The sequence below is a fragment of the Streptosporangium sp. NPDC051023 genome (assembly GCF_040689595.1).
GTDB lineage: Bacteria > Actinomycetota > Actinomycetes > Streptosporangiales > Streptosporangiaceae > Streptosporangium.
The window spans coordinates 57,672-115,342 of record NZ_JBFBCE010000025.1; the positions used below are offsets into that span (position 1 = coordinate 57,672).

The 57,671-nt window shown below is 67.6% G+C and carries 41 protein-coding genes and 1 tRNA gene (2 of these 42 cut by a window edge); 17 read left to right on the top strand and 25 right to left on the bottom strand.

Translation table 11 applies throughout. The annotated features are described in order from the left end of the window. Positions 1-774: the 5' portion of an amidohydrolase family protein gene (locus AB0395_RS18410; protein WP_366281987.1), read on the bottom strand. Its footprint begins 198 nt before the window's first position; only the first 774 of its 972 coding nucleotides appear in the window; the start codon lies at positions 772-774; its stop codon lies beyond the left edge, outside the window. A gap of 470 nt (positions 775-1,244) precedes the next feature. After that, entirely contained in the window at positions 1,245-5,273 is a 4,029-nt protein-coding gene (locus AB0395_RS18415; RefSeq protein ID WP_366281989.1) for an amino acid adenylation domain-containing protein, read from the bottom strand. 868 nt (positions 5,274-6,141) lie between these two features. Between AB0395_RS18415 and AB0395_RS18420 the strand changes: the two genes are divergently transcribed. Continuing rightward, positions 6,142-7,017, top strand: coding sequence for a phenylalanine 4-monooxygenase (locus AB0395_RS18420; protein ID WP_366281991.1), 876 nt, complete (start codon positions 6,142-6,144; stop codon positions 7,015-7,017). A 107-nt stretch (positions 7,018-7,124) separates the two neighbouring features. Here AB0395_RS18420 and AB0395_RS18425 read toward each other — a convergent pair whose 3' ends face one another. The 7 genes from AB0395_RS18425 to AB0395_RS18455 form a co-directional block, all read right to left on the bottom strand. After that, on the bottom strand, positions 7,125-7,373 hold the full coding sequence (locus AB0395_RS18425; protein ID WP_366281993.1) for a phosphopantetheine-binding protein: 249 nt from the start codon (positions 7,371-7,373) through the stop codon (positions 7,125-7,127). A 135-nt stretch (positions 7,374-7,508) separates the two neighbouring features. Then, complete coding sequence (locus tag AB0395_RS18430; protein WP_366281995.1) at positions 7,509-8,996, bottom strand: AMP-binding protein; 1,488 nt, start codon at positions 8,994-8,996, stop codon at positions 7,509-7,511. Next, positions 8,974-10,692 (bottom strand): aminotransferase class III-fold pyridoxal phosphate-dependent enzyme, encoded by a 1,719-nt coding sequence (locus AB0395_RS18435; RefSeq protein ID WP_366281996.1) that lies wholly within the window; start codon positions 10,690-10,692, stop codon positions 8,974-8,976. The genes AB0395_RS18430 and AB0395_RS18435 overlap by 23 nt, the downstream gene beginning before the upstream one ends. Next, the gene (locus AB0395_RS18440) at positions 10,664-11,320 is read right to left on the bottom strand and encodes a GNAT family N-acyltransferase (protein WP_366281998.1); all 657 of its coding nucleotides are present in this window, start codon (positions 11,318-11,320) and stop codon (positions 10,664-10,666) included. The genes AB0395_RS18435 and AB0395_RS18440 overlap by 29 nt, the downstream gene beginning before the upstream one ends. 27 nt (positions 11,321-11,347) lie before the next feature. Then, positions 11,348-12,298 carry a fatty acid desaturase gene (locus AB0395_RS18445; RefSeq protein WP_366281999.1) on the bottom strand — a complete coding sequence of 317 codons (951 nt, stop codon included), beginning with the start codon at positions 12,296-12,298 and terminating at the stop codon, positions 11,348-11,350. 23 nt (positions 12,299-12,321) lie between these two features. Further along, positions 12,322-15,465, bottom strand: a complete 3,144-nt coding sequence (locus AB0395_RS18450; RefSeq protein ID WP_366282001.1) for an amino acid adenylation domain-containing protein — start codon at positions 15,463-15,465, stop codon at positions 12,322-12,324. 1,966 nt (positions 15,466-17,431) lie between these two features. Then, on the bottom strand, positions 17,432-18,190 hold the full coding sequence (locus AB0395_RS18455) for a peptidylprolyl isomerase (RefSeq protein WP_366282003.1): 759 nt from the start codon (positions 18,188-18,190) through the stop codon (positions 17,432-17,434). Between the two features lie 358 nt (positions 18,191-18,548). Here AB0395_RS18455 and AB0395_RS18460 point away from each other — a divergent pair, with 358 nt between their 5' ends. Continuing rightward, positions 18,549-18,995, top strand: coding sequence for a MarR family transcriptional regulator (locus AB0395_RS18460; RefSeq protein WP_366282005.1), 447 nt, complete (start codon positions 18,549-18,551; stop codon positions 18,993-18,995). 120 nt (positions 18,996-19,115) lie between these two features. On the opposite strand, the gene AB0395_RS18465 is transcribed toward AB0395_RS18460, so the two are convergent. Next, positions 19,116-19,688 (bottom strand): TetR/AcrR family transcriptional regulator, encoded by a 573-nt coding sequence (locus tag AB0395_RS18465; RefSeq protein ID WP_366282007.1) that lies wholly within the window; start codon positions 19,686-19,688, stop codon positions 19,116-19,118. Between the two features lie 90 nt (positions 19,689-19,778). Between AB0395_RS18465 and AB0395_RS18470 the strand changes: the two genes are divergently transcribed. The 4 genes from AB0395_RS18470 to AB0395_RS18485 are packed head-to-tail and all read left to right on the top strand — an operon-like array spanning position 19,779 to position 22,016. After that, positions 19,779-20,333, top strand: coding sequence for a fumarylacetoacetate hydrolase family protein (locus tag AB0395_RS18470; protein WP_366282009.1), 555 nt, complete (start codon positions 19,779-19,781; stop codon positions 20,331-20,333). Further along, positions 20,327-20,941 (top strand): MBL fold metallo-hydrolase, encoded by a 615-nt coding sequence (locus AB0395_RS18475; protein WP_366282010.1) that lies wholly within the window; start codon positions 20,327-20,329, stop codon positions 20,939-20,941. Before AB0395_RS18470 ends, AB0395_RS18475 begins: the two co-directional genes overlap by 7 nt. After that, positions 20,938-21,552, top strand: a complete 615-nt coding sequence (locus AB0395_RS18480) for a DUF2867 domain-containing protein (protein WP_366282012.1) — start codon at positions 20,938-20,940, stop codon at positions 21,550-21,552. The genes AB0395_RS18475 and AB0395_RS18480 overlap by 4 nt, the downstream gene beginning before the upstream one ends. Next, the gene (locus AB0395_RS18485; protein WP_366282014.1) at positions 21,549-22,016 is read left to right on the top strand and encodes a hypothetical protein; all 468 of its coding nucleotides are present in this window, start codon (positions 21,549-21,551) and stop codon (positions 22,014-22,016) included. The genes AB0395_RS18480 and AB0395_RS18485 overlap by 4 nt, the downstream gene beginning before the upstream one ends. Here AB0395_RS18485 and AB0395_RS18490 read toward each other — a convergent pair. Beyond that, entirely contained in the window at positions 22,005-23,396 is a 1,392-nt protein-coding gene (locus tag AB0395_RS18490; RefSeq protein WP_366282016.1) for an MATE family efflux transporter, read from the bottom strand. The genes AB0395_RS18485 and AB0395_RS18490 overlap by 12 nt on opposite strands. A 47-nt stretch (positions 23,397-23,443) precedes the next feature. Then, positions 23,444-23,566, bottom strand: coding sequence for a hypothetical protein (locus AB0395_RS18495; protein WP_366282018.1), 123 nt, complete (start codon positions 23,564-23,566; stop codon positions 23,444-23,446). Positions 23,567-23,724: 158 nt separating this feature from the next. On the opposite strand from AB0395_RS18495, the gene AB0395_RS18500 reads away from it, so the two are divergent. From AB0395_RS18500 to AB0395_RS18520, 5 genes are all read left to right on the top strand, one after another. Continuing rightward, positions 23,725-25,284 carry an ABC transporter substrate-binding protein gene (locus tag AB0395_RS18500; protein ID WP_366282019.1) on the top strand — a complete coding sequence of 520 codons (1,560 nt, stop codon included), beginning with the start codon at positions 23,725-23,727 and terminating at the stop codon, positions 25,282-25,284. Next, a complete protein-coding gene (locus AB0395_RS18505) occupies positions 25,269-26,300 on the top strand; it encodes an ABC transporter permease (protein WP_366282020.1) in 1,032 nt (343 codons plus the stop codon). Before AB0395_RS18500 ends, AB0395_RS18505 begins: the two co-directional genes overlap by 16 nt. After that, positions 26,297-27,106, top strand: coding sequence for an ABC transporter permease subunit (locus AB0395_RS18510; RefSeq protein ID WP_366282022.1), 810 nt, complete (start codon positions 26,297-26,299; stop codon positions 27,104-27,106). The genes AB0395_RS18505 and AB0395_RS18510 overlap by 4 nt, the downstream gene beginning before the upstream one ends. Positions 27,107-27,111: 5 nt before the next feature. Beyond that, positions 27,112-28,647 (top strand): ABC transporter ATP-binding protein, encoded by a 1,536-nt coding sequence (locus AB0395_RS18515; RefSeq protein ID WP_366282024.1) that lies wholly within the window; start codon positions 27,112-27,114, stop codon positions 28,645-28,647. Positions 28,648-28,798: 151 nt separating this feature from the next. Continuing rightward, positions 28,799-28,872 (top strand) — tRNA-Ile (locus tag AB0395_RS18520). Here the strand turns inward: AB0395_RS18520 and AB0395_RS18525 are convergent. Then, positions 28,870-29,736, bottom strand: a complete 867-nt coding sequence (locus tag AB0395_RS18525) for a pyridoxal-phosphate dependent enzyme (RefSeq protein ID WP_366282026.1) — start codon at positions 29,734-29,736, stop codon at positions 28,870-28,872. The genes AB0395_RS18520 and AB0395_RS18525 overlap by 3 nt on opposite strands. Positions 29,737-29,828: 92 nt before the next feature. On the opposite strand from AB0395_RS18525, the gene AB0395_RS18530 reads away from it, so the two are divergent. Beyond that, positions 29,829-30,026, top strand: a complete 198-nt coding sequence (locus AB0395_RS18530; RefSeq protein WP_366282027.1) for a hypothetical protein — start codon at positions 29,829-29,831, stop codon at positions 30,024-30,026. A gap of 281 nt (positions 30,027-30,307) precedes the next feature. Here AB0395_RS18530 and AB0395_RS18535 read toward each other — a convergent pair whose 3' ends face one another. Continuing rightward, positions 30,308-30,904, bottom strand: a complete 597-nt coding sequence (locus AB0395_RS18535; RefSeq protein WP_366282028.1) for an HD domain-containing protein — start codon at positions 30,902-30,904, stop codon at positions 30,308-30,310. Positions 30,905-31,784: 880 nt separating this feature from the next. On the opposite strand from AB0395_RS18535, the gene AB0395_RS18540 reads away from it, so the two are divergent. Further along, positions 31,785-32,129, top strand: a complete 345-nt coding sequence (locus AB0395_RS18540; protein ID WP_366282030.1) for a VOC family protein — start codon at positions 31,785-31,787, stop codon at positions 32,127-32,129. Positions 32,130-32,386: 257 nt separating this feature from the next. Here AB0395_RS18540 and AB0395_RS18545 read toward each other — a convergent pair whose 3' ends face one another. Both AB0395_RS18545 and AB0395_RS18550 read right to left on the bottom strand, forming a co-directional pair. Next, a complete protein-coding gene (locus AB0395_RS18545; RefSeq protein ID WP_366282032.1) occupies positions 32,387-35,329 on the bottom strand; it encodes a M36 family metallopeptidase in 2,943 nt (980 codons plus the stop codon). A gap of 489 nt (positions 35,330-35,818) precedes the next feature. Further along, positions 35,819-41,104 carry a glycosyl hydrolase family 18 protein gene (locus tag AB0395_RS18550; protein WP_366282033.1) on the bottom strand — a complete coding sequence of 1,762 codons (5,286 nt, stop codon included), beginning with the start codon at positions 41,102-41,104 and terminating at the stop codon, positions 35,819-35,821. On the opposite strand from AB0395_RS18550, the gene AB0395_RS18555 reads away from it, so the two are divergent. After that, a complete protein-coding gene (locus AB0395_RS18555) occupies positions 41,069-41,659 on the top strand; it encodes a hypothetical protein (RefSeq protein ID WP_366282035.1) in 591 nt (196 codons plus the stop codon). The genes AB0395_RS18550 and AB0395_RS18555 overlap by 36 nt on opposite strands. A 417-nt stretch (positions 41,660-42,076) precedes the next feature. Here AB0395_RS18555 and AB0395_RS18560 read toward each other — a convergent pair whose 3' ends face one another. From AB0395_RS18560 to AB0395_RS18575, 4 genes are all read right to left on the bottom strand, one after another. Further along, positions 42,077-43,180: a helix-turn-helix domain-containing protein gene (locus AB0395_RS18560; protein ID WP_366282037.1), complete on the bottom strand. Its 1,104-nt coding sequence runs from the start codon at positions 43,178-43,180 to the stop codon at positions 42,077-42,079. An 813-nt stretch (positions 43,181-43,993) separates the two neighbouring features. Beyond that, the gene (gene ligA / locus AB0395_RS18565; RefSeq protein ID WP_366282039.1) at positions 43,994-46,084 is read right to left on the bottom strand and encodes an NAD-dependent DNA ligase LigA; all 2,091 of its coding nucleotides are present in this window, start codon (positions 46,082-46,084) and stop codon (positions 43,994-43,996) included. After that, positions 46,081-46,413: a hypothetical protein gene (locus tag AB0395_RS18570; RefSeq protein ID WP_366282041.1), complete on the bottom strand. Its 333-nt coding sequence runs from the start codon at positions 46,411-46,413 to the stop codon at positions 46,081-46,083. Before AB0395_RS18570 ends, ligA begins: the two co-directional genes overlap by 4 nt. 57 nt (positions 46,414-46,470) lie before the next feature. Further along, entirely contained in the window at positions 46,471-47,925 is a 1,455-nt protein-coding gene (locus AB0395_RS18575; protein ID WP_366282042.1) for an MFS transporter, read from the bottom strand. Positions 47,926-48,070: 145 nt separating this feature from the next. Between AB0395_RS18575 and AB0395_RS18580 the strand changes: the two genes are divergently transcribed. Together AB0395_RS18580 and AB0395_RS18585 are read left to right on the top strand one after the other, a co-directional pair. After that, on the top strand, positions 48,071-48,430 hold the full coding sequence (locus AB0395_RS18580) for a helix-turn-helix transcriptional regulator (RefSeq protein WP_366282044.1): 360 nt from the start codon (positions 48,071-48,073) through the stop codon (positions 48,428-48,430). A gap of 309 nt (positions 48,431-48,739) precedes the next feature. Further along, positions 48,740-53,122, top strand: a complete 4,383-nt coding sequence (locus AB0395_RS18585) for a caspase family protein (protein WP_366282046.1) — start codon at positions 48,740-48,742, stop codon at positions 53,120-53,122. 88 nt (positions 53,123-53,210) lie between these two features. On the opposite strand, the gene AB0395_RS18590 is transcribed toward AB0395_RS18585, so the two are convergent. The 3 genes from AB0395_RS18590 to AB0395_RS18600 all read right to left on the bottom strand — a co-directional run bounded on the left by AB0395_RS18590 (position 53,211) and on the right by AB0395_RS18600 (position 55,512). Beyond that, on the bottom strand, positions 53,211-53,693 hold the full coding sequence (locus AB0395_RS18590; RefSeq protein WP_366282047.1) for a CBS domain-containing protein: 483 nt from the start codon (positions 53,691-53,693) through the stop codon (positions 53,211-53,213). Continuing rightward, the gene (locus AB0395_RS18595; RefSeq protein WP_366282049.1) at positions 53,690-54,556 is read right to left on the bottom strand and encodes a universal stress protein; all 867 of its coding nucleotides are present in this window, start codon (positions 54,554-54,556) and stop codon (positions 53,690-53,692) included. Before AB0395_RS18595 ends, AB0395_RS18590 begins: the two co-directional genes overlap by 4 nt. Before the next feature lie 119 nt (positions 54,557-54,675). Next, positions 54,676-55,512, bottom strand: a complete 837-nt coding sequence (locus AB0395_RS18600) for a maleylpyruvate isomerase family mycothiol-dependent enzyme (RefSeq protein WP_366282051.1) — start codon at positions 55,510-55,512, stop codon at positions 54,676-54,678. Positions 55,513-55,857: 345 nt separating this feature from the next. Between AB0395_RS18600 and AB0395_RS18605 the strand changes: the two genes are divergently transcribed. Next, positions 55,858-56,166, top strand: coding sequence for a MiAMP1 family antimicrobial peptide (locus tag AB0395_RS18605; RefSeq protein ID WP_366282053.1), 309 nt, complete (start codon positions 55,858-55,860; stop codon positions 56,164-56,166). 131 nt (positions 56,167-56,297) lie between these two features. Here the strand turns inward: AB0395_RS18605 and AB0395_RS18610 are convergent, their stop codons facing one another. Both AB0395_RS18610 and AB0395_RS18615 read right to left on the bottom strand, forming a co-directional pair. Next, entirely contained in the window at positions 56,298-57,098 is an 801-nt protein-coding gene (locus AB0395_RS18610) for an amino acid ABC transporter ATP-binding protein (protein WP_366282054.1), read from the bottom strand. Further along, positions 57,095-57,671, bottom strand: partial view of an amino acid ABC transporter permease gene (locus tag AB0395_RS18615; protein WP_366282055.1) — the 3' portion only. The gene runs 338 nt beyond the window's last position; only the last 577 of its 915 coding nucleotides appear in the window; its start codon lies beyond the right edge, outside the window — the gene reads right to left on this strand; the stop codon is at positions 57,095-57,097. The genes AB0395_RS18610 and AB0395_RS18615 overlap by 4 nt, the downstream gene beginning before the upstream one ends.

Below are 57,671 nucleotides of genomic sequence, written 5' to 3' on the forward strand. Positions count from 1 at the left end.
GTTGATGCTCAGCTGGAAGAGCCGGTTGAGGTGCGCCTGCCACCCGTCGGAACTGAGGACCCCGGGAAACTGGCTGATGTCCAGGAAGACGTTCGGCCGATGCAGGCACATGTACGCCGACTCCTCAACATGCGTGACACCGCCGTGCCCGAGGATGAAGTTCACCCTGGGGAAGTCCCGTGTCGCCTCGTCGAGCATCAATGGCTGGCCATAGGTGAAGTCAAGCGGGCCCCAGCCTGGACCCGTGTGACTGAGCACGGGAATGCCCCTGCCCGCGCACAGTTCGTAGTACGGATAGAGCCGCCGGTCACTCGGCGAATAGCCGGCGGGTGGATAGAGCTTCAGTCCGGCGAAACCGTACTCCTCGACGCACCGTTCGAAGAGCGCGACTCCATCGGGGCCCGACCGCGGATCGACTCCCCAGAACACCCTGAACCGGCCCGGGTGACGCCGCGTCACCTTGTAGTGCAGTTCAGCGAGTTCTGGCGGCGACAAGGCGACATCCGCGACGTGGGAGAAGTCCGGCGCGACGAGGAACGCCTGCTCGACTCCGGCGGCATCCATCTCCGCGACGAGACGGTCCCCGTCGTGATCCTGATGCAGGGAGAACAGCCGGTCGGCGATGCGTTCCGGCTTGACCGACTGCCCGAAGGAAGCCAGCCGATGGTAGATGTTGGCCGCCTGTTCCTCGAGGAACAGGCGCGGAATCGCCAGATCCGTGGCGAGATTGACGTGCGCGTCGATGATGGTCACGTCCGGGATGCCGCCTGTCATGATGCTCACTCCCTCACAAACGATGCGGGCGGGTACCCGGCACCCGATACGCCCCTGGCGCTCTCGAGAGGCAGCCGTAGCGATGGAAAAGCACCTGCTTCGGATAGCGTGCCCTTATGCACGCAATCGGCGATTCCATAGGCCGGACCGGCAGGCTCGAACACTTATGCAAACCGTATTCCGTATCACACGGAGAGCAGTGGAGAAGTCTCGCCGTCGTGGCCAGACAATCCTATCCCTGCGTAATTGAGAGTTCACAATCGTAATATTGAGTGATTAATCCAGATTTGACCGTACAAGAGGGTCAGACGAGAAGTCAATGCCATTGTCGGGCTTGGATTCACCCGCCCGAGGAGCAGCCCGCGGCCGGGGACAGCGCGTCGGCGGCCCGACACGTGTGGAAGCGTCCTTCTGGTTGCGAAACCACGATCGAAGAGGAACAAGACCTATCCCTTCCTTCGCAAAGAGGATCAATCAGCTGTCCCGGCTGCCAGATCGGCGTCGCCGATCCTGGCAGCCAGGATCGGCCCCGCGGTCCGCATGGCGTCGGCCTTCACTATGTCGATGTGTCCGGTCTCGATCTGATGCGCCTCGATCGCGCCCTTGAGCACCGCCCTCCATTCCGCGGAGGCCGGACCGCCGCGACCCTGGTCCGGCAGGGCATCGAAGAACAGGACGGGCCCGCGGAAACTCCCCGACCGATGTTCGGCCATGGCCCGGATGTTCTCTTCGGTGATCGAGATGAGATCCTCGATCACCTCCTCCCCCAGCGTCCCCAGGGAGTTCCCCGACTCTCGCAGCACCTCGACGATCTCCGCCGTCGGCGGATAGTCCGGCCCGCTCCAGTCCGGCGCGACGATCCCCCCGAAGGCGAGGTGCAGCACGTCCGCCACCTCGGCCTGCGCGGCCCGGGAGCCCGCGCCGCCCGGGAAGGAGTCGAAGAGCACGAGCAGGGCCACCTCCTCGGCACGGTTTTCGAGCTCCGTGGCGATCTGCTGTCCGACCACGCCGCCGAACGACCAGCCGGCGACGATGTAGGGCCCGGTCCGGTGAATCTCACGCATCTGCTTCAGCAACGCGTCCGCGAGACTCGTGACGGACAGCGCCGACCGCCTGCCGAGTAGGCGGGGGTCCTGTAGCGCGTAGACGGGGTGGCCCGGCGGCAAGTAGCTGATCAGTGCCGAGTAGCACCAGCCCAGGCCGTTGATCGCGGGCACCAGGAAGATCGGGGCGCGCTCCCCTTCTGGGCGATAGGCCAGCACGGTGCCGAGGTCACCGGCCGGGCCGCCCTGTGTGAGGCGCTGTTCCAGGAGCGTGACGGTCGGGCAGTCGAAGATCACGCGCACCCCGACCTCGATTCCCAGCACGGCCTTGATCCGGCTCACCAGACGGACGGCCAGCATGGAATGGCCCCCCAGCTCGAAGAACCCGTCGTCCGCCCCGACTGCGGGCAGGCCAAGAACCTCCGCGAAGATCTCACTCAGGACCTCCGCTCTGGCGGTACGCGAGCGAGGTGGGACAGGAGTTCCGGGAAGGGCGGCAACGCGGCTGGGCGTGGGCAGCGCCACACGGTCGATCTTGCCGTTCGTGGTCAGCGGAAGGGCGTCGAGCACCACCAGTGTCGACGGCACCATGTACTCCGGCAGACGGCCGGCCAGCCGTGCCCGGACCCCGGCGAGGTCCGGGGCGGGCCGCTCTTGCCCGTCTCCGGCCGCGCGGACGACGTAACCGACCAGCCGCAGCCCCTCGCTTCCGTTTTCGTCCTCACGGGCCAGTACGACGGCCTGGGCGATGCCGGGATCGTCCGTCAGCGCGGCCTCGATCTCCCCCGGCTCGATGCGAAAACCACGGATCTTCACCTGATGATCGGTCCGCCCGAGGAACTCCAGCTGTCCGTCGGACGCCCACCGTGCCAGGTCTCCTGTGCGATACATCCGGGTGCCGCCCGGGCCGAAGGGGTCGGCGATGAAACGCTCGGCCGTCAGACCGGGGCGGTTCAGGTAGCCCCGGGCGACACCGGCCCCGGCGATGTACAGCTCGCCCGGGGTGCCGGCCGGGACAGGCTGCAGGCGCGCATCCAGGATGTAGATCTGGGTGTTGGCGATCGGCCGTCCGATCGGCGGCTCCCCGGGGCGTCCTCCCCCGCCCGTGCTGATCGATGCGAAGGTCGAGTAGACGGTCGTCTCCGTCGGGCCGTAGGCGTTGACGACATGTGCCCCGCATTCGGCAAGCCCTCGCGGCAACCGATCCCCGCCGATCACGATCCGCAGCCCCTGGAGTGCTTCGGGATCCGCCGCCCTTACCATCTCCCACAGCCCCGGCGTGCCCGAGGCGAAGCTGATCGAGTGGCGGCGGATCAGCGCGCCCACCTCGTGTGGATCGCGTACGGTTGCGGTTGAGGCGATCACCACAGCCGCCCCGCTGAGCAGCGGGAGGTACAGTTCCTGCCCGGCGACGTCGAAGGCGAGGTTGGTGGTCGCCAGCACCCGATCCCCGGGCCCGAGAGGGAATCGTTCCCGCAGGTCGGACAGGTAGTTCAGCAACCCTCCCCTGGTCACCACGACACCTTTGGGCCGCCCCGTCGAGCCCGAGGTGTAAATGAGGTACGCGACGGTTTCAGCTGTCACCGGTGCCCGCAAATCGGAAGGACGCAGGTTCTCCGCGGAGCGTCCGGCCACATCGGCCACGGTGGTTTCCTCGTCGAGGACAACGCGCTGGATGGCGCGAGATCCCGCCACCGCGTCCGTGGTGCGGGTGTCGGTGACAAGCACGAGCGGCCGCGTCTCGTCCAGCATGAAGGCGATCCGGTCGGCCGGGGTACCGGGCGCGATCGGCAGGTAGGCGGCGCCGGCCTTGAGCACCGCGAGGAGGGCCACCAGCATCCGCTCGGAGCGGACCAGCGCCAGCGCCACATGGTCTTCCGGGCCGACACCCCGCTCAAGCAGGTATCGGGCCAGTCTGTTCGCCTGCTCGTTGAGCTCGGCGTAGCTCGTCGTGCCCCCTTCGGAAATCACCGCGGTGCGGTCCGGCGAGCGCCCCACCTGCTGCTCGATCAGCTCGACGACACTCGCTCGCGGCAACGATCTGGCCGTGTCGTTCCACTCGGTGAGCAATCTGCGCCGCTCAACCGGAACGAGGAGGTCGATCTGATCGATCGGCTGGTCAGGATCGGCCGCGACCGACTCCAGCAGGCGGGACAGGCGAGCCGACAGGGCGGCCGCGGTCGCGTGCTCGAACAGATCCGTGCTGTACTCCAGCGTCCCGGCGAGCCCCATCGGAGATCCGTTCGCGTCGTGCCGTTCACTCAGGTAGAAGGTCAGGTCGAACTTCGCCGTGTTGGTCTCGGCCGGTCGGGGAAAACTCTGGAGTCCTTCCAGGTGAATGTTCGGCGCCTCGCCCACCGCCAGCGAGAGGAACACCTGGAACAGCGGGTGCCGGGACAGCGACCGGGTTGGCTGCAGGTGCTCGACCAACTGCTCGAAGGGGAAGTCCTGGTGCTCGTACGCCGCCAGATCGGCGTCGCGCACCCGCTTCAGGAGTTCGCTGAAGGTCGGCCGCCCCGAGGTGTCGGTGCGCAGCACGAGGGTGTTCACGAAGAATCCGACCAGGTCCTCCAAGGCCTCTTCGTCGCGACCGGCCACCGCGGTGCCGACAGGGATGTCCGTTCCGCCGCCCAGGCGGGTCAGCAACACGGCCAGCGCCGCCTGTAACACCATGAACATGGTCGCTCGATGGCGTCGCGCCAGCTCCTGCAGGTCCATGTGCGTCCACGCGTCCGTCCGGAACGGGAGCTCGCCCCCCAGGTAGGTCGCCTTGGCCGGACGGGGGCGGTCGGTCGGGAGCGGCAGCTCTTCCGGCAGCTTCGCCAGCGCGTCCCGCCAGAAGGCCAGCTGGGTGGAGATCCGGCTTGCCGGGTCCTGCGAGTCTCCCAGTCTTTCCCGCTGCCACAGTGTGTAGTCCGCGTACTGGACCGGCAGCGGCTCCCACCCCGGCTCCCGCCCGGAGCGCCGGGCGGCGTAAGCCAGCGACAAGTCCGCGCTGAGCGGCGCCAGCGACCAGCCGTCACCCGCGATGTGGTGGATCACCATCACCAGGATCTGTTCCGCGGGACCGGCTTGGATCACGTTCAGTCGCAGGGGCAGTTCGGTCGAGATGTCGAAGGTGCACGCGAGGGCCCGGGCCATCGTGGCTTCGATCTCGTCAGCCCCGCACTCGGTGAACCGCACGTCCACCCGTGCCTGATCCGCCGGGACGATCCGCTGAACGGGTTCGCCGTCCTGCTCGACGAAGAAGGTGCGCAAGGACTCGTGACGGGCCACCAGATCATGTACCGCCGCGAGGAACGCCTCGCGATCCAGCTCGCCTCGCAACCGCACGACCAGTGGCAGGTTGTAGGTGGCGCTCGGCCCCTCCATCCGATGCAGGAACCACAGGCGACGCTGGGCGTAGGAAAGCGGTAAGGCCGCCGGACGAGGCCGCACGGCCGTGAGCTCCCTCACCTCGGGCTTCCTCAACCTTGTTCCCGCCACGTTCTTCCCCCTGCCGTTCGGTCCACTCAGTAGAAATCCTGTGCTTTTGTCATTTCGACTGTCAACAGCTCGCGCTGGGGACATGGATATCCGGCACGAGCCGACTCGCAGTGATTCCTTTACGACCCGGATTCTCATATTTCACAGGCCAGGCCCCTCTGTTCACAGCGAAACCACGCACGGATCGAGAGCCCTGTTCTCGGCACCATGGATTCCGGCCCGAAGACATCCGGAAGATGAGGTTCACACGATCACGGGCCGGACGCTATAACGTGGATTAATTTCTTTTAACAGCTGTTTGACCGTACGCTTCAGACCATCGGCACGGCTGCGTGAAGGTGACCACCCCCTCGAAGTCGACGAGCCGCAATCCGGTGCCGGCCACCTCGACGGAGCCGACCCACGGGAGCGGGATCTCCGGCAGGCGCCGCGCCATCCCTGCCAGGCCCCGCCCTCGCAAGGTCGACGTGACCAGGTTCCACCCAGGCGACACGACAGGTTCGCCAAGCCTTCCGCCACACGCCGCGGTGTTCCGAACCGACACGGGAGCATGGCCCGGCGAGATCGAGATCCGCCCCACCGGCCGTCAACCGAGAATTTCGGTCGGCCCTGATCCGCGTTCCTGAGGTTCGCTCACAAGAGAAATTCAATGATAAATTCCGCGTTCGGCACCCAAAGATCCGAGCGCGATATTCACGAGTTTTCCTGCAAAGCGGTCTTCCGCTCCAGATTTTAGTTGTTATCATTTCTACATACGCCCGCCAAGAATCACCATAATTCCATGAGAACGACTGAAATGCTGTAGCGGAACTTTGAGCACCGACGAGAGGAACCTCCGATGTTCAAGGAAGCGACCCTCTACTCCCCCGTCATCAAGGACGACCAGGGAATTGTTTCCGTGATCTTCGCCAAGGACCATCCCGGATATCACGACCCGCAGTACCAGAAGCACCGCGCCGGGATAGCCGAGGCCGCTCTGCGCTACGTTCCCGGGCAACCCGTGCCGGACATCGCCTACACCGAGGAGGAGCACGCGACCTGGCGGCTGGTCGGCGCCGAGCTCGCCGAGAAGCACCAGCTGCATGGCTGCCGGGAGTTCCTTGAGGGCAAGGAGCGGCTGGCGCTCCCGGCCGACCGACTGCCGCAGCTCGGCGAGGCCTCCGCCGCGATCCGGGAGGCGACCGGATTCTGCTTCAGCCCGGCAGCCGGGCTGGTGGAGGTCCGGGACTTCTACGGCTCGCTGGCCGACCGCCGCTTCCAGGCCACCCAGTACATCCGGCACTTCTCCATGCCGCGTTTCTCGCCGGAACCCGACATGATCCACGAGGTGGTGGGCCACGGCAGTCACCTGTCGAACCAGCGGCTGGCCGACCTCTACGAGCTGTTCGGCAAGGCGGTCCGCCGGCTGCGTTCCAAGGAGGCCGTCGGCATGGTCTCCAGTGTCTTCTGGTTCGCCCTGGAGTACGGCCTGGTCCGGGAGGACGGGAAGATCAAGGCGTGCGGAGCCAGTCTGCTCTCCTCCTGCGCCGAGCTGGAGCGGTTCCACCAGGCCGACATCAGGCCGCTGGACGTGGCGTCCATGGTCAGTCAGGGCTATCTGGTTGAGCAGTACCAGCCGGTGCTCTTTTGCGCCGACTCCTTCGCGCACCTGGAGGAGTTCCTGTCGACGTTCCTGGTCACTGTGAACGACTCCAATCCGCTCCCCGCGGTCTGAGGACCGACGCGGAACGGACCGGCGTACCCCGGCATGAAGTCGACCGGCAGGAAATCGTGAGCCGCCTGGTCGATGCGCAAGGGGTACGCCGGGACCGTCACAGACTGTCATCCGACGCAATGCTTGATAAGGCCGCGGATGGAAACGCTCCCGCTGGAATCAAACGATTCGAAGTCGAAGGAGGTATCGGTCTGGTCCTCCAGGTAGGCCACAAGCGCGACCAGGGCCATGGAGTCGAGCAGGCCGGTCCCCTGGAGGTCCGTGTCCGCTACGACGACGACGTCCACCTCCTGCTCGTTCCATTTGGCCACCCAGGCGACAAGGTCGTTCTCCAGGGCGGTCATGTCAGAGCCCATGTGCTGTTCCCTTCCCTTATGCCAGGACAATCGCAGGCCGGTGACGCCCGTGGTCATCCGCCGGATCGATACGCTCGCCGCGGCGTTCACCCGCGCGCCGGCGGTTTCAACGCCCCGGGGGCGCCGCCGTACCTGTCAACGGCCCTGCTCTTTCGCCTGCGCGGCCGTGGCGAAGTACGCCGCCGCGAGCGGCCGGCTCAGTTTGAGGTTGGCGGTCATGTAGCGGGGGTCATTGCGTAGCGGCCGGTCGGAGAAGACCAGCGACGTGATCCGCTGATGGGAATCGAGCGCCTGGTTGACCTTCTCGATCTGCTCTCGGATCGAGAAGGCCAACGTGTCGTCCTGCGGGTCCGCCGGAGTGACGATCGCCCCCAGCCTGCCGGATCGCGGAGTGGGGACCACGAGCAGTTCGACGACGCCTTCAATACCGGCGAACAGGGACTCGATCTCGGCCGGATGAACCTTGCGACCGCTGTCAAGGACGATCACATCCTTTTTCCGGCCGAGCAGGACGAGAAAGCCGTCGTCATCCAGCGTCCCGTAGTCACCGGTCACAATCGTGCCGTCGGGACGGTACGTCTCGTCGGCCACGCCGGCCGTGTCGAAGTAGCCGGTGCTGAGCGGAGCCGGGCGATGGATCAACAACTCGCCGTCGGGCAGGAAGGTCACGGCCTCCGGGTCGATCAGCTTGCCCACACTGCCCAGCCGGTATTCGTCCTGCGTGTTCCAGGCGATCATCCCCGACTCGGTCATGCCGTAGGCCTCCAGCAGTTGCACCCCCTGGGCCCAGTACGTGTCCAGGGTTTCTCTCCGGATGGGCGCCATTCCGGTGATCATGAAGCGGATCCTCCCGCCCAGGAAGTCACCGAGTGAGTCCTCACCGCCGGTCTTGTGAAAGAGCTGAAGCGTGGTGTCATAGAACACGGGCGGGGCGATCAAGAAGGTTGGCCGCTCGTTCCTGACCACGCCGAAGACTCGCTGGTAGGGCGCAAGGACAAGGTCGGCTCCGGTCCACAGACAGCAGTAGACCGACAACCGCTGCTGGTAGTTGGACAGCGGCAGGAAGATCACATGCCGGTCCCTCGAGGTGATGCCGAAACACTCGATAAAACGGCTGATGACGTATTCGGTGCCTTTCCGGCTGACGTTGAGTCCCTTGAGCAGGCCCGAGGTGCCCGAGGAGAAGACCAGGCTGTGCAGGTCGCCCGGCTCGCTCCGGGGAGCGTCAGCCGACACGACGTCCACGCCGGGCACGCCGTCCGGTCTCACCACGGCGGGGTGCGCTGTCGTCACCTCGGCGTCCGTGATGAGCAGCGCCAGCCCGTGCCCGGCGATGAACTCGCCGGGATCGCCGACCACGGTGTCATCCGCGAACGCCTTGAGCACCGCACCGGTCATCACGACGGCGAGGTCCCAGAGGATCCAGTCGACGCTGTTGCCCGCGCGGATGCCCACCACGTGGCCAGGGCGGACTCCGGCGGCGGTCAATCGGTCGGCGTACAGCACCGCCACGTCATGGAGCTGCTGATGCGTCAACTCACGTCGGCGGCCCGCGGAGTCGACTTCCACAACGAGCGCCGAGGTATTGTCGCGGTATCGGTCAGCGAGTTCGTGAAGCTTCATGTCCGCTCTCCTTCTCCAATGCCCTCTCCAGATCCACGACAAGGTCAGCGAGCCGCTGCGTGACGAAGAACCCGATCCGGCCGCCGACCATGGACTCGTAGCCGCCGCTGCCGGTGTCCCACACGATCCTGATCTCCACCTCACACCCGTCGCCCTCGTCCAACCGCCGGACCCGCACCGACCGTTCGAGCGAGGCCCACAGCCAGCAGGGGGCAGCCCGTAGCACGACGCCGTCGGCGAGTCGCTGCGAGCGGTCGGCCCACACGACCAGGTCGTCACCCAGAGTTCCTGAGAACTCCTCCTCGGCCGGTGTCGTCACGTCGGCTTCGGGGTCCATCGCGAACGGATCGAGTAGGTGCGGTCTGCGGTGGAGCAGGTCCAGCACCTGCTCGGCGCTGTGGACGCTCCGGACACGCCGGCTCAGTGGCGACACCGCCGCCTCGAGCCGATCGAGGCGGCGCCGGTGGGCCGCCGCCTCGGTCAAGACGGCCTCCAACGATTCCAAGCCGCGTTCGAGGTCGGCCTCCGAGATCACCATCGGCGGCTGGATCCGCAGCACCTTGGTGTTGTACAGCGAGTAGGTGGAGGTCACGCCTGCCGCCAGCAGCCCGCCGAGCACCAGTCCGGCGATCGAGTCGTCGTGGAACTCCAGGCCGTGCATCATGCCCAGACCCCGATGGGCCGCGATCAGTTCGGGGAAACGTCCGACGGCGCGCGCGAGTCGGTCTCCGATCACCCGCGCCTTCTCCTCCACTCCGGCCAGGAACGCCTCCTCCGTGGCGATGGCGATCGACTCCAGGCCGACCCGGCAGGACAGCGGATTACCACCGAGACTGGATCCGAAGGTTGAGGGCAGTGCCCGCAGCGTCTCCCACACCGCCTCGGTCCCCAGCACGGCGGAGATCGGGAGCATGCCCCCGCCAAACGCCTTGCCGATGCAGATGATGTCCGGGGTGACGCCGAACTGCTGGTGGGCGAAGAAGGTGCCGCATCTACCGAACGCGGTCTGCATCTCGTCGAGGATCAGCAGTGCGCCGTTCTCGTCGCACAGACGACGCACCTCCCGCAGATAGTCCGGGGGCGGCACGATCACCCCGGCCTCGGCCTGGACGGGTTCCAGCAGGACCGCGGCGGTTTCGCCGTCGATGGCCGCCGCCAGCTGCTCGACGTCTCCGAAGTCGACCAGCTCGAATCGCTCCAGGAACGGCCCGAACAGGGCCTCGTGTTCGGGGCGCGCCGAGGCGCTCAGGGTGGCGAAGGTCTTGCCGTGGAAGCAGCCGCGGGCGCTGATGAACGTGCGGCGCCCGGTTGTGGCGCGGGCGAGCTTGAGCGCGTTGTCGATCGTCTCCCCACCGCCGTTGGCAAGGTAGGCGAACGGCAGCCGGTGGCCGGTGAGTTCGGCGAGGCGTTCGGTCAGGCGAATCTGCACCTCCTCAAACATGATCTTGGTGCTGTTCAGGATGCCCAGGTCGAGCTGGTCCCGCAGCACCGCGATGAGGCGCTCGTTGGAGTAGCCGAACGACTGGTTGCCGTACTGGTCGAACAGGGCGAGGAAGGAACGCCCGTCCTCGTCCAGGACGCTGCTGCCGGAACCCTGCCCCTGGACTCCGCACCCCATAACGAAGGCCATCTTTGAGTAGGTGGGATGGTTGTGCGCCGCCTTGGACTCAGCGAGCACCTGACGGTGTGTCCGCAACGCGACTCCTCTTGGCGTAGTCGTCGTAGTCGTGGAAGAAGTACTGCAGCAACTTGCTGCCGCGCCCCGCCTCGGTCCTGGCACGTGCGGCGGCGTCCGCCAGGTCGAGCACCGCGACCAGACTGAGCGGAGCGTCCTTGAACCTGACGTCCCGGTACGGCTCGTGCAGCGCGACGAAACCGATCTCCGTGTAGAAGCTCCGTATCCCGCCCCCCTCCTCGGCGAAGAAGTCACCGAGAACGTGGGTCGCGCCGTACTTTGTCACGCTGTGCACCAGCCCCTCACGCATCAGCGACATCCCGATCTCACGGTTACGGACCTGGGGCAGGGTCATCAGATGACCGAACTCGACCAGCCGGCCACCGGCCCGCAGGCTCGCGATGTCCACGACGTCCTCGCACGGCAGACCGGCCTCAGAGTCCGGAACGACCTTGACCGTCCCGATCGCCTCCGCCTCCTGATAGGCGATGATGTACTCCGCGTGGGCGTCGAACCGATCGAAGGTCTCGGCGGTGTCCGCGGCGTCGGAAAGGCGCCCCTGGTCCTGGACGTACACCGCGTCACGCAGCCGGAGCACAGCGTCCCGGTCGACCTGTGACTGCGCCACACGGAAGATGACAGAGTTCACCTCTACTCCTTTCAACCGGCTCGCCGGTCATCTGGTCTGTCTGGTCATCAGCTTCCGGAAGTAATCGAAGTAGCCGGTGTGGAAGTAGCGGAGACGGTCGCGGATCTCCAGGTGCAGGTCCGGCAACCGCGAGATCGGCAGGTTGGGCATCACATGATGCTCGACGTGGAAGTTGTTGCCGTTGGTGAACCACATCATCAGCCGGTTGGACCTGACGCTCCGCGTGTTGGCGAACACGTCCGTATCGAGCGTCTCGCAGCCGTGGTGCTCCGGTAGCTCGATCAGGGCGTGCACCGGAGCGGCGACGATCAGCAACGGCAACAGCCAGGCCCAGAGCACGAACTGCGAACCGAATGCCACCGAGATGACGGTCAGCGTGGAGATCGAGCCCAGGATCAGGAAGTGGTCGTGCCGAATGCGCCGCGAGACGGTACGGGTCTCGCCGTCGAAGTCCCTGCCGAGCAGGGAATGCCACAGGTTCGCCAGGAACACCCGGTAGTGGTGGAACATGGTGAACCGCGCCGCCCAGTCCATCGCGCGCTGGAACCCGGTTTTGCCGGCCGCGTCGCCGTACTGGTCTCCGTAGTCGAAGAATTCGCGGTTCATCGCGGTTCCCAGATATCGGTGGTGCCGCAGATGGGCGACCCGATAGGCGGTGAACGAGATGAGCATCGGCAGGCCCAGCGCGGTCCCTACGATCGTGTTGGCCCGCTTGTTGCGGAAGGCCAGGTTGTGCAGGGCCTCATGTTGCAGCTCGGCGGCGTGCGCGAACATGCATCCGATCAGGGCGACGCCCAGGATTCTGGCCCACGGCGCGGGTTGCAGAGCGAACAGCAGACCCGCGGCGGTGATGGCCGCGCACACCAGGAGCTTGAGCACGAAGGTCGCCCCTCGGACCTCGGTACGCAGGTGCTTCAGCGAGGCCCGCAGTTCCGCGGCGCTTTCTGGTGAGGCAGCCTCGTCCGCCAGGGATTCCATCTTTCCCCCATCTCCACCGGCCACTAGGAAGCTTCGGTCTGTTTCCGTAACGCGTCATCGACGAGCCTTGCCAGACCGGCGGCCGTGGGTGTTTCGAAGAGCTCCCGTACGGTCAGCTCCACGCCGACCGCCTTGCGAATCCGGGCGAGCAGCCGGACGGCGGACAGAGAGTGCCCGCCGATGTCGAAAAAGCTGTCGTCGACACCTGGCGGCTCCGCCCCGAGGATCGCGGCGAACAGTTCGACCATGAATTTCTCGCGCGCGGTGTCCGGCGGACGGCTGGCGGCCGTCGTCGCCTGCGACGGGGATGGCAGCGCCCCGCGGTCCAGCTTCCCGCTGGCCGTGAGGGGCAGGTCCGCCACCTGCATGATCATGCTCGGGACCAGATGGGCGGGCAGTCCGGCGGCCAGCCGGGCGCGCAGACGTTCGGGGTCCGGTTCAACGCCGGGGTCGGCCACGATGTAGGCCACCAACCGGCGGTCTCCCGGCTGATCCTCCCGTACGGCGGCGGCGGCCCTGGCCACCCCGGGGGAACGGGCCAGGGCCGTCTCGACCTCGCCCAGCTCGATCCGGAAGCCTCGTACCTTGACCTGGTCGTCGTTGCGGCCGACGAACGTCAGCTCGCCGTCCGCGGTCCAGCGCACGAGGTCACCGGTGCGGTATGTCCGGGCGCCGGGCCCTGCGAAGGGGTCGTCGCCGAAGCGTTCGGCGGTCAGGACGTCCCGGCCGAGATAGCCGAGGGTGACCCCGGCGCCGCCGACGTACAGCTCCCCGACCGCGCCTGCGGGGACGAGGTCCAACCGGTCGTCGAGTATGTAAGCCCGCACGTTGCGCAACGGTTTGCCGATCGGCGGGGCGGCGGCCTGCGAGGGCGCCAGCCGGGTGCTCATCGCCGTGGACACGGTCGCCTCGGTGGGCCCGTATCCGTTGATCAGCGTGCAGACCGAAGCCCACCGTTCGATCACGGTCGGTGACGCGGCCTCGCCCACGATCGACACCGTCGTGCCGTCCGGCCATGCCTGAGGCGACATGACCTCAAGGGCCGACGGCGGCAGCACCAGGTCGTTGATTCTCTTTTCGATGACCAGCCGTAGCAGGTCCGGGCCCGGTGTCAGGCGCTCCGCTCCGGCCGATACCAATGTCCCGCCGTTCAGCAGGGACTGAGTCATCTCACCGACGAACGCGTCGAAACTGGATGAGGCGAACTGCAGGGTCCGGGTCCCGGGCCCCGAGTCCAGGCGATCCACCATGGCGGCCACCAGGTTGACGACCCCCGAGTGCCTGACCATCACCCCTTTCGGCACACCTGTCGAGCCCGAGGTGTAGATCACGTAAGCGGGCTGGTCCGGGGAGAAAACGGCACCGCGTTCCTCATCGGTGAGGTTCTGGCCGGGCAGCGCTCGCACGGTCCCGGCGACCTCGGCGTGGTCCAGGAGCAGGCATCGGGCGTCCAGTTCCCCGGCGAGTCCCGAAGTGATCGAGTTCAGCACCACCAGAGCCGGTTTCGCGTCGCCCACCATGAAGGACAGCCGGGAAGGAGGGTAGGCCGGGTCCAGCGGCAGAAAGGCGGCGCCGGCCTTCAAAACGCCGAGAGCGGCGATGTGCAGGTCGGGTGAGCGGGGCAACGCGAAGGCCACGATCTGGCCGGGCCCCGCGCCGAGGGCCAGCAGGTGCCGAGCCAGCCGGTTGGCCCGCTCGTTCACCTCCGCGAAGCTCAGTACGGTGTCCTCGAACTCGATCGCCGGAGCCTGCGCGGTCCGCGCCGCCCACGCCTCGACCAGTTCGTGCACCGCGGTGTGCGGGATCTCGTGGACCGGCCCCGTTCCCCATTCCTGAAGCCGTGCCCGCTCCTCGGGACTGACCAGCGCAATCTCGCGGACAGGCGTACCGGGGTCCTCCTTCACCACGGAGTCGAGGAAGAAGAGGAAACGCCGCAGATGGGCCTCCGCCTCCTCCTCGCTGTAGATCTCGGGATGTGCGTCGACGATGAGCTCGAACGCGTCGTCCGGCGACGTCCGGTAGAAGGTCACCGACAAGTCGTCCGTCGCCGAGAGCGAGACGGTTCGCACGGTCGCACTGGCCCCCGCGAAGGTGAGCGCGTAGTCGAAGTCCATGACGTTGACGACCTGTCCCCACAGACGGCGCCCCGTGCCCAGCAGTCCTAGCTCCCTGGCGAGTTCTGCCGAGGGGTAACGGGAGTGCGTCAGCGTCTGCCGCAGTTCGAGCGACACCTGCCGGGCGAAATCGGCCACGCTCGTCCCGGGGTCCATCGGGACGCGCACTGGCAGGCCGTTGGTCGTCATGCCGGGGACCCGCCGTACCTGCGGGCTCATTCGCACCGGTGCCGGTATGCCGAGAATGACCTCGGCCGCGTTCGTCATCCTGCCCACATAGGCGGCCGTGATCCCGATCACCAGGTCCGACCAGCTCACTCCGAAACGGCCGGCCGCCGCCCGCAGGCTCGCGATCCTGGCCGGACCGAGGTCGGCCCGGCGGCGGTGGGCGACCCGGACGGCCGCCGAGGATCGGCCGGCCAGCCGTACCGGCTCCGGACGGTCGGCGAACCTGGTGAGCCAGTAGGCGTGGTCCGTTTCGAAGCGTTTGGACTGCTCGTACTGCGCCTCGCTCCTCAGGAGTTCCTGAAAGGAGGGGAAGGCCCCCTCCTCGCCCGTGCGCCCCTCGGCCAGGGCGGTGTACACCGCGGCGATGCGGTTGTGGATGAGCGCGAGGCTCCAGCCGTCAACCACGGCGTGGTGAACCCGGCGGTAGAGGATGAAGCGGTCAGTCGCGGTTCTCAGCAAGGCCGCATCGCACAGTCTGAGCGGGTCGATCGGCCGCGCCATATCGGCCCGCATCCAGGCGTCCGCCTCGGCGGTGGGGTCGGGCTCGGCGCTGAAGTCGAGGTAGGTGAGCGGCGGATTCGTCTCGGGATCGACGTACTGGCGATACCCGTCCTCAGTGTTCACCAGGCGTAGGCGAAGCGCCTCTGTTTCGCGTTCGACATGCTCGTTCGCCGCCTGCATGAGGGCCGGATCCACCGATCCGCGGATCTCCAAGCAGTCGATGATGCAGTTGGTCGGGTCCGTCAGATCGGACGATTGAGCCATCCACGTGCGCAGCTGCGCGGAGAGCAGCGGCCATTCTTCCACCCCGTGATCGAGCAACACTCATCCTTCCGACACAGGCCATCGACATCGGAAATGCATTAGCTGTGCGAGCGGATCCTGTGCAGGGCCTGCCCTGCAGGCCTAACGAACAGAGATACCCGGCGATGGGGCCAGGGCACCTTGACGAGCTGATTCACCAGCCGGAATTTCAAACAGTCATCCTCCGCCATACTTCCTTCGCGTCGCAGACCGTGTCAAGAGCGACAGATAGCCCAACTATCACCGGATGCAACGCGTCCGGCCGGCTTATTAACAAGGCCTGCGGCCCTCTTTCGCCTCCGCTTCAGGCGTTTTGTGAGGTGAAACAGGCATAGCTGCATATCGAGATGAGATGGGCACGGAGAGCGACAAGTAGCAGTCGGAGCAGCGAAAACCGGCGATCTCCTCGCCCTACTCCGCAAGGCAAGCGAATGGCATGTGCATTCCAGCCCACAAAGATCAAAACGAGGATCACCCGAGGCGAAGAGCCCCATCGATGAAATTCGCTGAGCTCGGGGAAAGGATCGACGATGCTCGCACGCCCTGAGGTCTGACAGCGGATTACGGTTGCCGCGGAGCCGTCCTTGCCGCTTTCACCTTCGCATCATCGAGAACCCGCCTGCCGGGTTACTCGGATCCTCGCCGTCCGCCGATGAGGTGCCCGGGCTTTCCGGACAGGTCCCCAACCAAGGTTGCGGAAGAACCGGAAGGAGGGACTGCGACGGGACGCGGCCGACGATTCAACCGGGAGCGCGAGCCCGCAGGACACCGGACGGTCCGTGTCCGGTCGTGTACGCAGCCAAGGAGCTCGGCATCCACGACACCACACCCGGAAATCGGGCGAACGTCTGGCGACGTGGCGTCATCGCCGGGCGCGGGAGAGAAGGACGCGAGGGAGATCGCCCTCAAGCGGGAGAAGCGCAGGCTTCGCGAAGAGAACGAGCTCCCGGGAAAAGCCGTACCCCTTCGCCGTGGAGCACCGGTGATCGCCAGGTACGAGTTCATCAATGCGGAGAAGGCGGGCCACTCCATTGTGGACACGCGCTCGCCGTTGGGTGTGTCCCGATCGGTTGTCATGCGTGATGCCGCTGCCCGTTGTCGGCGACTTATGCGCGTCGCGAACGCCCGGAGGAGAAGATCGGGGCGATATTTCGAAGGAATCCGTCGCACGCGGGAGCGCCGGCGAATCCATGTGGTTCCGGTCCGCTTGGATGAACAGGCCCGCGACAAGACGGACAGGAATCTGATGCGCAAACCGGGTCCGCGGCAGCCTTTAACCGGGCCACAGGACACCTCCTTCCAGGGGATTCCCGGTCTGGCACGGTGCGACTTCACTGCCGGTAAACCGGGTTCAGAACCGGTATTCCATATCTCCGGCATCCCACACGGAAAGATTTCACTTATTCCGTTGATATGATCGCCTGCCATTACAGGATGGCGGCTGGACGAGCGACCTCGGGCCACTTCGACAGCTCGCCGACTTGTCATGCGATCGATTCAGCAAAGGGCGAAGGCGAGCCGAACTGAGAGTCTTCTCCATTCCTGTAACGGCTCGAATCAAACCGGAGAGAATCTCGTCCGACATCTCGTCCGACATCTCGCCGAGAACGGAATATGTCAGCCAGCAGGCATACAGGAGCGTGCCGGCGTCACGCTATGAAGCAATCCTTTTTCTGCGCCTTGGGAATGAGATCGACGGGATGACACTCGTCGCATGGAGGAAGCCCGGCACGAGGTTGTCAGATATCGCAGCATCCCAGAATCAGCGCAGGCTTCATACCGCGGCTCCGCCTGACGCCCGCAACGATTACCCGGGCCGGCGGTTCGTCGCATGAAGTGATCTCAGAAAGGCCACCCGGAGGAGGCGGAGCGGTTCACATCGTCACCATGCCCAGCCCCCGCACCCACTGGCCGGGCGATGAAATCGCCCGGCAGGGGTCCGGGGGCGTCACTCCGAGATCACAGACCGAGTCTCCGCGCGTGACCGCTAGTGCCAGACCCGGGCGTAGCGGATGTTGGCCGGGATGACGGGCTTGCCGTCCACCGGGGGTGTCGGGCCGTCCGGAACGGGCTGGATGCCGCCTGCGGCGACGCGATCCAGGGTGGCGAGCCCCGCGGCGTCGACCGTGCCGAAGACCGTGTAGTTGGGCAGCAGGCCGGAGTCACCGTAGACGAGGAAGAACTGGCTGCCGTTGGTGTCGGGTCCGGCATTGGCCATGGCCAGCACTCCGCGCGCGTAGGTCTTGCGGGTACCGGTGGTGTCGCCCGGCCATGGCGGCAGGTCGGTGGGCAGCTCGTCCTTGTACTTGTAGCCCGGTCCGCCCTCGCCGGTGGCGCTGGGGTCACCGCACTGCAGCACCTTCAGCCGGTCGTAGGCGGTCAGCCGGTGGCACGAGGTCTCGTCGTAGAACCCGTGTCGGATCAGGTGCACGAAGCTCTGCACCGTGCACGGCGCCTTGGCCGCGTCGAGGGTGAGCCCGATGCGGCCCTGGTTCGTCTTGAGAGTCGCCGAGACCGGCCAGGTGGGGGTGCGACGCGGGTCCTGCGGCAACGGCACCTTGCGCGCGGCCGGCTCGTCCGGGGTCTCGGTGTAGTGGCACGGCCCCTTCGTCACCCGAGGCGGCTTGCCTACGGCCGGGTCCGTGGCCGCCGAAGCGGGCATTGCGCCCAGCGCTATCAGTGAACCCGCCGTCACCGCGGCTGCCGCGGCGCGTACCGCGAGTCGTAACAACGCTCTGTCAGACATGATGTCTCCCTGGGGGGTGATCAACAGGCTCCCTGTGGTCTAATCGATCTGACCGACGCCGTCAAGAGCGCCGCTCGGCGCCGCGGATTCCATGGCCCAGGCTGTATGGTCGTGTCGCGCATTTGGGAGTGGGTCGCACGATTCGCCGGGAGCGACACCACGAGCCATCAGTGGTCGCCGGGCAGCACGGGAACCTGTACGCGACAGCCGACCCCCGAATCCGTTGACGCCGGCACGAACAGCCGTGGGTTCCTCTCCTGAGGCCGACGAGGTGTGACGCGCCCCGCGTGTAACGACTCACGGGGCACCCATAAGAACATCATAATTAATTTAAATAAATACATGATATATTTCTCCTGTGGACGCCACCTCGAACGACGACCTGGACGTGGACGCCTTCACCACGGCGATCGAGAACTTCAACCGCTTCTACATTCGGCTCCCGATGCTGGAGAAGCTGTCGTTCACGACACTGTCGGTGCTGGACACCCTCGCGTACGGCGGCGGCCCGATGCGACTGACCGACCTGACCAGGACCGAGCAGGTCAGCCAGCCCGGCATCACTCAGCTGGTCACCCGGCTCGAACGCGACGGACTAGTGGAGCGCCGCCCCGACCCAAGCGACGGACGCGCCGTCCTCGTCCACATCACGGAGGCGGGCCGGCGGATCGGCCGATCACGCCACGACGACCGGACACGCCACCTGGTCCCGCTCATCGCCCAGCTGACCACCGAGCAGCGACAGGCGATCGCCGACGCCCTACCCGCCCTGACCCGTCTCGCGGAACTCGGGCGAGGCCTCTGACGAGGCGGTTCGGCGTCACGCCGGGTTTCCCGTGATGCGGTCACCCGATACAGGTGATCCGGCCGTCCGTGACGGTGGGTCGCCGCCAGCGCATCTGCGCATCGGGAAGGCCGCGCGGCGTCAGGTCTTTCCGAGGCTCGCCGGCAGCAAGGCGCGGATCGTGGCGTAGACGGTATCGAGGTCCACCGCCTCGGGAGCGATCCGCCACTGGGCGTGAACGCCGATGACGGCCCCCACCAGCACCACCGCGAACGCCTCCGGGGTGGTTTCCGCGGGCAGCGCCCCCGCCGGTATCCAGGCCTGTACCCCCTGCCGGAGCGCCGCATGGAGCCGCGCGTAGTGCTCACGGATCGGCGAGTCGACCTCAACGGCCTCGGCGAGCAGGGGGATGAACAGGCGCGTGACAGGCAGGCGGATGAAGCCCATGACCTGGTCGAGCGGATCGCCGGGACGCTCCCCGTCGGGCGGGGCGAAACCGGTCAGCACGGCCTGAAGCTGGTCGTCGACCACCGCTTCCAGCAGGCCCAGCTTGTTGCCGAAGTGCCAGGGGATGGAGCCGCGGCTGATGCCGGCCCTGTCGGCGATGTCGATGAAGCTCGTCTGCCGATATCCCTTCTCGGCGAAGAGCTCGGCGGCGGCCGCCACCAGCAGCCGACGGCTCTCCTGAGTCCTCTCGATACGTCGCGTGGCCATGCCGACCATCTAACCAGGTGTGCCGGATGACAGAGTAAATGCTGGTCGATATAGCCTGTGTCAGTCAACATAGAAACCGAGGAGGTTCTCATGCGTTGGGTGACCTATGCGACGGACATCGGAGACCGGGTGGGGCTGATCGGCGAGGACCGGATCCACCCCGTCGCGCCGGGAGTCAGCTTGATCGAGCTCATCGGCCGGGGCGCGGAGGAACTGCGAGCGACGGGGAAGGCGGCGTTGGCGTCCGCGGCGCAGACGGTTCCGCTGGCCGAGGCAAGGCTGCGCGCGCCGATTCCACGCCCGCCCTCGGTCCGTGACTGTCTGTGCTTCCTCGACCACATCCGCAACTGCCGGCAGGCGGCCGGCTCGCCCCGCACGCTCGAGGACTCCTGGTACCAGATCCCGGCCTTCTACTTCGCCTGCCCCTCGACGATCGCCGGCCCGTACGACGACGTGACGATCTCGCCCGGCAGCTCCTGGTTCGACTTCGAACTGGAGATCGCCGCGGTCATCGGACCGGGCGGCCGGGACCTCACACGGCGACCACACCCACGGCAACCAGCTGCTGGGCGAGCACGTCCAGATCATCGCCGCGGAGGCCACCTGCGCGGAGATGCGGCACGAGATGCCCCCCCGAGATGCTGACCGCCACCCAGGTCATGGACATCGGCCCGGCGACCCCCTACTTCCGCGAACGCTTCGCCGCCTTCGACTTCAGCGGCATCCGCCTGCGACTGCCCGACCTGACCTATGACGGGGAACTCCCCTTGGACATCGGAGGCCGCGAGGTGCGCGTGATGAACCTCGGCCCCGCCCACACCGCCGCCGACTCCGTCGTGCACGTGCCGGACGCGGGCGTGCTCTTCGCGGGCGACCTGCTGTTCATCGGCTGCACCCCGATCGTGTGGAGCGGCCCGATCGCCAACTGGATCGCCGCCTGCGACAAGATGATCGCCACCGGCGCCAACACGATCGTCCCCGGCCACGGCCCGGTCACCGACCCCGACGGGATCCGCGCGGTGCGCGGCTACCTCACCCACGTCGTCGAGCAGGCGGACGCCGCCCATGCCCGAGGCCTGTCCTTCTCCGAGGCGATCGAGACGGTGGACCTCGATGAGTACGCCACCTGGCTGGACGCCGAGCGGATCGTGGTCAACCTCCACCGCCGCTACCGCGAACTCGACCCCACCGCCACACCCGATCTGGACCAGATGACGCTGATGGCCATGATGGCCGAAAGGGAGCTCTCGTGAGCCTGCCGAAGACCATGCACACCTCCCAGCCGTGGCGCATCCACGAACTCACGAGTGACTTCTCGGTCGAGGATGTGTGGGCGTTCCGCACTCCCGGAGCCGGACCTGACGACTTCCCCACGATGCTCGCAGCGATGCGAGCCGCCGGCGGACCCATGAAACAAGCGTGGCCGGTGAGGTTCCTGTTTGCCGTTCGGTGGAAGCTCGGCACATTCCTCGGCTGGGACAGACCATCAGCGGGTGTCGGTGAGCGGGTTGCCTCGCTCCGCGACCGCCTGCCTGACGACGTCCGCGGCGCTCCCCGCGGCCCGGACAACGAGAGCATGCCGCTCAAAGCGGTCTACGAGCTCGACCTGGAGTCCGCACGCGAGCTGGCGAACAAGACCGTGCACACCGTGATGCATCTCGGCTGGGTTCAAGGAGCGAACGGCGACCATGAGCTGCGGATGGCCGTCCTCGTCAAGCCAAACGGATGGTTCGGGCGGCTCTACATGGCCGCCATCGCGCCTTTCCGACACCTCATCGTCTACCCGGCTCTGACCCGGCAATGGGAACGAGCCTGGCGCGACCGCGACCAGGCGCAGGCGGAGCACGGGGAAGGGACGTCATGATGAACTCCAGAAAGCGGCTGCTCCGCTGGGCGAGCGGGATCATGCTCGTGCTGGGAACAGGGCACCTGTCCTTGCTGGCGCTCACCGCCGGGGAGGGCGTCACCGGCTGGGTGGATCGGGGGATGTGGGCAGCCGTCCCGCTCGCACTCACGGACGGGGGCGCCGTTCAGACGGTGAAGTCCCTTCAGAATGTGGTCACCTTCTGGGGCGGCCCGGGAAGCTTCGCCGTACCTCTGATTCTCCTGGGCTGCCTGACATGGCACCTCGCTGGACGCGGGGTGGCCGTGCCGGCCGGAATCGGCTGGGGCCTCGCAACGTGGTGTGTGCTGGGCGGCGTCCTTCTTGTGCCATCCCCATTCTTCGCCGGGATCATCTCCGGGGCGCTCATCATCGTGGCAGCGCGGAAGGAGGATCGGCCCGGAGCGGCCCGGGACCGGGAAAGACGGGACGATTCAGGCTGTTGAGATGGTCTGGAGGTGCAACCGGGCGATGCTCAAGGAGAATCGGCGCAGCAGCAGGATGGCGGTGGCTGCGAGACCGGTGAGCAGGCCCAGCCAGATGCCGACGGTGCCGTTGCCCGTCACGGGCCCGAGCAGCCAGGCGACGGGCAGGCCGATGAGCCAGTAGCCGACAATCGTGATCCGGAAGCCGCCCTTGGTGTCGTCGAGGCCGCGCAGCAGTCCGACGCCGATGTTCTGGGCGCAGTCGAAGAACTGCAGCAGGGCGGCCACCATGAGCAGGTCAGCGGCGATGTCACGGGCGGCGTGTTCGCCGGGACCCATAAACGGGGCCAGCACGACAGCCGGAACGCTCAGATAGATCACGGCGACCACGGCCATGACGGCGGCGGCACAGATCAGGGCGGTGTTCTTCAGTCGCCGGGCCGCCGCGAGATTGTTCAGGGCCAGTTCGCGGCTGACCCCAATGGAGGCGGCGTGGGACAACCCAACGGCGATCTGGAACACGATGTAGACGAGTTGGTTGACGGCGGTGTGCGCCGCGAGCGCCGCGGTTCCGAAGCCGCCCACCAGGAGGGCCACAACGGAGAAGAAACCGGCTTCGGAACCGTAGGTGGCGGCGATCGGGGTGCCGAGCCGGATGAGGCGCCGCAGGGTCTGCCCACGAGACCTCCAGACGTTCAGTGACAGGAGAGGGGCAAGCCGCGGGTCACGTCGGGCTGAGGCGTACAGGGCGAGGGATGAAAGAACGTGAACGACGGTGGTCGCCAGACCGACTCCGGGCAGGCCGAGTTCGGGCAGGAACCAGGTGCCGTGTATGAGGGCCCAGTTGAGCCCCGCGTTGACGACGATCGAGGCGAGGGTGATGCGCAGCAGAGCCTGCGGACGGCGCATGCCGACGGTGAACTGCCGTATCGCCTGGAACCACAGGCAGGGGATGAGCCCGGGCGCCATGGCGTAGAGCACGGGTTCGGCCGCGTCGACCACCTTCGGGTCCTGGCCGAGCCACATCACGGCGTGGCCGATGAGGACCATGAGCACCGCGCCGGCGAGACCGGCCAGGGTGGCCAGCGCGAGCGAGGCCCGCACGAGGTCACGCACCTCCTCGTCGGCCTGCTCCCGTTGACCGTCCGGCGCGGCCGACTCCGCACGCGCCACCGTCGCCGCGATCTGGTTGCCGACCGCGGTCACCAGGCCGACGCCCATGGTCCGTAGCTGGTTGAAGATCACGATGGCGAGGCCGCCCGCGGCCAGTGCTTCGACGCCGATCAACCCCATCATCACCGTGTCGGTGGTGGTCAGGGCGACCTGGGCGAGTTGTGTGAGGGCAAGCGGTACGGCCAGGGAGGCGAGGGCTCGGCTGTCACGGACGAAGGTGGCGACCATCCACTCAGTCCCCGTGTCGTTTCGTCAACATCTTCTCCACTTCATGTTCAACCTCCGAGGTCCAGGAGGACTCGAACGTTGATCCAGTCGTCGAAGACGGTGCCCATGTGCTTCTCCCCGCCGTCGTCGACCAGAGCGACCATAGTGGTGCCGGGGGCGGAGGAGGACATCCGGGTCACTTGTAGCCAGTGCCCTCGTGCCGCAGGACGGCCGGGGCGCCGACGAGCGTGGTCACGGTCGGAGTCGAGGAAAAGGTAAAACTTGACGCCTCACCTCAAATTAGGGTAGCCAATCCTAAGTATTTTGTGTTGCGTGAAACGAGGACGAAGTGGATCTATCAAGACGTCAGCTGATTTGGGCCGGCGGCGGTCTGGGGGCGGCCATGCTGCTCGCGGCCTGCGGTAACGGCAGTGACGGCAAACCCGCCGGGGCGCCGTCGGCCGACGTCTCCAGCGGACCCCGTCGTGGTGGAACGCTCCGGATCGGCGCACTGGGCAAGGCCGGCGCCATCACCCGTGACCCGCACGGCACCCAGGTCAACGAGAGCGACTACCTCATCATCAGCCTGCTCTACGACACCCTCACCGCGCCCGGTGACAGGACCAACACGGCACCTCGTCTCGCCGCCGGCTGGAAGCCCTCCGACGATCTGAAGACCTGGCGCTTCACGATTGCCAAGGGCGCGAAGTTCCATGACGGCTCCCCGGTCACCGCCGAGGACGTCGTCTTCTCCCTGCGCCGACTGCGCAACACCCCCTCGGGTGCCTCCCGCCTGCCCGGCATCCAGGCCAAGAACATCACCGCGGAGGGCACCGAAACCGTCGTCCTCGTCTCCGACTACGCCAACGCCGACCTGCCCCTGCTGACCAGGCTCACCACCTTCATCCTCCCCAAGGACACCAAGGACGAGGAAGTCGACAAGGCTCCCGGCACCGGTCCGTTCAAACTCGACTGGTTCCGCGGCGGCAATGCCCGGCTCGTGCGCAACGACGACTGGCACGGCGGTGACGTCCACCTCGACGCGATCGAGGTGAGGATCTTCGAAAGCCCGCAGGCGATGGCCAACGCCCTGCTGTCCGGCCAGATCGACCTCGCCTCCAACGTCGGCGCCGTGGCAGCCCGCACCGCGGAGACCCGCAAGGACATCCAGGTCGTACGCCGCCCCAACGACATGGCGATGCCCATCGTGATGCGCACCGCCGATGGGCCGTTCGCCGACCCGAGGGTGCGCGAGGCGCTGCGTCTGGCCACCGACCGCGAGGCCATGGTCAAGCAGGTCCTGTCCGGCTACGGCACGGTCGCCAATGACATCCTCGGCACCGGCGACCCGGCCTACGCCCGGGACATCCCGCAACGCGCCCGTGACCTCGCCAAGGCCAAGCAACTGCTCAAGGACGCGGGCTTCGACACCTCCAAGACGTACGAGCTGTACACCACCGAGGACATCGCAGGCCTGGCCGAGATGGCCACCCTCTTCGCCACCCAGGTTCGCGAGGCCGGCGTGAACATCAACGTGGTCAAGCAGGAGTCCGGGACCTTCTGGGATAAGACATGGCTCAAGGGTCATCTCTACACCACCTACTGGGGCACCAACGACTCCGTGGTTTTCTTCGCCAGCAAGACCATGGTCTCGGCGAGCGGCCAGAACGAGGCGGGGTGGAAGGATCCCGAGTTCGACCAGGCCTACCAGCAGGCCATCGGAACCGCCGACACCGCCCAGCGGACGCAACTCCTGCACAAGCTGCAGGAGATCGAGCACGAGAGGTCCGGCTACCTGCTGTGGGGCATGGCCGACGGCATCGACCTCGCGGGCCAGGCCGTCCGAGGTCTGCCCAAGCTACCCGGTTACGGAAGGGTTCAGCTCGAACAGACATGGCTGGCCCGCTGACCCCCGATTCCGCCGCCCCGGCCGGACCTTCAGGAGACCTGGAGGTCCGGCCGGGGCGGCATGCCGACCGCCGTGCCCTGCTCGTGTTCGCCCGGCTCTGCGGCCTGCTCGCACGGCGGACACTGCTCCTTGTGGCGCTGCTCGCGCTGGTCTTCTTCACCGTCGAACTGCTCCCCGGAGACGCGGCCACCGCCACCGCCGAGCGTGGTGAGGGCGTGGCCGACCTGGCTCGGCGACGCGAGATGCTCGGTCTCAACCGGCCCGTCCTGGAACGGTTCTGGGACTGGATGACCGGGATACCCACCGGAAACCTGGGAGTCTCCGCCCGCGGTGAACCCGTCGCCGGGCTGCTCGGCGGGCCGTTCCCCAACACCCTGCTGCTCGGCGGGCTCGCGTTGCTGCTCACCGCCGTCTGCTCACTCGGGCTGGGCTGCTGGGCGACCCTGCGGCCGGGGGGAACGGTGGACCGGGCGGTCTCCGGCACGGCGACCGCGGTGCTCGCGCTGCCCGAGTTCGTGGTGGCGGTCGCCCTCGTCCTGACGTTGTCCCTGTGGACCGGCTGGCTGCCCGCAACCACCCTCACCGACGCCGACGGCTCGCCCGCCTCCTGGCAGATGCTCATCCTGCCCGTCCTGGCCCTGACGATCCCGCAGACCGGCTGGAACACCCGAATCGTGCGCGCTGCGTTGGCCGACGAGGCCAGGGCCCCGCATGTGGAAACAGCCGTTCTCGACGGGCTGCCGCCGTACCGTGTCCTGGCCTGGCACGTACTGCCGGGCGCGCTGCCTGCGATCACGGCCGGTCTGGCCACCTCCACAGGCATGTTGCTCGGCGGCGCCGTCGTCGTGGAGACCATCTTCAACTACCCCGGCATCGGTTCGGTCCTCGCCAGCGCCGTCGCCGACCGTGACAGCCCCGTCGTCGCCGCGGTCACCGCCCTGACCGGGGCGGTCATCGCCGTCGTACTCCTGCTCGCCGACCTGGTGCGAGACTTCGCGGCGGGGGGCCGGAAATGAGACGCCTGTCGAAGCTGTCACGGTTGCTGCCCGCGCTGCTGCTGATCTGCCTGTCCGCGGCCGGGCCCTGGCTCGCGCCGTACGCCGTGGACACCCCGATCACCGCTCCGTACGCCGCACCGAGCAGTGAAGCCCTGCTCGGCGGTGACCAGCTCGGACGCGACGTCCTCACCCGCCTGCTGCTCGGCGGCCGTGAACTCATCGCCTCCTCCGTGCTCGTGGCGGTTCTTGTCACCGGTGCCGCGGCCGTCCTCGGCGCGATCAGCGTGCTACGCCCGGCTGTCGGACGGATCGTGGAACGTGTCGCGGACGTTCTGATGCTGCTGCCCTCCGTTCTCGGCATCCTGCTCATCACCCTGTACTGGCCGGGCGGCGGCAGACTCGCCGTGATTGCCGCAGCCTTCGTCATGGGTGTGCCCTACGCGGTACGGCTCGCGGCCGGCGCGGCGGCTCCGGTCGCCGCCTCCGGCTATGTCGAAGCCGCGGCGGCGGGCGGGGAACGGTTGTGGCATCTGGTCGTCCGCGAGGTGCTTCCCAATCTGCGCGCCACGCTCCTCACCCTCTTCGGCCTGCGGTTCGTCGCCGCCGTCTACGTCGTTGCGACAGCCGGGTTTCTCCAGGTCGGCCCCCAGCCTCCGGCAGCCGACTGGGCCTTGATGATCCGCGAGAACGCCCCCGGCGTGCTGCTCAATCCCTGGGCCGTGGTCGCTCCCAGCGCCGCCATCGGCCTGCTCGCCATGAGCGTCAACCTCGCTGCCGCCACCTTTGCTGCACCGACCGGCCGTAAGCCGGTGATCATCCTGTGAGCCACATGTCTGGTCGATATCAGGACAAGGCGGCCAACCCACCGAACGCGCCGGTGGTCCAGGTCGAGGGCCTCACCGTCACCGCACCCGGCGGAAGGCCCCTCATCCGGAACGCCGGACTTGAACTCCGCCCAGGACGCCTGGTTGCGCTGACCGGCCCCTCCGGCTCCGGCAAAACCACTCTGCTGCGTGCTGTCATCGGGCTCCTACCGCCCGGCGCCACACGTGTGGCAGGCCGCGTCGAGGTCCTTGGCCGCGACATACTCGGGCTCGCCGAACACGAGCTGCGCGAGCTGCGCGGGAAACACCTCGCCTATGTTGGGCAGGATCCCGCCTCGGGTCTCAATCCTCGGATGCGGGTCCGTTCCCTCATCCGTGAAGTCGCCGTGGACCGGAACCCGGACGCGGTGGCGACGCTCCTGGCCGAGGTACGGCTGGCGGACGGTGACCGGCTGGCCGCCCGGCGGCCCGGCGCCTTGTCCGGTGGGCAGCAGCGCCGCGTCGCCCTGGCCCGTGCCCTGGCGCGCCGACCCGACGTGCTTCTCCTCGACGAGCCCACCGCGGGGCTGCATCCGGAACTGCGCGAGGAGATCGGCGCGCTCCTGCGCCACCTCGCGCACACACGCCGGCTCGCCGTGGCGTTCTCCTGCCACGACGCCGACCTCGTCGCCCGGCTGGCGGACGACGTGGTGGAACTGGGTGTCGTGACACACCGGCCCACCGCCCGTGCCGCACGCGTGACAGACGCCGAAGAAGCCCGCGCCGTACGCGCACCCGCGCTCCAGGCCCGGGGGGTGGAGGTGATCTTCGGCCGTCCGGGCAAGGGGGTGGTGCCCACGTTGCGGGGTGTCGACCTCACCATCGCCCCGGGCTCCTCGACGGGGGTCGTCGGCGCCTCCGGTTCGGGAAAAACGACACTGGTACGAGCCATCGTCGGACTACAGCCGCTTACGGCAGGCACCATCGTCTTCGACGGCACGTCGCTGAGACCGGGCCTGCGCGGCCGTAGCCGCGCACAGCGGCGCAGGATTCAGCTGGTCACACAGAATCCGCTTGGCGCGCTTAATCCCAGCCACACGGCCGGCGCGGCGATCAGCAGGCCGTTGCGCCTGCACCGGCGCTGCCCGGCCGGTGACGTCCCCACCCGGGTGGCGGACCTTCTGCGACAGGTGGGCCTGTCACCCGCCTACGCGGACCGCTACCCTCACGAGCTCTCCGGCGGGCAACGCCAGCGGGTCTCCATAGCGCGAGCACTGGCGGCCGAGCCGGATGTGCTGATCTGCGACGAGGTCACCTCCGCACTCGACGCCGCCACCGCTGAATCGATCATGGACCTGCTGATGGGCCTGCGCGACCAGCATGACCTTGCCCTTGTCCTGATCAGCCACGATCTCCCGCTCATCGCCGACCGGACAGAAACCGTTACCGTTCTGGACGCGGGCGTCGTGGCGGAGTCCGGTCCCACCGCCCACGTCTTCGCCAACCCCACGCATCCGGCGACCCGTGCCCTGCTGTCTCGGACGATGGAAGACTCAGCCTGATGGGCCGGGAGATGAACGGCAAGTGGGTGGGGTTCGGCAGGAACTTCAAGGTCAACACGGGTGAGTGGGGATTCACCTGGGTGGAGAAAGCTCGGTCGGCGCGTGATCTACGCTTGTACCACAACAGGCTACGATCCGACCGTGGTTCCCGGGGGCGGTAGCTCAGCTGGTTAGAGCAACAGACTCATAATCTGCTGGTCGGGGGTTCAAGTCCCTCCCGCCCTACCCCGGGCCCATCACACCAGTCACCACGGCGACGATCACCGACCCCTGCGGGAAGGCACCGCGCTCGACCATGGTGAACACCCCGAACATCATCTTCGCCACGTACACCCAGTCCAGCCGCATCTCGTGCCGGTTCGCGAAGTCGTCAATGAACGCATCCAGGTCGGCGTTCCGTTTGGCGTAGCCACCGGCGTGGAAGTCGTGGCTGATCGACCAGTTGCTCGACGTCTTGCCGTAGGCCGCCTGCAGGCGGGCGACGTCGTCGGCCAGGAACTCCCCGCCGCGCAAAACCGAGATGCCCAGCGCCCGCTGGCCGGGGGCCAGACCGGCGGCGATGCCCGCGAGTGTGCCGCCTGTGCCGACCGGGCAGCAGATGACATCGAATGGCACGTCGATCTCCGCGGGCAACTCCGCGCAGCCGCGCACAGCCAGGTCGTTGCTGCCGCCCTCGGGCAGCAGGTAGAACCGCCCGAACTTCTCCCGCAGCGCTTCGACGACGGGCCGGGTGTTCTTGGCCCGGTAGGTGGTGCGGTCGAGGTAGGTCAGCTGCATCCCGCAGTCGGTAGCGAAGGTCAGGACCTCGTTGAGCGGCAAGTGCTCCTCCCCGCGGATGACCCCGACGGTCTGGAATCCGAAGTGGGCGCCGGCTGCGGCGACGGCCCGCACATGGTTGGAGTAGGCACCCCCGAAAGTCAGCAGGGTGTCGTGCTCCAGCTTGGCGGCCCGTGCCAGGTTGTGCTTGAGCTTGCGCCACTTATTGCCGGGCAGGTGCGGGTGGATCAGATCATCGCGCTTGAGGAGCAGCCGCACACTGGCCCGGGTGAGGCGAACATCGTGAAGCTCGACGAGCGGCGAAGCAGCCACTGGGACGATCTTGTAGCAGCCGGGCCTCGGGCGGTTCACCACATCAGGATGCCACTTTGTGTGCGTCTCTGCGGGGCCCTCACCTCGCCGGAATGGCGATTTTCACCGTGGGGGGCGCGCTGGCCAGCTGCTCCTCCCACCCCTGGGCGCTGGTGGCGGCCAGGCTGCTGCAGGGCGTGGGCGGGGGCCTGGTCAACTCCCAGATGATCGGCACCATCCAGGACGTGTTCACCGGGCACAGCAGGGCGCGCGCCCTCGGCCTGGGTGATCACAAGAGGTGCGAACGATGAGAGTACTGGCCTGGGCCGGGGTGAGCGCGGGCACGGCGATGACGCTGGCAGGCCTGTACGGCATAACCATTGTCCCGACCACTGACTTCTATCTGCCGGTGTGAACGGTTCCCCTGTTCGTCACCGGGCTTCTGCTGGACATCGGTGCCTCGACGATGTGAGCCTCCCCCACGACCGTTCGGCTCACGATCCGGAACTTTCAGCGGGCCGGCCAGGAGCGGGAGCGGCCTGCCAGGGGGCTACCGGATAGAGGGCGGTGACCGTTTTGACACCGCCACTTCTTACACCACGGCACACCCGTGGGCAGCGGCGAACGGCGAGAGATCGGGAACACCGAAGGTTTCGCACATCGTCTTGAAGGTGACGACTTTATCCTCGCCAAAGCGCTGGACCTGGGCGGCGTAGGACGCAGCGGAAACAAAGGTGGGCGGGTTGGTCTTGCTGTGAAATTTGTCGGCGTACATCACTAGTTTTTCTTCGCTCGACTCGGCCATATAGTCGGCGACAGGCAAGGGAAGCCGCTGATTTTGCACGTCGTCACGGCTGAGCCCCATCCCGGTGTGGCAGGAGCAAAAACGGCAGATCTCTTCCGGAAATCCTTCCTCGAGGAGGAGTTCGTAGCCGAGTATGCCGTGCCGCACGTAGCGCGTGTGATCGAGCTTTCCGTCGGCGCTGTACAGCCGATAAACCCCAATGTCGTGGAGCAGGCTTCCCGCCCGCACCAGATCCCTGTTGAGATCGAATCCGGTACGCGTGAGAAGCTGCTCTGCGATACCGCACACGATTTCACAGTGAATGTAGACGAGATCGAATGCCTCCTGCGTGGGCGCATGCTTCTCGTGTAGCGCGCGAATCTGTTCGTCTGTTGGAATCTGCATTCCGGAAGTCTAGCAACCGGTGAACATGGTGTTCTGTACCTTGGCTGGATATGAGTTCTATGAATCAGGACAGTAATGCCGCACCGCGCGCTGCGCCACTGGACATTCCGGGCTGCTGACCGGCAAGCGTGGGCGGGCTGAGCCCACACCTGAGGCTGCCCCCGTACCGAGGACGGGGAAGTCCACCCTCAGTGTGGGCAACGGGCCACTGCAGCGCCTCAGGAGCACAGCAGCAGCCAGAAAGGCCGGCCCCCGACATTGGCGGCCACTGTGCCAAAACCTCGACTACCGAAGAGTGAGCATGCTGGAGATCGGGCGGCCGGTGTCGGGGACCCAGACGAAGTCGCCTGTCTCATCGTCTGGCCAGGATAGGTAATGACGGTTGCCGTAACTGGTTATCGTCCCGTTTGCCACGACGCAGATCTTGGCGGTCTGCCTCCAGTCGAGAAAGCACCCACAGATGATCTCGCCCTGGGCGGCAATCGCTTCACGCACCTCCGATGGGGTGACTTCCTGGAAGTCCGGCGATCCGGGCCGGCCATCGAAAAACTGTAGATGGGTTCGGCCATCGGCGGCCTGGTAGAGCGTGATTCGCGCTTTCCTCTGCTCCAGGAAGGGGGAGCCTGCCAGAGAGAAATCGCGATTGACGGGCGAGCGGCGAAGTCCGAAAACTCCAAGAAGGGGCCGACGGAAATCGCCGAATCGGGGAAGTCCTCAGCGTGCAGGAAATCGACCTGAACCGGTGACGCCGCCTCGCCTCGACACCTCATCCCCTCGGTGGCTCCCGCCACTTGAGCGCCCGAACTATGAGGGATGAGGTCTACGGGGCGGACATAGGGCCGTGTGCGGGGCGTGCGGCACGGGCCGTACGATCGGCGGGATGATCGCCCATCAGAGTCAGATCGTCGTCGACTGCGCGTCCCCGGCGAAGCTCGCCGTCTTCTGGGGCCACCTGCTGGGCGGCACTCCGGCGCACCGCGATCCCGGCTGGTCCTACGTCGATCCCCCGGGCGGGCTGCGGCTGGCCTTCCAGCAGGTGCCCGAGCCGAAGTCCGGCAAGAACCGACTCCACCTGGACCTGGCCGCCGACGACATCCCCGCGGCGGCCGAGGCCGTGGCCGCGCTGGGCGGCGAGTGCGTTGGTGGGCTCGTGCGCGACGAGGTGGGCGCGTTCCAGGTCATGCGTGATCCGGAGGGCAACGAGTTCTGCCTCGTCGGTCCGTAGATTCATGAACGGGACGTCGCCGCCGTCACGTGCGCGGCACTGTCCGGTGCCGCCACGCCGGCGATGAGCAGAATGCTCACCGGTCCGGTCCGGATTTCACAAGGCGACCAGGTTGCTGCGATCGGCCGCGCCGTGGATACCCGGATCCCGGTACGACGGCACCGGCGCCGTTCTCGATGACCGAGGCTCTGGACGCCGAGCGTCGCGCTACCTCGACACGGGGCGGCGGCGTCACCGGCGCCGCCCCGTCCATGGCGTCAGTGGGAGAACGCCTGGAACTCGGCCGCACGCACCTCATCGGGCTTGTACCCGGCCGTGGCGCAGTCCGTCGCGGAGTCCGGGTCGTTCTCCTGCTCACCCGCGTACAGCGGGTTGCCGGTGCACTGCGAGCCGAGCACGCGCAACATCAGGTGCGTGGCGTCGGTCGCCGGCACGCGAAACGACCTGATGGTCATATGGGGGGCGATGGGCCAGGGACGGACCGAGGGGAACGCGTCCGGCCGGCTGGTGTAGATCGAGTGGAAGTTCGCCGTGTCGGCGCAGTCCGCGCGGCACGCGAGCACCTCGAAGGAGCGCAGGGACGAGAAGGGGGTCTGCGAGGGATCGACCTCGTCGCGGTAGTCGTCCCTGATCATGGCACTGACCTGGACCCTGCGGACGGTCACCGGCCGGTCGCCCGCCAGGTCCACGACGACCGACTTGCCGATGGGCGGGCCGGTCAGCGAGGCCCAGTTGGTCGCCTCGGTCTCGTCGATCAGCTTGGCCTGGTTGACGCCGTCACCGGAGGCCGTCGCCCCGTCGGCGGCCGAGGCGAGGTTGCGCGATGGCGGCACCCGGATCGGGTTGGTGCGGCCGGCCGAGACGACGGAGGTGAGCCGGGTGTGGCCGTAGCCGCCGCCGACGAGCAGGAGGCGGTAGGCGCCGGGCGTCATCTCCACCGTGTCGCCGAGCGGGGTGGCCGGGTCGGTGTCGGCGACGGGAACCACGCGGGCCTCGTAGTCGCCGACGTAGAGCCGCAGCACCGCGCCCTCGGCGGCGCCGTCGGAGGTCAGGTGCAGGAAGCCGTTGTCGCCCTTGGGGTTGGCGAAGCTCGGCGTCGGGTTGAAATCGTTGCCGTTGTCGCCGTCCGCGCCCTCGCCCAGGCCGCGCCCGGCGAACGCGCGCCAGATGATGTCCTGGTTCGCGCCGCCGAAACGGACGCGGTCGGCGGCCAGCAGGGCGTCGCGCTCGTCGGCGAGGCTGCCCGCGCCCGTCGTCAGGAGCAGGGCGTCGAAGGTGAGCTGGGCCCAGCGCCGGTTCCCCGGGCACCGTTCGACGGGCCGGCGGCCGTCGGCGCAGGCCCGCTGCTGGGCGAGGGTGCCGTTGCCGTACCGCTTGAGGAAGGCCTCGCGCACGTCGAACTGGGTCGCCGCCCAGATCTCACCGTCCTCGTGAGTCTGCGGTTCCGTCCTGTCGTAGCCGATGTCGCTGTAGTTGAGCGGCGACTTCGACATGTCGTAGTTCCTGACGCCGCGCTCGGCGGCGCCGGTTAAGTAGCCGCCGATGACGTACGGCGTGTCGCCGGACGGGCGCAAGCCGTACTCGTAGAGGTACTCCATGGCGAACAGGTCGGAGGTGGACTCGGCCAGCATTCCGCCCTGCCAGCTGATCCATCCGCCGTCCGGTCCGCCGATCATGCGACTCGTTATCGCGTGGCTGTACTCGTGCCCGATAAGCGTCAGGTCGTAGGAGGTGTCAACGCAGGGGCCGTACGATGAACCGGCCTGCGGCATCGACAGCGCCGTGAACGTGCCCGGCGGGATCCCGTCAGGGGTGTTGACCTGACCGCCGAAATGGCGAACGCCGATCAGGGCGCCCACCTGGGCGCTGCCGATCGCGGCGTCGTTGCCGAGCCCGCCGCGGCCGCGGTTGTCGGCCTGCATGTTCCACGCGGTCTCGGTGAAGCCGAGCCGGTAGGACCAGTCGTGCATGCGGTTGATCCCCACGTGCAGGTGGGCGATCGATGTCTCCAGGTCGGCCTCACCGGGCCGGGTCAGCGTCGCCGGGTCGCACTTGGAGGCGTTCCAGGTGTTCTTCCAGGGGTAGGCGTAATCGCGGCTCGGCGACGGCGCGTTGCCGCGGGTGCCGGGCAGCTCCACCTCGTACCTGTCCCGCTTCTCGTAGGTCCGCGCGGCGTTTCCCGAACTGGTGCGGGTCGGGGTGTTCGTGGCGGGGTCCACGTCCCAGGCCTGTCCGGTCGCCGGGTCACCGCCGGTCACCAGGTCGCAGCCGGGGCCGGCCGCGAAGCACCAGCGCTGCCGGGTGTCGGCCGAGGAGTAGTCGCTCGGCGGGTTGGCGGGAAAGACCGTCCAGGACGGGTTGCCGGGGTCGGCGTCCGCGATGCCGTCCACCAGGTTGTCACGGACCAGGACCTCGCCGCTGACCGCGTCCACATGTGTGGTGTACCCGGCGGGAACGCCGCCCTGGGCGGTGGCGATCAATATGACCTGGTAGGCACGGTGCACCCCGTCGGGCGCCGGTACGGCCACGGGCGTCACCCGCTTGGTCGTGACCGCCGCGAGATCGACGCCGCCGTCCCTCGCCGCGATCTCCACGGCCTGCTTCTCGCCGATCACGGCGGCCGGGGGCGCGGCCGTGTCACGCGAGAGCGAGGAGGCGACGTATTCCACCTTCCCGTCCGCGACGGCGACCGCGACCAGTCCGTCCACCCCCGAGGGCAGGCCGCCGAAGCGCTGCCGCAGCAGGACGGCGTGGCCAGGGCCGATCGGGTTGACCCCGATTCGCTCCAGCGCGTCCACCTCCGCGGCCGACAGGCCGAAGAGGTCCTCGTGGCTCTTGAGGTACGCGCGGGCGGCCTGTACCGGGTCGGTGCCCAGGTGCTCCGCCAGCGGCGCGGACCCGGTGACGACGGCCGGGGTGCCGAGCGCGTTCCAGCGCACCTCGGCGCCCGGCCCGGCGCTCCGCGCGCTCAGGCCCGACGGAGGCGGGACCCTGCCCTGCCGGTTGTCCAGATCGGGCTTACCGTGCCCCTTGGCCGGAGATCTAAGGATCGCGGAGGTCTTGGCGCCGGACGCGCCCTTCGCGGCCTCGGAACCCTGGGCCACCCCGGCGGTCGTTGCGAGGGGGAGAACCAGCGTCGCGACACCGACGGCTGCGGCTGCGGCTGCGGCTGCGGCGCGTAATCGAATCCTGGTCAACACATGTCCCTTCTGAAAGCGCAGATAATTTCGCGTCTGCGCCAGAGATATCACGCACCAAAAATCCATACAATATCTATTCAAGTCGCGAAAATCGGCGTATGAAAGTAAACGGATACGGGTTTGGCGGGCGTCGCACATTGCCCCGACCCGCGTCGTTTCAATATCCATCACATAATGATTGGGATGGGAGTTTTCTGGGCGTGGAAAACGGCTCAGCGGTATTCTTTGATCAGCCCGCCGAGCATTTTCGACGCTCGATCCGCCTTCCGTTTACCTGCCACACAGGTCAGGCGCGGGCGGCTTCTGCCCAACTCACCGCCTGCCCGGCCTGAACCGACTCGGTAGTGTTATCTGCCGCACCCGCCCTGGAAGGTTCGTCATGCCGGTCGGTACGCTCCCCATCTCACCCGGCTCCGTCACGCCGCCCGGCGGCCCGCGCCGCCCCGGCTCCCGTTTCGGAGGCCGGGGCGGCGGTCGTCCTACGGTGCCTCAGGACGCCTTGGGGGTTCTGGGCGCCTTGAGGGCGGGTTTCCTGTGCGGGTTGGGCGGGTGCCCCGTGCGGGGACCGGTCGGCGCCCCGGCCCGTGGCTTCCCGGCACCCGGAACGAGGCGCTGGGCGAGCGACACGCCGGAGACGGGACCGAGCTTCCGCCAGGCGCCCCCCTTGCCCGGTTCGTCGGTGACGGTGGTCCACCAGTTGGCCCGCCAGTAGGAACCGTTCCAGATGACGGTGCCCGCGGTCGTGCCGTCGGGGTCACCGGCGACGAGGGCGGTGCCGGGGGTGTTGCCGCTGTTCTTGCCCTCGGCGACGTAGGCGGGTTGGTACTCCTCGTCGGCGAAGGAGACCAGCTGGTATCCGGTGCCCGTGGCCGGGGCGCCGGTGACGACGACGTCGTCCTCTCCCGCCTTCATGACACGCAGCTGCCACCACTGGTGTGGTTCGCCGTCGCAGTCGTGCACACTGAGCGATTTGAGGATTCCGTCGGCCTGCAGGCACTTGCCACGGCTCTTGATGCGATACCAGCCCGCGCCGCCGTCCTCGTCCACCGTCCACAGCTGGTTCTCGTTACCCGGCTGGTTCTCGACCAGGTAGGCGGTGTCCCAGTCGGCGGGGTGGTCGAGCACGTTGCCGCCGACCCAGTCCACGATCCGCCAGTTGTCGCCGTCCTTGTCGAAGGCGAAGGTGCCGTGCGGGTTGTAGGGGTGCGGCTGCCACTGTTCGGCCTGGCAGTCGACACCGTCGGGGACCTCCGGGGTGACCGTGGTCGTGCCCTGACGGCCGTCCTGGGTCGAGCCGTAGGTGTGGGAGCCCGTCTTGACGGTGACGTTGGCCGGGCCGGTGAGCGGCAGGTAGTGACGCAGGACGATGTCACGCGCGGCGCCCGGCGCCAGGTCCTCGCAGTAGCCGAGCCTGAGGGTGACGCGGTGGAAGTCGGCCTTCAGACCCCCGGTGTTGGCGCCCTCACGCCCCTTGTCGACAACCAGTTCCCTGCCAAACTTCTGGTAGTTCTCGTCCTTCAGCAGCGGTGGCGCGGAGGTGGGGATGTCGAAGGAGATCTCGGTCCCGGCGGGCAGCGTGACGTCGGTTCCGTTGGTGACGCGCAGCTTCGGACGCATCGGGTAGAAGGGATCGTCACCACTCGTGGGGTCCTTCTCCGTGGGGTAGTCCACGAACTCGGCCTTCACGTCGACCACCTCGTTGGACGGGCTCGTCCCACCGGCGCGGGTGGTCCGGTAGCCGCCTGCATCGCGCAGCCCGTCGTCAAGGCGGGTGGTCATGTCGTAGCCCATGCCGTACTCGCCGTCGTCGTCCTTGGCGTAGTCGCCGGCCAGTTCCCACATCATGACGCCGCCGAGCTTGTTGTCCCTGACGTATTCGATCTTGGCGTCGATTGACCTGTCGTTCTCGGTGGACAGGAACACCTTCTTGTCCGGGTTCCACAGCCAGGAGGCCTTGAGGGCGTTGTCGTACTTCTCCTCGTAGGTGCCCTTCAGCCTGGCGGCCTCGCTGTTGGGGTTGGTGTAGGCGCGCAGGTAGCCGGGGACCGTGCCGTCCTGAAGGTTCCTGGCGTGCCACATCGGGTTGGAGCCCGAGGCCACCTCCTGACCGGCCCCGCCCAGGTCGTGCCAGACGTTGTCGATGCCCTCGGCGCCGTTGCCACAGGAGGAGGGGGTTGACGAACCCGAGCCGGGGCCGGTCCCCGGCTGGCACTGCCCCTGGTCGGCCAGTGCCGAGGTGCCCCACAGGCCGTCGTTACCGCCGGTGACGTTCTGCCAGCCACGGGTGTAGTACGGGATGCCGATGTTGATCCGGCCGGGTGGCAGCGCGCCCCGGTAGTAGTGGTAGGCCCAGTCGACGTTGAAGTAGCCGGTCTTGTCGTACTCCTTCGTCGAGTAGAACTTGGCGGCCTCCAGCTCGTTGTCCTTGCCGTCGTCGTACAGCGGGGCCTGCGGTCCGACGAAGTTGTTCCAGGAGCCGTGCATGTCGTAGGTCATCAGGTTGACGAAGTCCAGATACTGCAGGGCCTGACCGGCGTCGTAGCCGCGCACCAGATAGCCGGAGGCCGAGGCCGCCGCGGTGAGCAGGTAGTAGCGGCCCCTGTCCGCGCCCGCCCGGTCCAGCTTCTCGCGCAGGGTCTTCATCAGGGCGTTGTAACCGGCCTGGAGCCCCTTGCGGCGGGGGTCGGACAGGTCCCAGTCGGCGGGGTTGCCCGCCTTGGGCAACGCGCTCGGGTACTCGTAGTCGATGTCCACCCCGTCGAACGCCGCGCCGTACCGGTCGAGGAAGTCGGTGACCGAGTCGGCGAAGGTGTCGATGCCCGCCTGGTTGACGCTGCCGTCGGCGTTGGTGGCCATCGCGTAGAAGTTACGCGTGTCGGCCCAGCCGCCCACCGAGATCAGTGCCTTGACCTGCGGGTGTTGCCGTTTGTATCGCGCCAGCAGGTTGAAGTGGCCCTTGTACGGCAGGCTGCCGTCGATCTGCGCGCCGAGGGCGTCGGGCCAGGTCATGCCGACGGCCGGGTTCCTCGGGTCGCCGGTGTCGCCGATGGAGATCTTGCCGTCGTCCACCTTGGCGAAGGCGTAGTTGATGTGAGTTACCTTCGACCACGGGATGTTCGACATCAGGTAGCGCGGCTGGTTGGTCTCACCGGTGCGCCAGCCGGCGAAGTAGCCGACCACCCGCCTGTCGTGCCCGTTGCCGCCCAGCCACTCGCGGCCTTCGGCGTCGTACACCTCGCAGTAGGGGGTGTCCACGCCCTGGGTCTCCGCGAGTCCCTCCGGGCGGCAGCGCGCCTGCGGGCCCGACATCAGGGGCTTGGCTCCTCCCACACCCGTCACCAGGGGCTTTTGCTCCCGGTCGTCGCGGTTGGCGTCGAAGGGGGAGCCCGCGGCCGTCTTCATGTCCTGCTTGTTCGGGCGTTTGCTGCCGCCCTCCCAGTCGAAGATCGTGCCACGCAGGCTGGGCCACATGGTCGTAAGGCCCACGATGCCCGTCATGAGACTGCTCTTCGACAGGTCCTCCAGGTCCACCCGCAGCGTCACCACCTGGGTGCCGGAGATCAGGTCGACCCACATCGCGTCCGAGTCCTGGTGCCGAAGCAGCGCCGCGTCCACGCGGTCGGCGAACGGCGTGTTCCTCAGCACCGGGATCACGTTCTCGACGTACTCCGTCTCCTTGATCCACTTGTCTTTCCTGGCGTCCATGCTGACCTGTATCAGCCCGACCGCGCCTTTCCTGAAGAGCAGTACCTGGTTCTGGGCGTTTCCGACGGCCGCGTCCAGGGTGTTGTCCCAGGCGGTGCCCCGCAGCGTCTCGAAGTAGTCTCTGATGGGCATGGGGCCCTTGACACGCACGTCGTCGGCGGTGCCCTTCTCCATCTCGACCCGCGCGAACCGGTCGCCGCGCAGGAACATCAGCTGGTGCTTGTTGGTCGAGCCCTCGAAGACCGCATCGACGCCGTCGGCGAAAGGGGTGCCTTCCAAACTCGGCCAGTTGTCCCCGGTGTCCCTCACCTCGCCGAGCCATCCATCGGTCTGGCCGTACTTGATCTTCCCGTCCGGGTCGAGCGAGCCGTTCATGTTCGCGTCGGGGTTGAAGCGGGCGTATTTACCGCCCTGGAATAGGTAGTGGTCGCCGAGCCGGGCGCCGTTGCCCCGCCACGGGTCGGCGGTCTCCACGGCGTCGTCGATGGGCGACAGGGTCACCGACGACGCCTCGGGGACCGTGTTCGGCGTGCCGACGCACGGGAAGTACATCTGCCCCGGCGACTGCTCCATCCGGATGAGGGCCAGGGTGAGGCACTGGCCGAGGGCTTTCTGGCCGTAGGCGTTGGGGTGGATGTCCTCGACGCGTTCGCCGGACGTGGTGGGGCCGTCCACGAACCGGATCCACTCGGCCTCGGCTGCTGGCGTCGGGGTCGTCAGTGTCTCACCGGGCTTCGCCTGCCGGGCGGACTTCGAGCACAGTTCGTGCCCGGCGAAGGCGTCCGCCAAGTCGAGGAAGAGAGCCTGCTTGTCCTGGGCCACCCCGCGCAACATGTCGCCGATCTTCTTGATCGCGCCGGTCCGCGTCCACTTCAGGTCGTCGTCGTAGAAGGGGCAGCCGCCCTGGAGGTACCGGTCATAGTGGTTGCCCGGGTAGCGCACGTCCTCGGGGGCGGCCAACGGGGACGGGTAGGATTGGAGAACGAGGTTGTAGTCGGTGATGTCCCGCCCGGCTTCGATCATGACGTCGCGGATGCCGTCCAGGACCTTGGAGACGGAACGGCGCACGCCCTCCAGCCGCCCCTTGAGATCCTCGTCGGCCTGTTCTGCGCATGGGCCTCCGAAGGTCATGAAGTTCTTCCCGCACGTCTCCACGATGCTGGAGAACTCAAGGTCGTTGCCTCCGATGGAGACCACGATGGTGTTCAACTCATATTGTTCGGCGAGATCGGCGAGTTGCTCAAGCTGTGGTTTCTCACCCTTGAAGTCGTCGGTGAGGATGTGCTTGGTCTCGGCGCCCGAACACGCGATGTTGAACATGCGCTCCTTCGGAATCCGTTCCCAGTCGGTCGGAGGGCCGCCGACGGACGCGCTCTTGATCTCCGCGACGTCGGAGCGGTGACAGGCGCTGCCGCCGTCGTAGACCTGCGTGCCGTCGGCGGCCCGGTCGGTGCCCCAGGAGTCGCCTCCCGAGGTGTTGGCGTTGCCCTGCCAGCGCCCTCCCTCACCGGAGATGTAGCTGTCTCCCATCGAGACGGCGGCACGCGCGATGCCCTCGTCCAGGGGGCAGGCCTCGCCGACGACCGCCTGAGGCGCGTTCGCCGTGGGCGGTGCGTCGTCCATGCAGGTGTCCGGGCCCGGGGCGCTGTCGTCACCGAAGAAGACGGGGTAGTGATCGGAGGTTTTTCTCGATTTCGCTCGCTTAGCCTTGTAGCCGTCACCAGCTCCCTTGGCCACCATGTAGTCGAGTTCGGCGCCCTGCCTGTGGGTGAGCCCTCCAGAGTGAATGACTGATATGCCGGGGATGGGGATCGTTCCCTTCAACGGTTCCTGGTCCTCGAGAAATCGACCCCTCGCGCCCTTCGGAGCTCTGCCGCGTTGCGTTCGATAGGCGGAGGAGTCGTCAGAGGCGAACCGATTCCAGTCACCCATCGCGGCCCAGTCGTCTCCGAAGCCGGAAGGGTCCTGCAGGCTGGCGAGGTCCCGGACCAGGGTCTCGGCGTTGTTGTTCGCCCGCGGGGTCTGGGTCGAGGCGTGAATGGAGTAGTACCAGACACCGTCCAGTTTCACCCCCAGAACGGGAAACGCCTCTCCATCCGCATCCGGACGCACGTCGACGATGCGCACATTCGTGGCGACATCGCCGACGTCCTCGGTGGTGACGATGGCGATGCCGCGATCCTTGACGATATCGCCATTTTTTTTCAAAGACCGGACCACAAAGGCGGTTCCACGCACAGGGGTGGTTTCCCCTGTGCCGTCAAGCGTGTATTTCTCGACCTGATCATTCTTGGAAGTCCAGGCATTGCCGTTCATTATGAAGCGGCTTACATCGGGGTGTTCGGGGGTAAGGTCAAGAAAGTCGCCGTTGACCACCTCCTGAAGGGCCGCGACGGCGACTTCGTGTTCCCCCATAAGCCGAGGGACGGCTTTCAGCGATGCCTTCTTCCCGTACAGATTCCACGTCATCGCCTTCAGGTTGACCTCCGCCGCGACGGGTCCCGCGAGGGGTGGGACCAGCTGGAGGAGTCCCGCGAGGAGTACCGGGACCAGCCAGGCGGCCATCCGGCGTCTCCGCCTTCCCCGGGATGGTCGCGTTTCGGGGTTCGGCCGTTCGGGGGGTGATAACCGAGACATGACTTCCTTGTCAGTCGTGCGCTCGAAAGCGCGAATCCTGGATGATGGACGAGCATCGCGGGCATCCGCTGAACGAGTTGTCAATGTTCATGTCAAATGGCTCGCGAGTTTTCCGGACGGGGATTTACGGCAGTCCATGATTCAGGTGGCCAGCCGGTCCGCGCCGCGGGAGCGCACAACAAATCACCCTCCGTGCGAAGAATGACAATGGGGGAACAGATCGGCGGGCGTACGTGGCTCGCCCGCCGATCCGAGTCAGCGGAGAAAGAAGGTGCCGATGGATCTGTGCCTCATGCGCCGACTACGCGCCGCCGTACGGGAAAATGTCTCGCGTGTTCACGAACCGATGGGACTGGTCTCCGCTGGGCCCCACCCCCTGTTCGGGGGCGGATTAGGGCTATTTTGTCAACTTATAGTCAATATGTCATTGACGGCTTCTGTACCCGTCGTTGACGATTTCTGCACGGCCTCACGAGAGAACGCGTTCTCCGGCGGCGGGAGTGGCCCCCCTCCTCTCCGCCGATCACGACCGCGCCACACCCATTCGCGCGACGAGCGGTAACCGGCAGGGGACAGACCGTAGGCGGCGCGGAAGACGCGGCTGAAGTGAGCGTTGCTGGCGAACCCCCACCGCGCGGCGATGGCGTGGACCGGCAGGAAACGCTGGGCCGGGTCGGCCAGGTCGTGACGGCAGCGTTCCAGACGGCACCGACGTATCCAGGCCGCCACGGTCAGGCCCTGCTCCTCGAAGAGGTGGTACAGGTGGCGCACGGAGATCCGGTGGGCGACGGCGATGGCCTCCGCGCACAGCGCCGGGTCACCGAGATTGTGCTGGATGAAGGCGTGGATGCGCGTCTTCAGCACCTGCCGGCGGGTCTCGGGTGGCAGGGTCTCGGTGGTCTCAAGATGGTGGGCGCACATCGCGGTGAACAGGGCGACGGTGACGGCCGACAGACGGGAGGCATCGGCAGCGGTGTAGCCGGAGGAGTTGCGCATCAGCTCCTCCAGGTAGCGGTGCAGCAGGGCGCCGACACCGTCCTGGGAGGGCAGGCTGACCGAGGCCAGGGAGGTGAACACGTCGGCGGGCAACGACAGCTCAGCCTTGGGGACCTGCAGGACCAGGCCCTCGAAACCGCCGGTCTCGTCGGCGACGATCTCGCCGTGACAAGGGTGTGAGTTGTCGTAGAACGCCATGTCCCCAGGGCCCGCGGTCGCCTGCCTGCCGAACTGGGTGATCCGCATGGTGCCGCGCCGGGCGAGTGACAGGCAGTACGTCTCGGGGTCGGACCCACGGACCTGAGCGGAGGTACGGCGCGACCGCAGGGACGGGCAGGTCACCGTGTACACCTGCGTCGAGCCGAGATCGAGCACACGCATGGTGGTGTGGAAGTCGGCCTCGTGGTCGCTGTGCACCACGGTGGGCATCAGGGACTGGTCCGTCAGTTCGTGCCACCGGGCGAACCGGTCGGGAGCGGACAGGTCCTCGCTGTGGAACACGGTCTCGTTCATCGCTGCTTTTCCATGACGGAATTAGCCCCTGTCAAGGACAGAGTTACCGGTCTCCCGTATTCACTGGCGCACACGAAACGATCCTTTCGCGTCTCGGAAGGTGCGGATCTCCCGCGACTCGTTAGACACGAGAGATCGGTGAATTGTTTGGAGAACCGACGTCGCGCATGAAAAAGACGCGATATGCGTCAGCCGGAGCGCTCTCGGGGCACGCCCGAAACTGCCCGCCTCTTCGCGACGTCGTACCGGCACCGTAAGCGGATCGGCTCCACCTGGCGGCTGTTCAACCCCAGCCGCCGAGCCCTGCTCGTACTGGATCATCTCCAAAAGACGAGGCGTTCGCCGAGATCAGCGCAGGTTTCGGGGCGTCGGCGATGACCGTCTGGAACCGGTTGACCAGTTGGAAGACCCGGAACGCCCCCTTGACCGAGGGCGACGAAGGGCAGCGATCTCAGCCTTCACAGCCAAGCTGACCTCGACGTCATCGCAGAGCCGTTGAATACCCGGCTCCGCAAATGCCTGAACACCACACCGCCGGTGTCCGTCAAAGCGGAGCAAGCTCACACCCGGTTAGGGGCACGGGCACGATCGCCCTGGTGGCAACCTGAATGGAGGGAGAAGCGGGCGCCGCTCAGCCGAGCGCAGCAGCCTGAAAACGGCGATGGCGCTCGCGGCGCGAGAGCGTGAGTCGGCAGGCAGTCCACAACGTCACCACTGTGAGCAGATGCTCTCATGAGTGATCTGAAGCCTGCGGTTGGCGGTTATGGCCGCCGATCTGCTCTCCAGCCCCCGCCTCTATAGCTCCGGTCCCGATTAGAGGAGCGCGCCGACGAGGCCGACGAACTCCTCCGGGCCGACGATCCGCACGCCCAGGCTCTCGGCCTTGGCCCGCTTGGAGCCCGCCTTCTCCCCGGCCACCAGCAGTGACGTCTTCGCCGAGACGCTGGAGGACGCCTTGCCTCCGGCGCGTTCGATCAGCTCGTTCATCTCGTTGCGGGTCAGCGCCTCCAGCGCTCCGCTCATCGCGCCGGTCACCACGACAGACATCCCGGCCAGCGGCAGCCCGGACGTGCCGCCCGCCTCCGGGTCCGCCTGCGCGTCGGCGCCGGGCTCGGCGGGTGGCGTCCAGCCCGGTTCGGTCATGGTCACCCCGGCCTTGACCAGCTTGTCGATGAGGTCGGCGAGCTCGACCAGCTCCGTCACCACCCCCGGCGCCTTCTTCGGGCCGATGCCCTCCACCGCCTCGATCGCCTCGGCGTCGGCCGCGCGGATGGCGTCCATGCTGCCGAAGTGCCGGGCGATGCGGCGGCTCATGGAACGGCCGGTGCCGCGCACGCCCAGCGCGCAGAACACCCTGCTGAGCGGTTGGGCCTTGGCCCGCTCGATGGCGGCCAGCAGGTTGTCGGTGCTGGTCTCGCCCATCCGCTCCAGGCCCAGCACCTGCTCGCGGGTCAGATAGAACAGGTCGGCGAAGTCGACGATCAGCCCGGCGTCCAGCATCTGCTGGATGCGGTTCTCGGCTAGGCCCTCGATGTCGAGCTGGTCGCGGCCGGCGGCGTAGCCGATGGAGGCGATCACCCGGCAGGCGCGCCCGCGCACACACCGCCACCGCTCCTGTGAGGAATCGATCGCGTCGCCGCACAACGGACAGACCTGCGGGATCGCGATCGGCCGCTCGTCGCCGGTGCGCAGGTGCACGACCGGCGCCTCGACCCGGGGGATCACGTCGCCGGCCTTGTAGACGACCACGGAATCGCCGAGCATCAGGCCCCGGCGTCCTATGTCGGAGGCGTTGTGCAGCGTGGCGTAGGTGATGGTGCTGCCGTCGAGCACGACCGGCTCCAGCACGGCGCGTGGGGCGATGATGCCGCTGCGGCCGACGTTCCACTCCACACCGAGCAGTTTGGTGATCTTTTCGGTGGCGGGCAGCTTGTAGGCGATCGCCCAGCGGGGAGCGCGCGAGCTGAAGCCGGCCTGCGCCTGGTCGGCGGCGAGGTCGCACTTGATCACGATGCCGTCGATGCCGAACGACAGCTCCGGCCGCACTGCGGCGATCTGCTCAACGCGCTCCTGCACCTGCTCCAGCGTCTCGGCGACGATCCCGGCGACCGGGGTGGCGGCGGTGGTCTGCACGCCCTGGCCGGCGACCCACGCCATGACCTCGCTGTGCGGCAACTCACGCAGCCGCACGGCCTGCTCGGAGGTGTCGTCGGGGTGTGGCAGCGCGCCGTAGCCGAAGAACGTCAGCTCGCACGCATAGGGGCGGTCCTGGGCGCGCAGGGTGCCGGCGGCGGCGCTGCGCGGGTTGGCGAACGTGGTGCCGTCGTGCGCCTGGCGCTTGGCACACGCCTCCTCGAACTGCAACGTCGTCATTTCAACTTCGCCGCGCAATTCAATGGTGACCGGCTCGGCCAGCCTGGCGGGCAGCCCCACGATGGTGCCAATCGCGTGGGAGACGTCCTCGCCGGCAGTGCCGTCGCCGCGAGTTACGAGCTGCATCAGGCGCCCGCGACGATAGCGGGCCGAGATAGCCAAGCCGTCGAGCTTGGGCTCGACGCTCCACGCCGCGACCGGGCGTCCGAGCCTGCGCTCCAACGAAGTAGCCCAGTCGGCCAGTTGCTCGGCGCCGAAGACGTTGTCCAGGCTGAGCATCGGCACGATGTGTGGCACGTCTCCGACCACGGCGCCGCCGGCGACCTTGCCCGTGGGCGAGGTCGCCAGCACTGCCTCGGGGTGGGCTTCCTCGTACGCCTGGATCCCGCGCGCGAGTCTGTCGTAGGCGTCGTCGTCGAGCGTGGAGGTGCCGTCGGCGTAGTACGCGGCGGCGGAGTCAACAGCCAGTTGGACGGCTTCGGCGTAGGCCGTGTCGTCGTCCAGGACAGCGATGGGGGGCTCCTCGGTCATGGTTCGATCATGCTTGATGGCACCGACAATTCCGTCCGGCCGTCCGAGGCCTGCGCGCGTTCAGAACGTCCGTAGCCATCGGCGGAAGCGGTCGATGGTGTGACGCGGTTGCAGCGGAGGGATGGTGCGGCGCAGTTGCCGGTGCGGTCCAACGGCAGGTAGATCATGCCCGCAGGGATCCCGGTCGGCTGCCCGGCGTATCCGGGAATCCTCGCCGCGTAGTAGTCGCCGGTCTGCTTCTGGCCGATGCCCAGTTCGCGGGCGGTGGCCGGGCGCAGGTTCAGCGCCGCGGTCCGCAGCAGGTCATGGTCGACCGACGGGGCCTCCACGCTGCAGGCACTTGGTGACCTGCCATCGGCCGTGGTCCCGGTTGAGCCGCCGCCCGTCTAGGAGGCGTCAGGAGCGAGGTCGCCCGCCGCGGCCGTCCTGGCCGGGCGGAGAGCCAGAGTGACAAGTATGCCGACGACCATCCCGAGCGTTGCCAGGAGCACAGCGGTACGGCTGCCGCCGGCGCTCGCCACGCGCAGGGCCTCTCCGGACAGGTCACCGGTTCCCGAGTTGGCGATCGCGGTCAGCACGGCGAGGCCGATGGCGTTGCCGAGGTTCAGCATCGTGGAGGTCATGCCGTTGGCCACTCCCTGCTCGCTGGGCACCACTCCGGTCGCCGCGGTGATCCACATCGCCGTCCACGTGATGCCCTGGCCGACCCCGGAGACGATCAGGCCGGGCACGATGGTGGTGATCCCGGCGGCATGGGCGTCGAAGCCGACCGCGAGAATGGCGGTGCCCACCACGCCGATGGCGAAACCGATGAAGAGCGTGCGGCGGGTGCCGAGACGGCTGGTCATGCGTTCGCCGGCCTGGGTACCGATCGCGATCGCCACCGATGGAATGAGGAACGCCAGGCCCGTCTCCAGGGCGGAGAAGCCTCGGATGCTCTGGAACAGGACGGTGAGGAAGTACGGAAGCGCGCCGAAGGTCGCCATGTAGATGAAGGTGACGGAGACCCCGACGACGAGGCTGCGGTTGCCGAGCAGGCGCAGTGGCATGAGCGGGTCCGCCGTGCGCCTCTCGATCAGCGCGAACGCGGCGAGCAGCACAGCGGCCAGGACGAAGGCGGCCACGATGACCGGCGCCGTCCAGCCGATCTCCGGGCCCTGGACGAGTGCGAAGACCAGCAGGGTCGCGCCGCCGGTGACGGCCAGGGCACCCGGTAGGTCGAACCGGCGCCGCTCATGCGAGCGCGGGTCACGCGGGATGACCACCAGGGCCGCGAGAGCGATGAGACCGGCCAGCGGCACGTTGACGAAGAAGACGGCCGGCCAGCCGAACGCCTGCGTGAGAACCCCGCCGAGCAGGGCGCCCACGGTCAGCCCGCTGGCCCCCGCGCCGCCCCAGACGGCCAGTGCCTTGTTACGCCTGGGTCCCTCCTCGAACAGGGTGTTGATCAGCGACAGGGTCGAGGGGAGCAGCAACGCGCCACCGATCCCCTGGACTGCGCGGGCGACGATGATGGCCGCCGGCGCGGTCGCCAGGCCGCCTGCCAGTGACGACACGGCGTACAGGGCGAGAGCCAGGACGAACATCCTGCGCCGGCCGAGCAGGTCGGCGGCCCGTCCGCCGAGCAGGAGGAAACCGCCCGCGAACACCACATAGGCGTGGATCACCCACTGCTGTGTCTGCTCGGAGAAGCCAAGATGGGTCCCGATCTCGGGGAGCGCCACGTACACGATGTTGAGGTCGAGCGCGAAGACAAGCTGGGCCAGGGCCAGGAGGGCCAGGGTCCAGCCCAGCCGGCGTGGCTGACTGGGAGCTGTCGGCTCCGCCTGCGATATGGACACAGATGACATGTGCTGGAACGGCCTTTCGGATGGACGCATGGGATCGACCGGCCGGTTCGATAGTACGGATACTGTCGTACAGTCCATATGTACGTCAATATTCGTACAATACGAATGTCTTCGTACAATCACATAGACTGTGGGAATGATCACCCAGCACCCCGAGCGGGAGCAGATCCTGCTCGAGAACGTCCTGTCCGCCCTCGGTAACCCGCTGCGGCTGCACGTGGTCCGTGTCCTGGCCGCCGGAGGCGAACACAACTGCAGCAACGTCCTGGAGGGGGTGTCCAAGTCGACGCTCACCCACCATTGGCGGGTGCTCCGTGAGAGCGGAGTGATCTGGCAGCGCCCCTCGGGGCGGGAGAATCTCCTGTCCCTCCGCCGCGAAGATCTCGACGCCCGCTTCCCCGGGCTGCTGGACGTTCTGCTCGAGGCGGTGAACTCAGGCGCCTCCTCCGTCGCGCCGCACGGCGCCCAGCCCATGGCCGACGCCAGGCGAGGGTGATCGCCCTTCCCTGCGTCCGACGGCGCCTATCTCAACGGCGTCGAACTGCGCGTCGACGGAGGCTCCCACAGCTGACCGCCGAGTGACAGGCGGCTGCCGAGAGGGGGACCGGGGAGCACGTCTCTCCTGGTCAAAGCCTCCGGTGAGATCTGAATCCGCTCTCGAAACATGCCGTGACCCCAGGTCTTCGGGAAGGACACGACCCGTCCTCTTGACTCGGCTACCGGCAGATGGGGAACATCGGGTACGAAAAGCCGCGGCGCGGGGGCGTTCGGTCGCTGGAGAACCTCGTGACCCCGGGAGCCCGTGATGGCGCTCGAACAAACCCGCCTCATGCTGGCCTCACCGGGTACCCACGTTCTGCTGGCCGGTTCGGGAAGTTACGTGACCGGCTCCCGGCTGCTGGAGGTTCCGTCGGTGCGCACGACGGTGACCGATCTGAACCTGGCGCTGATCCAGCGGGCCGGGCTGGATCCGGCGCACCTCACGACGCTCCTCGACCCGCCCGGGCCGCAGGAGTTCGGCGCCGCGCTGGTCGAGGCCGCCGAGCAGGCCACCGACGTGCTGGTCCTCTACTACGTGGGCCACGGACTCGTGAGCGCGCGAAATGAGCTCCACCTGGCGACACGCGCCACCGTCGACTTGACCAGGGGAATCGCCGCGCACCAGGCGCTGCCGTACTCGGCGGTCATGGAGGTGCTCGCCGGCTGCCGGGCCTCGTTGATCCTCGTCGTGCTGGACTGCTGCTTCTCCGGCCGGGCCCGGAGCGTCGGGCGGCCCGGGCTCGAGGAGGTCTTCGACAGTGTACGGCAGGGCATGTATCTCCTGACCTCGACGAACAGGGACGAGTCGGCCTGGGCGCCCGCAGGCGAACGGCACACCGCGTTCTCCGGGGCACTGATTCGGCTGCTCACCTCCGGCGACCCGACGGGACCTCCGCTGCTGACCCTGGACGACGCCTACCGGTCGATGTCGAGGCAGCTGACGGAGCGGGGATTTCCCCGGCCACGCCGCCAGGCCGCGGATCTCGGTGACCGGCAGCCGCTGGTGCCGAACATCGCCCACCGGAGCGCCGGGACGGAACTGACGGGCGAGCCGGGCGGAGAGTTCAGCCCCTATCGCGGTCTCGCGTCCTTTGGCCCGGAGGACTCCCGGTACTTCTTCGGCCGCTCGGATCTCACCCGGACGCTGGTGGACAGGGTGGCCGAGCAGCTCTCCCGTCCCGGTGTCCTCGTGGTCGCCGGCCCCTCGGGCTCCGGCAAGTCCTCATTGCTGAGTGCCGGTCTGATCCCGGCACTGGAGCGTCCCTCAGGGAAGGCCGCCTTCGCGCTGATCACACCGGGTGGCGACCCGGTCGGCGCCCTGGCGAAGCGATTCGCCGCACTGGACGGATCACATGCCGCCGATCTACGGCGGCGGCTCGAGGAGGACCCCGGACATCTCCGCGCCGTGCTCAGCCGCGCGCCGGGGCGGCCGGTTCTCATCGTCGACCAGTTCGAGGAGGCCTTCACCGCCTGCTCCGACGAGGAGCAACGAAGAATCTTCATCCAGGCACTGGACGCCACCTGCGCCGACCCGGTCGAGGAGGCCTCCGCCGTGGTGGTCCTCGGCGTGCGCGCCGACTTCTTCGGCCACTGCGCGGCCCACCCCGAGCTGCTCGCCCCGCTGGAGCACCCGATGATCGTCGGCCCGATGACGACGGCCGATCTGCGCGAGGTGATCGAGCTACCCGCCCGGCTGGCCGGGCTGACCCTTCAGGACGGGCTCGTCGACCTGATCCTTGAAGATCTCGGGGCGAGCGCAAAGGAAGCCGGGAACGGCAGGCTCCTTCCCCTGCTCTCCCACTCCCTGCTCGCCACCTGGCAGCATCGTGAAGGCCTCACCCTGACCCTGGCCGGTTACCGCGCGACCGGCGGGATCACCCGTTCCCTGGCGCAGACCGCCGACAGCACGCTTGAGCATCTGGACCTGCCGGAACGTCAGACCGCACGCCACCTGCTCTCGCGGCTGGTACGGCTGGGCGAGGGCATGGAGGACACCCGCCGCCAGGTGGCGCTCGCCGAGCTGCTCCCGTCATCCCAGTCCCCCGACCATCTCCAGGTGCGAAGGGTCCTCGAAGAGTTCGTGCACTCCCGCCTCCTCTCCGTCGACGAGGGACACGTGGAGATCACCCACGAGGCCCTGATCCGGGCCTGGCCACAGTTGCGCACCTGGATCGAGGCCGATCGCGCCTCCCTGCTCGTACGGCAGCAGCTCAGCGACGACGCGGCCGAATGGCTCAGGCACGGGAAGGATCCCGCCTTCCTCTACACCGACACCCGCCTCACCCTGGCCCTCGAATCCGTGCAGGACGGCCGCGGCGCCGAGCCGTCCCCCGCGGAGAGGACGTTCCTCGACGAGGGCGGGCGGCGTCAGAGACGTCGCGCGCGAACCGTCTACCAGGTCATCGCCGCGCTGACGGTGCTGCTCCTGTTCGCCGTCCTCGCCACCGTGACCGCGGTCGTCGAGGCGGGCAACGCGACCAGACAGAAGATCATCGCGGACAGGGAACGCGACATCGCGCTCTCCCGGCATTTCGCGGACGTCTCCGGAGAGACGGCCGACCCGTCCTTCAAGGCGCAGCTCAGCCTGGCCGCCTACCGGTTCGCCGACACCCCCGAGGCTCGCGCCGCCCTGCTGTCGACCCTGAACGCGCCCACGGCGATCAGCCTCGCCGCGCACACCACCGGCGTTGACACCCTCGCGTTCCGCACCGACCGGCCGGTCATGATGTCGCAGTCGCAGGAGGGCACCTTCCGGGTGTGGGACATGACGGATCCCAGGCATCCCGCGGGCCGTGCCGTTCTCGGCGGGAGCGCCAAACCCATCTGGCGGTTCGCCTTCAGCCCGACCTCGCCGATCATGGCCACGGTGACCTCGAACCTGGTCATTCAGCTCTGGGACTTCCACGATCTCGCCCACCCCGTTCCCGGCGGGATCATTGACGGCGGCGACCGCTACATCAGCGGACTGGCCATCAGCAGGGACGGGCGGACCATGGCGTATGCGACCACCGGGACCAAGCTAAACCTGGTCGACATCACGGACTTCAGGCACCCCAGGACGCTCTCCTCGCTGAAATCGGCGGGGTTCGTCATCAGCGAGCTGGCGTTCAGCCCGGACGGAAAGGTGCTGGCGGTTCCCTCCAACTCAGGCCTGGAGCTGTGGGACACGCGGAACCCGGCACATCCGAAGCGCTGGTCGGTGCTGAAAACGAGCCTCACGCTGCTCCCCGTCATGCACTACTCCGAAGACGGCCGGAGCATCATCGGCTGTTTCATAGACGGTGACATCCAGTTCTTCGACGTGTCCCGTCCCGCGCATCCGACCAGCAGGACCGTCAGGAAGATCGGTGTTCTCACCTACGGCAGCGCGGTGAGCGCGGACGGCCGGATGGCCGCCACGGCGTCGATAGACGGGATGGTCCGCCTGTGGGACCTCGCGGACGCCTCCCGGCCGAAACCGCTGGCGAGCTTCCGCGCGGACACCGACTTCCTCCGGTCGGTCGCCTTCGCTCCGGACGGCCGCACCGTTCTCGTCGGTTCGAACGACGGCACGATCCGGTCCTGGTCCATGGACGAGATCATCCAGCCTCCGCCGACGGCGCGTCTCAGCGAACACCCGGCCGACCTCGTGCGCACGGCCATCGCGCCGACCAGAAAGCTCGCGGCCACCATGGACGCCGACGGGACGCTGCGGATCTGGGACATCTCACGGCGAGGCGCCCCCGCCCTGCTGGCCAAAAAGAAGTCCGGCGCCTTCTATGACCTGGTCAGATTCGGATTCACCGCCGGGGAGCGGGTTCTCTTCATGGTCACGGCCCGAGGGGAGATGCGGACCTGGAGCCTCACGAATCCCTCGGATCCCGAGGAACGCCCCCTTTTCAAGGGCAACGAGGTTTCCCAGGACGACACTTTCGGAATGAGCTCCGACGGCCGTCTGGTCGCCGCCGCGGAGATATTCGTCGTCGACGTGTACGACGTCGGCGGCTCCGGCGCCGCTGTCAGCCGGGGCCGGGTGCGCACCGACAACGGGTTCCCGTACAGCGTCGTCGAGTTCACCCCCGACTCGCGCCTCGTCGCGGGTGGCCTGGGAGGCACCCGCAGCACCTACGAGCAGCCGATGAAGGTCCTGCTCTGGGACCTGTCCCGCCCGCAGGCGTCGTCGGAGACGGGAGCCGTCGACGTGAACGGGCAGATCGTGTCGATCGCCTTCACTCCTGACGGGCGCACGATGGCCGTGGCCTCCCTCGACAAGACCGTCAGCCTCTTCGACATCCGCAGCCCGGCCCACCCCGTCTTCCTGTCGCGGGTCAAGGCGGACGTGCGGTCCGTCGACGGGCTCGCCTTCAGCCCTGACGGGCGTCTCCTGGGCATCGCCGCAGGCAGCCTGCTCCACCTCTGGAACGCCGGCGACCCGCGCATACCGCGCGAGATCGACACACTGGCAGGCCACACCGGCCCCATCCACGATGTGGCGTTCGGCGCGGACAGCGGGTCGGTGATCACATCCGCGGCGGACGGCACCGTGCGTTCGTGGATCCTCGACCACACCAGGGCGATCAGCCGGATCTGCGCGCGCACCGGCGGTCTCACTCCTGAGCAGTGGAAGCGCTGGATCCCGGACGCGCCCTACCGCGAGCAGTGCCCGTGAGCCCCTCCCCTCCGCCACAACCGCCGGTGAGACGTCCCTCCCTGGCGGTCGTCACCACTGAGCGCGCAGCGGCCCGCGCCCGTTCGCATCAGCCCGCAGGAACGTGTGGAAGTACCGGCACCAGGCGGAACATGCCGGTCATGAGCTCCGGCGGCTCCTGCCGCTCGGGAACGCGCCCCGCCACGGCCCGCAGCACGTCGGTCACGGTGACCATCCCCACCAGCCTGGCCGACTCCCCCAGGACCGGGATCGCGTCGACCCCGGCGCCGATCATGGCCGCGGCGGCGTCGGCGAGGCGCGCGTCAAGCGTGGTGTGTGGGCAGCGGTGCCCGGCCACCAGGGTGTGGACGTGGACGCGTGACTGCTCGATCGGCCCTCCTGACCAGCGGGCGGTGAGGTCCTCGCGGGTCAGCACCCCGTACAGCCGCCCACCCGCGTCGACGACGGGCAGGTGGTGGACATCCGCGCGACACATGATCTCCCAGGCCATCAGGGGTGACTCCTCCGGGGTGACGGCCACCAGGGTGCGGCTCATCACCTGCGCCACGGTGAGGTCCCGGACGTCGGTCATGCCTTCCCCCTGGGGCGCACCACGGCGACGGGGCAGTGGGCGTGGTGCAGCACACCGTGACTGACCGAGCCCAGCACGGCCGAGCCTGCGCCGCCCAACCCTCGCGAGCCTACGACGACCAGGTCAGCCGCCTGCGAGGCCTCGCAGATGACAGCCACCGGGTGCCCGATGACCACCGTCTGCCTGATCTCCACCTGTGGGTACCTCTCCCGCCACGGGATCAACGTCTCGGTCGCCAGGCGCCGCTCGGTGACGAAGGCGTCGTCGATCAGCGACGTGTAGGCCGCGGCGTACGGGCCGAGAACGGGGGCCTGCACGGTGTGAACCGCGTGCAGCCGCGCCTTGCGCATCGCGGCCTCCTCGAAGGCGTACTGGAAGACGGCCTCCGACTCCGACGAGCCGTCGAAGCCGACGACGATCTCGTCATGGGTCCGCCGCTGCGCCTTCCTGACGACGACGACCGGCGCGGCCACGTGACCGGCGAGGGCGAGCGAGACCGAGCCGAGCAGCAGCCCGGTGAACCCGCCGAGTCCCCGGCTGCCCAGCACGACCTGCTCCGCGTCCTCGGCCTCCCGCCGGAGAACCTCAACGGTCCGGCCTCTTTCACGTACGGCTTCCACCTCGATCTGCGGGGCGTGCGCACGGGCCAGGTTGGCCGCGGCATCGAGGACGTCCTGGCAGTACTCCACCATCGAGTCGCGGAAGCCCGGCGGGGTCTGCAGCGGAATGTCGTAGATCCACGGTGCGCACACGTGGACGATCCGCAGCGAGCATCCGCGCCGCACGGCGTCGTCGGCGGCCCACTCGACGGCGGCCTGAGAGGGAGGCGAGCCGTCCGCGCCAACCACTACATGTGCTGTCATGTCTCCTCCTCGGTTCTCTCCCTCCATCCGACCTTTTCCCCGCCTTTTCCGCAGCGGCCGAAAGACCTGACCGCCAGGGACTTCCGACCCTCCCCGGCTTCTTCCCGCAACGGTTCGGCTCACCCGAAGGCGCTGCGCTCCAGCCAGAAGTCGAGCAGCTGCGCGTCACCGGTGACGTCGATGCCCTCGCCGCGGGCGGGACGCCGCCGGTAGACGACCAGCAGCAGGCTGGTCAGCGGGCCGCGTACGGCGACGGCGGCCTTCTCGTGCGCGCGACGGCAGACGATGACGTCTCCGGTGAGGTCGACCAGCCACTCCGCCCCGGCTCCGGGCTCGACGTCGGTGGCATGGAGGTGGATGGTGCGGCCCGGGCCGAGCAGTTCGCGTCTTTCGGGATGGAACTCGAACATCTGCGGCAGCGAGCCGAGTTCCATCCACTCGTTGAGAGTGTCGAGGGCGACCTCCTTTTCGAGGGTGAACTCCACACCGGCGGCCAGGGCCGCGTCGGCTCGATGGATGGCCGTCTCGTGCGCGAAGCGGCGGGCCCAGAATGTCGTGCCCTCTCCGGGAAGAGGGACCCACACCTCCGCGCCGGGCCCGGCGGTGCGCAGGGTGTCCGCCAGCTGCGCGGCGCCCTCGGCGAGCCACGGGTCGAGCTCGGCGGGGTCCTCGTCCGTGTGGCCGGACAGGTCACGCAGCGGTTCGTCCGAAGGAGGCCCGGCCGCCCTGGTCCGCACGATCTCCTCGGCCCAGCGGTGACCGTAGCCGATGTGCCGCAGGAGCTGGCCAAGGTTCCAGTCGGGGCATGAAGGGACGGGAGCCGTCAGGTCGGCTCCCGCGACGGCCGACCTCAGCAGGTCGGCCTGCGTGACGATCTCGGCACAGTAGCGGTCGTGGCTCAGGAAGGTCTGCCTGGGGGCGAGGGCCGTGCCGCTCGCCGAGGTCACCTTGTTCATGATCGTTGCCTTCTGGTTGTGATCGAGTGCCCACCTCGGGTGCCGCCAGGAAAAGGCCTCCCGCAGACGACACTTCGTCGATGACGCTAAGTGACTATCACTCCCATCGGCGCAGGTCACGCCGCCGCCCCACGGCGGAGAAGATGTTGCGCGACCTTGGTCCGCGACAGCCGGGCACTCCGAGGCGATCAACATGCGGCAACAATGAGTAGCGGATCACTTACTCTTCGCGCATAATGAGGTCGTCCCGCGGCGAGCGGGACGGAGGACACCGCCAGGCGCGGCCCCTGGGACACCGGGCCGCGCGGGCTTGCCGAGCAGAATCTCATCCCCCAAGGAGCAACTGTGAAGAGAATCCTCCTCGTCCCCGCCCTCACCGCCGCGATCATCGCGATCACCACCGGCGCCGCCTACGCCTCGCAGTACATCGCCTACGAGGGTCCCGGTTTCACCGGCAGATCCGCCCTCATCGAGGCGTGCGGACCGTCCAACATCCCCTACCACGGGTCTTACAAGTGGTACGGCGACGGCCAGGCCGGGCGCATGTACAACCAGCCCGACACACGTGGCCCGATGCATTTCAGGCTGCCCGCCGACGACGGCGCGGAGCAGCGGACGCCCGTCGGCTGGCAGAGCATCTTCATCGAGTGCTGACCCTGGCCCGCGGGGACGGCACCGGGTAAGCGCGCCCGCAGGCCGTAACGGAGGGCGACCTTGGAGGCGTCCGTCGGATGACACTCGGCGGACGCCTCTGGCGGTGTGCCCCGTCACCCCAAAGCCGAGCCCTACCGGGGCTCCTGGCGTTCCTTCGAGCTGAGCACACTGGACAGGAAAGCCCTGGTCCGTTCGTGGCCCGGGGCGGCCAGGAGCTCGCGGGGGCGGCCCCGCTCGACGACCACGCCGTCGGCGAAGAAGGTCAGCCAGTCGCCGACCTCCCTGGCGAAGGCGATCTCGTGGGTCACCACGACCATCGTCATCCCCTCGGCCGCCAGACCCTTCATGACCTCCAGAACCTCGTCGACCAGCTCCGGGTCCAGCGCGGAGGTCGGCTCGTCGAACAGCATCAGCGCCGGGTTCATCGCCAGCGCCCTGGCGATGGCCACCCGCTGCTGCTGACCGCCGGAGAGCTGATGGGGCCGCTTGTGCGCGTGACCGGACAGGCCGACCCGCTCCAGGTGCTCCATGGCCAGCGCCCGCGCCCGGTCCGCCGGAGTGCCCAGGACGTGGACGGGACCGCAGGCGACGTTCTCCAGCGCGCTGTGGTGGGCGAACAGGTTGAAGCGCTGGAACACCATGCCGATGTTCCTGCGGAAGGCCGCGAACTCCCTGGGTGTCCAAGGGTGGTACCTGCCGTCGCGCAGGGTGTGGCCGACCTCCTCACCGAGCACGCGCAGGCTGCCGCCGAGCACCGGCTCCAGGCCGTTCAGGCACCGCAGGAACGTGGACTTGCCCGAGCCGGAGGGGCCGATGACGCAGCTCACCTCGCCGGAGGCCACGGTGAAGTCCACGCCGTTGAGCACCTGCACGTCGCCGTAGCCCATCCGGACGCCCGAGGCCCGCACGACCTGCTCGTCGGGCGCGTTCACACGGCCACCTTCGGCAGGATCCTGGCCGCCAGGCCGCCGCCGCGCACCAGCCGTACGGCCTCGGAGCCGAAGCGCCGTTCCAGCCTGCCCTGCAGGAAGGTCGACACGGCGGTCATGAGCATGTACCACAGGCTCGCCACGATCAGCAGCTCCATGATCAGATTGTTCGTCTTGTAGATCTGGCTGGCGTTGGTCATCAGGTCGTGCCCGGCGACCACGTAGACCAGCGAGGTGGTCTTCAGCATGGAGATGAACTCGTTGCCGGTCGGCGGGATGATGATGCGCAGCGCCTGCGGCAGCACGATGACCCGCATCCGCTTGGCCGGGGTCATGCCCAGCGCGTACGCCGCCTCGGTCTGGCCGTGGTCGATGGCCTGGATCCCGGCGCGCACGGTCTCGGCGAAGTAGGCCGCCAGGTTCAACCCCAGCCCCAGCATGGCCGAGGTGAAACCGGTCATCACCTGGTTGGTGTCCCATTTGAGGCCGATCGTGGTGAACGGAATCTTGAGCACCAGCTCGGGGAACAGAAAGGCCAGGTTGTACCAGAAGATGAGCTGCACCAGCACCGGTGTG

Coding starts and splice junctions, on each gene's coding strand:
- AB0395_RS18420 (WP_366281991.1), top strand. CDS start 6,142: ATGTTCAAGGAAGCGACCCTCTACTCCCCCGTCATCAAGGACGACCAG.
- AB0395_RS18425 (WP_366281993.1), bottom strand. CDS start 7,373: ATGGGCTCTGACATGACCGCCCTGGAGAACGACCTTGTCGCCTGGGTG.
- AB0395_RS18430 (WP_366281995.1), bottom strand. CDS start 8,996: ATGAAGCTTCACGAACTCGCTGACCGATACCGCGACAATACCTCGGCG.
- AB0395_RS18445 (WP_366281999.1), bottom strand. CDS start 12,298: ATGGAATCCCTGGCGGACGAGGCTGCCTCACCAGAAAGCGCCGCGGAA.
- AB0395_RS18455 (WP_366282003.1), bottom strand. CDS start 18,190: ATGTCTGACAGAGCGTTGTTACGACTCGCGGTACGCGCCGCGGCAGCC.
- AB0395_RS18465 (WP_366282007.1), bottom strand. CDS start 19,688: ATGGCCACGCGACGTATCGAGAGGACTCAGGAGAGCCGTCGGCTGCTG.
- AB0395_RS18470 (WP_366282009.1), top strand. CDS start 19,779: ATGCGTTGGGTGACCTATGCGACGGACATCGGAGACCGGGTGGGGCTG.
- AB0395_RS18475 (WP_366282010.1), top strand. CDS start 20,327: ATGCTGACCGCCACCCAGGTCATGGACATCGGCCCGGCGACCCCCTAC.
- AB0395_RS18485 (WP_366282014.1), top strand. CDS start 21,549: ATGATGAACTCCAGAAAGCGGCTGCTCCGCTGGGCGAGCGGGATCATG.
- AB0395_RS18490 (WP_366282016.1), bottom strand. CDS start 23,396: ATGGTCGCCACCTTCGTCCGTGACAGCCGAGCCCTCGCCTCCCTGGCC.
- AB0395_RS18495 (WP_366282018.1), bottom strand. CDS start 23,566: ATGTCCTCCTCCGCCCCCGGCACCACTATGGTCGCTCTGGTCGACGAC.
- AB0395_RS18505 (WP_366282020.1), top strand. CDS start 25,269: ATGGCTGGCCCGCTGACCCCCGATTCCGCCGCCCCGGCCGGACCTTCA.
- AB0395_RS18510 (WP_366282022.1), top strand. CDS start 26,297: ATGAGACGCCTGTCGAAGCTGTCACGGTTGCTGCCCGCGCTGCTGCTG.
- AB0395_RS18515 (WP_366282024.1), top strand. CDS start 27,112: ATGTCTGGTCGATATCAGGACAAGGCGGCCAACCCACCGAACGCGCCG.
- AB0395_RS18530 (WP_366282027.1), top strand. CDS start 29,829: ATGGCGATTTTCACCGTGGGGGGCGCGCTGGCCAGCTGCTCCTCCCAC.
- AB0395_RS18535 (WP_366282028.1), bottom strand. CDS start 30,904: ATGCAGATTCCAACAGACGAACAGATTCGCGCGCTACACGAGAAGCAT.
- AB0395_RS18540 (WP_366282030.1), top strand. CDS start 31,785: ATGATCGCCCATCAGAGTCAGATCGTCGTCGACTGCGCGTCCCCGGCG.
- AB0395_RS18560 (WP_366282037.1), bottom strand. CDS start 43,180: ATGAACGAGACCGTGTTCCACAGCGAGGACCTGTCCGCTCCCGACCGG.
- ligA (WP_366282039.1), bottom strand. CDS start 46,084: ATGACCGAGGAGCCCCCCATCGCTGTCCTGGACGACGACACGGCCTAC.
- AB0395_RS18580 (WP_366282044.1), top strand. CDS start 48,071: ATGATCACCCAGCACCCCGAGCGGGAGCAGATCCTGCTCGAGAACGTC.
- AB0395_RS18585 (WP_366282046.1), top strand. CDS start 48,740: ATGGCGCTCGAACAAACCCGCCTCATGCTGGCCTCACCGGGTACCCAC.
- AB0395_RS18590 (WP_366282047.1), bottom strand. CDS start 53,693: ATGACCGACGTCCGGGACCTCACCGTGGCGCAGGTGATGAGCCGCACC.
- AB0395_RS18595 (WP_366282049.1), bottom strand. CDS start 54,556: ATGACAGCACATGTAGTGGTTGGCGCGGACGGCTCGCCTCCCTCTCAG.
- AB0395_RS18600 (WP_366282051.1), bottom strand. CDS start 55,512: ATGAACAAGGTGACCTCGGCGAGCGGCACGGCCCTCGCCCCCAGGCAG.